Origin of the sequence: Thermaerobacillus caldiproteolyticus, from assembly GCF_013761245.1 — a bacterium.
Lineage (GTDB): Bacteria > Bacillota > Bacilli > Bacillales > Anoxybacillaceae > Thermaerobacillus > Thermaerobacillus caldiproteolyticus.
In genome coordinates this window covers 57,093-114,608 of sequence record NZ_JACDUT010000005.1, presented here as the reverse complement: position 1 = coordinate 114,608, position 57,516 = coordinate 57,093, and the positions used below count along the sequence as shown (strand labels likewise).

The 57,516-nt window shown below is 40.8% G+C and carries 54 protein-coding genes, 15 tRNA genes, 2 pseudogenes and 1 other annotated feature (2 of these 72 running past the window's edge); of the genes and pseudogenes, 19 read left to right on the top strand and 52 right to left on the bottom strand.

The window, feature by feature from the left end; all coding sequences use genetic code 11:
* On the top strand, nucleotides 1-585 hold the final stretch of the coding sequence (locus tag HNR31_RS09255) for an aminopeptidase (protein ID WP_181555963.1). It extends 657 nt beyond the left edge of the window; the window shows 585 of its 1,242 coding nt (coding positions 658-1,242); its start codon lies off the left edge, out of view; the stop codon is at nucleotides 583-585.
* A gap of 173 nt (nucleotides 586-758) precedes the next feature.
* Here HNR31_RS09255 and HNR31_RS09250 read toward each other — a convergent pair whose 3' ends face one another.
* Both HNR31_RS09250 and HNR31_RS18690 read right to left on the bottom strand, forming a co-directional pair.
* Nucleotides 759-1,976 (bottom strand): cytochrome P450, encoded by a 1,218-nt coding sequence (locus tag HNR31_RS09250; RefSeq protein WP_181555962.1) that lies wholly within the window; start codon nucleotides 1,974-1,976, stop codon nucleotides 759-761.
* A 1,367-nt stretch (nucleotides 1,977-3,343) separates the two neighbouring features.
* Nucleotides 3,344-3,597 (bottom strand): annotated as a pseudogene (locus tag HNR31_RS18690) (IS6 family transposase); the annotation flags it as partial.
* Nucleotides 3,598-3,967: 370 nt separating this feature from the next.
* On the opposite strand from HNR31_RS18690, the gene HNR31_RS19105 reads away from it, so the two are divergent.
* From HNR31_RS19105 to HNR31_RS09235, 4 genes are all read left to right on the top strand, one after another.
* The gene (locus HNR31_RS19105) at nucleotides 3,968-4,258 is read left to right on the top strand and encodes a hypothetical protein (protein ID WP_309505672.1); all 291 of its coding nucleotides are present in this window, start codon (nucleotides 3,968-3,970) and stop codon (nucleotides 4,256-4,258) included.
* Nucleotides 4,210-4,605, top strand: a complete 396-nt coding sequence (locus HNR31_RS19100; RefSeq protein ID WP_308806521.1) for a phosphatase PAP2 family protein — start codon at nucleotides 4,210-4,212, stop codon at nucleotides 4,603-4,605. The genes HNR31_RS19105 and HNR31_RS19100 overlap by 49 nt, the downstream gene beginning before the upstream one ends.
* A gap of 334 nt (nucleotides 4,606-4,939) precedes the next feature.
* Nucleotides 4,940-6,208, top strand: a complete 1,269-nt coding sequence (locus tag HNR31_RS09240) for a DUF445 domain-containing protein (protein WP_181555961.1) — start codon at nucleotides 4,940-4,942, stop codon at nucleotides 6,206-6,208.
* A 235-nt stretch (nucleotides 6,209-6,443) separates the two neighbouring features.
* Complete coding sequence (locus HNR31_RS09235; protein ID WP_181555960.1) at nucleotides 6,444-6,617, top strand: hypothetical protein; 174 nt, start codon at nucleotides 6,444-6,446, stop codon at nucleotides 6,615-6,617.
* 481 nt (nucleotides 6,618-7,098) lie between these two features.
* Here the strand turns inward: HNR31_RS09235 and HNR31_RS09230 are convergent.
* A pseudogene (locus HNR31_RS09230) lies at nucleotides 7,099-8,050 on the bottom strand (IS1595 family transposase).
* A 251-nt stretch (nucleotides 8,051-8,301) separates the two neighbouring features.
* Here HNR31_RS09230 and HNR31_RS09225 point away from each other — a divergent pair.
* Both HNR31_RS09225 and HNR31_RS09220 read left to right on the top strand, forming a co-directional pair.
* On the top strand, nucleotides 8,302-9,192 hold the full coding sequence (locus HNR31_RS09225) for a transposase (RefSeq protein WP_374058300.1): 891 nt from the start codon (nucleotides 8,302-8,304) through the stop codon (nucleotides 9,190-9,192).
* A 127-nt stretch (nucleotides 9,193-9,319) separates the two neighbouring features.
* Entirely contained in the window at nucleotides 9,320-10,684 is a 1,365-nt protein-coding gene (locus tag HNR31_RS09220; protein WP_181555959.1) for an MFS transporter, read from the top strand.
* A gap of 82 nt (nucleotides 10,685-10,766) precedes the next feature.
* Here the strand turns inward: HNR31_RS09220 and HNR31_RS09215 are convergent, their stop codons facing one another.
* From HNR31_RS09215 to HNR31_RS09140, 16 genes are all read right to left on the bottom strand, one after another.
* On the bottom strand, nucleotides 10,767-11,231 hold the full coding sequence (locus HNR31_RS09215; RefSeq protein WP_181555958.1) for an SgcJ/EcaC family oxidoreductase: 465 nt from the start codon (nucleotides 11,229-11,231) through the stop codon (nucleotides 10,767-10,769).
* Between the two features lie 563 nt (nucleotides 11,232-11,794).
* Nucleotides 11,795-11,868: transfer RNA gene (locus HNR31_RS09210), tRNA-Arg, on the bottom strand.
* Nucleotides 11,869-12,025: 157 nt separating this feature from the next.
* Nucleotides 12,026-12,102 (bottom strand) — tRNA-Ile (locus tag HNR31_RS09205).
* Between the two features lie 7 nt (nucleotides 12,103-12,109).
* Nucleotides 12,110-12,180 (bottom strand) — tRNA-Gly (locus HNR31_RS09200).
* 4 nt (nucleotides 12,181-12,184) lie between these two features.
* Nucleotides 12,185-12,258: transfer RNA gene (locus tag HNR31_RS09195), tRNA-Cys, on the bottom strand.
* Nucleotides 12,259-12,263: 5 nt separating this feature from the next.
* Nucleotides 12,264-12,335: transfer RNA gene (locus HNR31_RS09190), tRNA-Gly, on the bottom strand.
* Nucleotides 12,336-12,339: 4 nt separating this feature from the next.
* Nucleotides 12,340-12,414 (bottom strand) — tRNA-Gln (locus HNR31_RS09185).
* A gap of 253 nt (nucleotides 12,415-12,667) precedes the next feature.
* Nucleotides 12,668-12,740 (bottom strand) — tRNA-His (locus HNR31_RS09180).
* 6 nt (nucleotides 12,741-12,746) lie between these two features.
* A tRNA-Trp gene (locus HNR31_RS09175) sits at nucleotides 12,747-12,817 on the bottom strand.
* Nucleotides 12,818-12,822: 5 nt separating this feature from the next.
* Nucleotides 12,823-12,907, bottom strand: a tRNA-Tyr gene (locus HNR31_RS09170).
* An 11-nt stretch (nucleotides 12,908-12,918) separates the two neighbouring features.
* Nucleotides 12,919-12,991: transfer RNA gene (locus HNR31_RS09165), tRNA-Phe, on the bottom strand.
* 234 nt (nucleotides 12,992-13,225) lie between these two features.
* Nucleotides 13,226-13,318 (bottom strand) — tRNA-Ser (locus HNR31_RS09160).
* Between the two features lie 8 nt (nucleotides 13,319-13,326).
* A tRNA-Ala gene (locus HNR31_RS09155) sits at nucleotides 13,327-13,399 on the bottom strand.
* 8 nt (nucleotides 13,400-13,407) lie between these two features.
* A tRNA-Pro gene (locus HNR31_RS09150) sits at nucleotides 13,408-13,484 on the bottom strand.
* A gap of 14 nt (nucleotides 13,485-13,498) precedes the next feature.
* A tRNA-Arg gene (locus HNR31_RS09145) sits at nucleotides 13,499-13,575 on the bottom strand.
* 10 nt (nucleotides 13,576-13,585) lie between these two features.
* Nucleotides 13,586-13,660 (bottom strand) — tRNA-Gly (locus tag HNR31_RS09140).
* A 482-nt stretch (nucleotides 13,661-14,142) separates the two neighbouring features.
* Here HNR31_RS09140 and HNR31_RS09135 point away from each other — a divergent pair.
* Nucleotides 14,143-14,424 (top strand): hypothetical protein, encoded by a 282-nt coding sequence (locus HNR31_RS09135; RefSeq protein ID WP_181555957.1) that lies wholly within the window; start codon nucleotides 14,143-14,145, stop codon nucleotides 14,422-14,424.
* Between the two features lie 476 nt (nucleotides 14,425-14,900).
* Nucleotides 14,901-15,344, top strand: a complete 444-nt coding sequence (locus tag HNR31_RS09130; protein ID WP_181555956.1) for an Hsp20/alpha crystallin family protein — start codon at nucleotides 14,901-14,903, stop codon at nucleotides 15,342-15,344.
* 214 nt (nucleotides 15,345-15,558) lie between these two features.
* On the opposite strand, the gene HNR31_RS09125 is transcribed toward HNR31_RS09130, so the two are convergent.
* The 4 genes from HNR31_RS09125 to HNR31_RS09110 form a co-directional block, all read right to left on the bottom strand.
* The gene (locus HNR31_RS09125) at nucleotides 15,559-16,566 is read right to left on the bottom strand and encodes a LacI family DNA-binding transcriptional regulator (protein ID WP_181555955.1); all 1,008 of its coding nucleotides are present in this window, start codon (nucleotides 16,564-16,566) and stop codon (nucleotides 15,559-15,561) included.
* Nucleotides 16,567-16,905: 339 nt separating this feature from the next.
* Nucleotides 16,906-18,441: a UDP-glucose--hexose-1-phosphate uridylyltransferase gene (gene galT, locus HNR31_RS09120; RefSeq protein WP_181556111.1), complete on the bottom strand. Its 1,536-nt coding sequence runs from the start codon at nucleotides 18,439-18,441 to the stop codon at nucleotides 16,906-16,908.
* Between the two features lie 2 nt (nucleotides 18,442-18,443).
* Nucleotides 18,444-19,430, bottom strand: coding sequence for a UDP-glucose 4-epimerase GalE (gene galE, locus HNR31_RS09115; RefSeq protein ID WP_181555954.1), 987 nt, complete (start codon nucleotides 19,428-19,430; stop codon nucleotides 18,444-18,446).
* Nucleotides 19,427-20,611 carry a galactokinase gene (locus HNR31_RS09110; protein WP_181555953.1) on the bottom strand — a complete coding sequence of 395 codons (1,185 nt, stop codon included), beginning with the start codon at nucleotides 20,609-20,611 and terminating at the stop codon, nucleotides 19,427-19,429. Before HNR31_RS09110 ends, galE begins: the two co-directional genes overlap by 4 nt.
* 143 nt (nucleotides 20,612-20,754) lie before the next feature.
* Here HNR31_RS09110 and HNR31_RS09105 point away from each other — a divergent pair, with 143 nt between their 5' ends.
* Nucleotides 20,755-21,549, top strand: coding sequence for an EcsC family protein (locus HNR31_RS09105; RefSeq protein WP_181555952.1), 795 nt, complete (start codon nucleotides 20,755-20,757; stop codon nucleotides 21,547-21,549).
* A 28-nt stretch (nucleotides 21,550-21,577) separates the two neighbouring features.
* On the opposite strand, the gene HNR31_RS09100 is transcribed toward HNR31_RS09105, so the two are convergent.
* From HNR31_RS09100 to HNR31_RS18680, 6 genes are all read right to left on the bottom strand, one after another.
* Complete coding sequence (locus HNR31_RS09100) at nucleotides 21,578-23,767, bottom strand: alpha-galactosidase (RefSeq protein ID WP_181555951.1); 2,190 nt, start codon at nucleotides 23,765-23,767, stop codon at nucleotides 21,578-21,580.
* A gap of 356 nt (nucleotides 23,768-24,123) precedes the next feature.
* Nucleotides 24,124-25,788: a glycerol-3-phosphate dehydrogenase/oxidase gene (locus HNR31_RS09095; RefSeq protein ID WP_181555950.1), complete on the bottom strand. Its 1,665-nt coding sequence runs from the start codon at nucleotides 25,786-25,788 to the stop codon at nucleotides 24,124-24,126.
* A gap of 156 nt (nucleotides 25,789-25,944) precedes the next feature.
* On the bottom strand, nucleotides 25,945-26,505 hold the full coding sequence (locus HNR31_RS09090; RefSeq protein WP_181555949.1) for a glycerol-3-phosphate responsive antiterminator: 561 nt from the start codon (nucleotides 26,503-26,505) through the stop codon (nucleotides 25,945-25,947).
* Between the two features lie 193 nt (nucleotides 26,506-26,698).
* The gene (locus HNR31_RS09085) at nucleotides 26,699-28,105 is read right to left on the bottom strand and encodes a sensor histidine kinase (RefSeq protein ID WP_181555948.1); all 1,407 of its coding nucleotides are present in this window, start codon (nucleotides 28,103-28,105) and stop codon (nucleotides 26,699-26,701) included.
* Nucleotides 28,102-28,779, bottom strand: coding sequence for a response regulator transcription factor (locus HNR31_RS09080; protein WP_181555947.1), 678 nt, complete (start codon nucleotides 28,777-28,779; stop codon nucleotides 28,102-28,104). The genes HNR31_RS09085 and HNR31_RS09080 overlap by 4 nt, the downstream gene beginning before the upstream one ends.
* 76 nt (nucleotides 28,780-28,855) lie before the next feature.
* On the bottom strand, nucleotides 28,856-28,978 hold the full coding sequence (locus HNR31_RS18680; RefSeq protein ID WP_258561041.1) for a hypothetical protein: 123 nt from the start codon (nucleotides 28,976-28,978) through the stop codon (nucleotides 28,856-28,858).
* Between the two features lie 273 nt (nucleotides 28,979-29,251).
* Here HNR31_RS18680 and HNR31_RS09075 point away from each other — a divergent pair, with 273 nt between their 5' ends.
* The gene (locus tag HNR31_RS09075; protein WP_181555946.1) at nucleotides 29,252-29,719 is read left to right on the top strand and encodes an Hsp20/alpha crystallin family protein; all 468 of its coding nucleotides are present in this window, start codon (nucleotides 29,252-29,254) and stop codon (nucleotides 29,717-29,719) included.
* A 259-nt stretch (nucleotides 29,720-29,978) separates the two neighbouring features.
* Here the strand turns inward: HNR31_RS09075 and HNR31_RS18675 are convergent, their stop codons facing one another.
* Nucleotides 29,979-30,113, bottom strand: a complete 135-nt coding sequence (locus HNR31_RS18675) for a hypothetical protein (RefSeq protein ID WP_258561040.1) — start codon at nucleotides 30,111-30,113, stop codon at nucleotides 29,979-29,981.
* 138 nt (nucleotides 30,114-30,251) lie between these two features.
* Here HNR31_RS18675 and HNR31_RS09070 point away from each other — a divergent pair, with 138 nt between their 5' ends.
* On the top strand, nucleotides 30,252-30,440 hold the full coding sequence (locus HNR31_RS09070; protein ID WP_181555945.1) for a hypothetical protein: 189 nt from the start codon (nucleotides 30,252-30,254) through the stop codon (nucleotides 30,438-30,440).
* A complete protein-coding gene (locus HNR31_RS09065) occupies nucleotides 30,440-30,694 on the top strand; it encodes a sigma-G-dependent sporulation-specific acid-soluble spore protein CsgA (protein ID WP_181555944.1) in 255 nt (84 codons plus the stop codon). The genes HNR31_RS09070 and HNR31_RS09065 overlap by 1 nt, the downstream gene beginning before the upstream one ends.
* A 40-nt stretch (nucleotides 30,695-30,734) precedes the next feature.
* On the opposite strand, the gene HNR31_RS09060 is transcribed toward HNR31_RS09065, so the two are convergent.
* On the bottom strand, nucleotides 30,735-31,070 hold the full coding sequence (locus tag HNR31_RS09060; RefSeq protein WP_181555943.1) for a YppG family protein: 336 nt from the start codon (nucleotides 31,068-31,070) through the stop codon (nucleotides 30,735-30,737).
* Between the two features lie 167 nt (nucleotides 31,071-31,237).
* On the opposite strand from HNR31_RS09060, the gene HNR31_RS09055 reads away from it, so the two are divergent.
* From HNR31_RS09055 to thrS, 3 genes are all read left to right on the top strand, one after another.
* The gene (locus tag HNR31_RS09055) at nucleotides 31,238-31,438 is read left to right on the top strand and encodes a YppF family protein (RefSeq protein WP_181555942.1); all 201 of its coding nucleotides are present in this window, start codon (nucleotides 31,238-31,240) and stop codon (nucleotides 31,436-31,438) included.
* A gap of 82 nt (nucleotides 31,439-31,520) precedes the next feature.
* Nucleotides 31,521-31,691 (top strand): hypothetical protein, encoded by a 171-nt coding sequence (locus HNR31_RS09050; protein ID WP_181555941.1) that lies wholly within the window; start codon nucleotides 31,521-31,523, stop codon nucleotides 31,689-31,691.
* 505 nt (nucleotides 31,692-32,196) lie between these two features.
* Nucleotides 32,197-32,426: a binding site (T-box leader), on the top strand.
* 54 nt (nucleotides 32,427-32,480) lie between these two features.
* A complete protein-coding gene (gene thrS, locus HNR31_RS09045; RefSeq protein WP_258561039.1) occupies nucleotides 32,481-33,689 on the top strand; it encodes a threonine--tRNA ligase in 1,209 nt (402 codons plus the stop codon).
* Between the two features lie 400 nt (nucleotides 33,690-34,089).
* On the opposite strand, the gene HNR31_RS09040 is transcribed toward thrS, so the two are convergent.
* Nucleotides 34,090-34,452 carry a YppE family protein gene (locus tag HNR31_RS09040; protein ID WP_181555940.1) on the bottom strand — a complete coding sequence of 121 codons (363 nt, stop codon included), beginning with the start codon at nucleotides 34,450-34,452 and terminating at the stop codon, nucleotides 34,090-34,092.
* 81 nt (nucleotides 34,453-34,533) lie between these two features.
* Nucleotides 34,534-34,803, bottom strand: coding sequence for a hypothetical protein (locus HNR31_RS09035; RefSeq protein WP_181555939.1), 270 nt, complete (start codon nucleotides 34,801-34,803; stop codon nucleotides 34,534-34,536).
* Between the two features lie 273 nt (nucleotides 34,804-35,076).
* Here HNR31_RS09035 and recU point away from each other — a divergent pair, with 273 nt between their 5' ends.
* Nucleotides 35,077-35,676 (top strand): Holliday junction resolvase RecU, encoded by a 600-nt coding sequence (recU, locus tag HNR31_RS09030; RefSeq protein WP_181555938.1) that lies wholly within the window; start codon nucleotides 35,077-35,079, stop codon nucleotides 35,674-35,676.
* Between the two features lie 86 nt (nucleotides 35,677-35,762).
* Nucleotides 35,763-38,483: a PBP1A family penicillin-binding protein gene (locus HNR31_RS09025; RefSeq protein WP_181555937.1), complete on the top strand. Its 2,721-nt coding sequence runs from the start codon at nucleotides 35,763-35,765 to the stop codon at nucleotides 38,481-38,483.
* A gap of 18 nt (nucleotides 38,484-38,501) precedes the next feature.
* Here the strand turns inward: HNR31_RS09025 and HNR31_RS09020 are convergent, their stop codons facing one another.
* From HNR31_RS09020 to HNR31_RS08930, 19 genes are all read right to left on the bottom strand, one after another.
* Nucleotides 38,502-39,026: a YpoC family protein gene (locus HNR31_RS09020; RefSeq protein WP_258561038.1), complete on the bottom strand. Its 525-nt coding sequence runs from the start codon at nucleotides 39,024-39,026 to the stop codon at nucleotides 38,502-38,504.
* Entirely contained in the window at nucleotides 39,001-39,672 is a 672-nt protein-coding gene (nth, locus tag HNR31_RS09015; RefSeq protein ID WP_181555935.1) for an endonuclease III, read from the bottom strand. The genes HNR31_RS09020 and nth overlap by 26 nt, the downstream gene beginning before the upstream one ends.
* A 52-nt stretch (nucleotides 39,673-39,724) precedes the next feature.
* Entirely contained in the window at nucleotides 39,725-40,432 is a 708-nt protein-coding gene (locus HNR31_RS09010; protein ID WP_181555934.1) for a DnaD domain-containing protein, read from the bottom strand.
* A gap of 65 nt (nucleotides 40,433-40,497) precedes the next feature.
* Nucleotides 40,498-41,790 carry an asparagine--tRNA ligase gene (asnS, locus tag HNR31_RS09005; RefSeq protein ID WP_181555933.1) on the bottom strand — a complete coding sequence of 431 codons (1,293 nt, stop codon included), beginning with the start codon at nucleotides 41,788-41,790 and terminating at the stop codon, nucleotides 40,498-40,500.
* Nucleotides 41,791-42,618: 828 nt separating this feature from the next.
* Nucleotides 42,619-43,806, bottom strand: a complete 1,188-nt coding sequence (locus tag HNR31_RS09000) for a pyridoxal phosphate-dependent aminotransferase (protein WP_181555932.1) — start codon at nucleotides 43,804-43,806, stop codon at nucleotides 42,619-42,621.
* A 22-nt stretch (nucleotides 43,807-43,828) separates the two neighbouring features.
* Entirely contained in the window at nucleotides 43,829-44,305 is a 477-nt protein-coding gene (locus HNR31_RS08995) for a cell wall elongation regulator TseB-like domain-containing protein (protein WP_181555931.1), read from the bottom strand.
* A gap of 15 nt (nucleotides 44,306-44,320) precedes the next feature.
* Nucleotides 44,321-44,491: a YpmA family protein gene (locus HNR31_RS08990; protein WP_181555930.1), complete on the bottom strand. Its 171-nt coding sequence runs from the start codon at nucleotides 44,489-44,491 to the stop codon at nucleotides 44,321-44,323.
* Between the two features lie 265 nt (nucleotides 44,492-44,756).
* Complete coding sequence (locus HNR31_RS08985) at nucleotides 44,757-45,542, bottom strand: ComEC/Rec2 family competence protein (RefSeq protein WP_181555929.1); 786 nt, start codon at nucleotides 45,540-45,542, stop codon at nucleotides 44,757-44,759.
* A gap of 60 nt (nucleotides 45,543-45,602) precedes the next feature.
* Nucleotides 45,603-48,359 carry an ATP-dependent DNA helicase DinG gene (gene dinG, locus HNR31_RS08980; RefSeq protein ID WP_181555928.1) on the bottom strand — a complete coding sequence of 919 codons (2,757 nt, stop codon included), beginning with the start codon at nucleotides 48,357-48,359 and terminating at the stop codon, nucleotides 45,603-45,605.
* 286 nt (nucleotides 48,360-48,645) lie between these two features.
* Nucleotides 48,646-49,029: an aspartate 1-decarboxylase gene (gene panD / locus HNR31_RS08975; RefSeq protein WP_181555927.1), complete on the bottom strand. Its 384-nt coding sequence runs from the start codon at nucleotides 49,027-49,029 to the stop codon at nucleotides 48,646-48,648.
* A gap of 44 nt (nucleotides 49,030-49,073) precedes the next feature.
* Nucleotides 49,074-49,922, bottom strand: coding sequence for a pantoate--beta-alanine ligase (gene panC / locus HNR31_RS08970; protein ID WP_181555926.1), 849 nt, complete (start codon nucleotides 49,920-49,922; stop codon nucleotides 49,074-49,076).
* The gene (panB, locus tag HNR31_RS08965) at nucleotides 49,919-50,758 is read right to left on the bottom strand and encodes a 3-methyl-2-oxobutanoate hydroxymethyltransferase (RefSeq protein ID WP_181555925.1); all 840 of its coding nucleotides are present in this window, start codon (nucleotides 50,756-50,758) and stop codon (nucleotides 49,919-49,921) included. The genes panC and panB overlap by 4 nt, the downstream gene beginning before the upstream one ends.
* A gap of 282 nt (nucleotides 50,759-51,040) precedes the next feature.
* A complete protein-coding gene (locus HNR31_RS08960) occupies nucleotides 51,041-52,030 on the bottom strand; it encodes a biotin--[acetyl-CoA-carboxylase] ligase (protein WP_181555924.1) in 990 nt (329 codons plus the stop codon).
* Nucleotides 51,988-53,202 carry a CCA tRNA nucleotidyltransferase gene (locus tag HNR31_RS08955; protein WP_181555923.1) on the bottom strand — a complete coding sequence of 405 codons (1,215 nt, stop codon included), beginning with the start codon at nucleotides 53,200-53,202 and terminating at the stop codon, nucleotides 51,988-51,990. The genes HNR31_RS08960 and HNR31_RS08955 overlap by 43 nt, the downstream gene beginning before the upstream one ends.
* A complete protein-coding gene (gene bshA, locus HNR31_RS08950; RefSeq protein ID WP_181555922.1) occupies nucleotides 53,199-54,335 on the bottom strand; it encodes an N-acetyl-alpha-D-glucosaminyl L-malate synthase BshA in 1,137 nt (378 codons plus the stop codon). The genes HNR31_RS08955 and bshA overlap by 4 nt, the downstream gene beginning before the upstream one ends.
* Nucleotides 54,332-55,042 (bottom strand): bacillithiol biosynthesis deacetylase BshB1, encoded by a 711-nt coding sequence (gene bshB1, locus HNR31_RS08945; RefSeq protein WP_181555921.1) that lies wholly within the window; start codon nucleotides 55,040-55,042, stop codon nucleotides 54,332-54,334. The genes bshA and bshB1 overlap by 4 nt, the downstream gene beginning before the upstream one ends.
* Nucleotides 55,035-55,457 carry a methylglyoxal synthase gene (gene mgsA, locus HNR31_RS08940; RefSeq protein WP_181555920.1) on the bottom strand — a complete coding sequence of 141 codons (423 nt, stop codon included), beginning with the start codon at nucleotides 55,455-55,457 and terminating at the stop codon, nucleotides 55,035-55,037. The genes bshB1 and mgsA overlap by 8 nt, the downstream gene beginning before the upstream one ends.
* Nucleotides 55,458-55,474: 17 nt before the next feature.
* Entirely contained in the window at nucleotides 55,475-56,275 is an 801-nt protein-coding gene (gene dapB / locus HNR31_RS08935) for a 4-hydroxy-tetrahydrodipicolinate reductase (protein ID WP_181555919.1), read from the bottom strand.
* 13 nt (nucleotides 56,276-56,288) lie between these two features.
* Nucleotides 56,289-56,618, bottom strand: a complete 330-nt coding sequence (locus HNR31_RS08930) for a nucleotide pyrophosphohydrolase (RefSeq protein WP_181555918.1) — start codon at nucleotides 56,616-56,618, stop codon at nucleotides 56,289-56,291.
* A gap of 135 nt (nucleotides 56,619-56,753) precedes the next feature.
* On the opposite strand from HNR31_RS08930, the gene HNR31_RS08925 reads away from it, so the two are divergent.
* Nucleotides 56,754-57,516, top strand: partial view of a YitT family protein gene (locus tag HNR31_RS08925; RefSeq protein ID WP_181555917.1) — the 5' portion only. 110 nt of this gene lie beyond the right edge of the window; 763 of the gene's 873 nt are visible here — the first part of the coding sequence; the start codon lies at nucleotides 56,754-56,756; its stop codon lies beyond the right edge, outside the window.

The following is a 57,516-nucleotide window of genomic DNA, read 5'->3' as shown; positions in this document are numbered from 1 at the left end:
ACTGTAGACCTTGTCGACAATCACGTCTGGCACGGTGGCGCGGCGGTGAGCGAAAACGGTGTTCGCTTTAACCCAAATATCCCAACCGAAGAAGTGTTTACGATGCCACATAAAGACGGCGTAAACGGAATCGTCCGCAACACAAAACCGTTAAACTATGGTGGCAACCTCATCGACGGGTTCACCCTTACGTTTAAAGACGGAAAGGTAGTCGATTTTACGGCGGAAAAAGGTTATGAAACATTAAAGCATTTGTTAGATACTGATGAAGGAGCGCGCCATTTAGGCGAAGTCGCCCTCGTTCCGCACCAATCGCCGATTTCAGCATCGAACCTTATTTTTTACAATACATTATTTGATGAAAATGCTGCTTGTCACTTAGCACTAGGCAAAGCATACCCAACAAACATCAAAGACGGAGCCGCGATGTCGAAAGAAGAATTGGCCCAGCATGGCGTCAACGATAGCCTCATTCACGAAGACTTTATGATTGGCTCTGCTGAACTCAACATCGACGGCGTAACAAAAGATGGCAAGCGTGAACCGATCTTCCGCAACGGAAACTGGGCGTTTGAGCTAGAATAATGAAGTGATAAGCCGGGACACCGTTTTATACTCTTTATTGATCACTAGTTGGTCACAAAACTGAATATGTACGCTTCATAGGTTATCGAACTGGCTAGCCACGTCTTTCTGCATGCTTGGGAGGACGTGGCTATATTTTGTGTATGGAAGAGTATCCTAATCGTTCAACAAAATTAGAGACTTAATCGTATAGGTAAGCTTTTCACACCAAAAACAAACGGACTTTGAATGGGTTCAAGTTCAACATGTTCTACTCGTTCTAGCTTAGAAAAGGACGTTAATAACATAGAAAGGGCAACTTTTGCTTCTAGTCGGGCTAGAGGAGCACCTAAACAGAAATGAATGCCAAACCCAAAGGATAAATGCGGATTTGGATGGCGTTCCAGCATAAAACGATCAGGTTGTGCAAACTTTTGCTCATCCCGATTTGCTGCCGCTACCCAGCTAATCACTTGAGCTCCCTTACGAATCGTATAACCACCGATTTCTACATCTTCCGTCGCCATACGACCAATTGCTTGGACTGGGGGATAGAAACGAAGAGTTTCTTCTACTAAATTGGGAACTAAAGAAAGATTTGTTCGGACTTGTTCTTGTATATCTGTATCTTCTACCATGTAACGAACAGCGTTAGCAATTAGATTCGTTGTCGTTTCGTTTCCTGCGACTAATAGTAAAATACAGAAGCCCAGCAGCTCTTCTTCTGTTAATTTTTCTCCATCAATTTCTGCTGCCAATAATAAAGAGATGAAATCATCTTTAGGGCTACGTTGTCGCTCCTGAATAATGTCTTTAAAATATCCATTTAGAAACATCGTTCCTTCCTGTCGCTTTTTCATCATCACTTTGAAGGCTTCATCCGAACCATCCTCAGCTCCTGCAACAAGAATATCAGAGTAGGTTTTAAAAAGTTCTCTATCTTTGGTAGGGACTCCTAATAATTCGGCGATAATAATGACAGGAAGCGGACCAGCAAAATCATGAATCATATCCATTGTTCCTTTTGCCTTTACTTGATCTAAAAGGAAGGTGGTTACATCCTGAATTCGTTGGGTGAGCTCGTTAACGGCTTTGGGAGTAAAAGCTTTGTTAATAAGATTTCTCATTTTTGTATGTTTGGGCGGATCCATTTTTAATATATTTCCTTGTTTGTTGCCAACCCCACGATTAGACGAAAACAACTTTGGATTCTTTAAGATGTAATGAACATCCTCGTACCTAAATACATCCCAACATGCTCGAGTTTGATCATATCTTACTGGCGTTGTTTTACGAAGAGTGTCATAGATTGAAAAAGGAAACAATCGATCTTGAATGGATTGAATCTCTTTCATAGGAATAAGGTTTGCATAACGCTCTGTTTCGGATGTTGTATTCTTTCCGGTTGTCATGATTTCACCTCTCCTTTTTGCCTCATAAATATAGAAATCATTTCCATAAATCAGTTCACATATTAAACGTAGCACTCCCATAAATTCTTATCAACGGACATAATATGAAATTTTTGTCAAGTAAAATGTTTTTTATGATTCTGAAATATTTTGAAGCTACATAATATCCGTTTCCCCTTTTTCACTTGGGCTTTTCGCTTGAAATTCTCGATTTCAGGAGACAAAATCCTCCGTTGTACATCCGAACCACTCGAACCGAAAGTCCCACCAATCTTGTCACAGGTGTTATGCATGTGGCATTTGAGCCCCCTCTTATCACCTATCGATCTGTATAACAGCAAAATTGCGCTTGGAGAGGCTCAATCTCGTTCGGTGATGGGCACGTCAGAAGATCGAACTGTGCACGGAGCCAGCCCACATTCCGATCAAGGGTTTCAGCATATATCCAACCCATATATAATCGGATTGAGGGGAAATCTTAGCCCTTCATCCATGGAAAGGGAAACTTGCACCGAGTCCTTCTTTTCCCATCTTAAAATAGAGGAAAAGCTTCTATAAAGCACCGCACATCATATCTGGTTTTTGCAATCATGAATGCTTTCAGAAAAAACTAACCAGTGTGCACCGAAGAATACTGGAACATACTGGATTCTTAGTCTTTTTATAATCGTCTGCTTGACAGGGGGAAGACCAAGAAGACATATGTCCCCTTTTTCCAACTGTCTACACAAGAAGGATAAGACCATAAAGAGCAAAATCAAACTATTTTCTGTTTTCGCGTCGTGACTTTTCTTTTGGCATTCTATTCTAGCTGCATTAATTCTTTCTTTATTATGGTTTTCTCCAATAAATACGAGGTTTTTAGGGAATTTTATTGATCGTCACTGATAGACATACTGAAATAAATGAGTGTGCTCTTCATCGCCTCGAAACTGCAGAAAGCCTTTGATACGGTTAGTAGACTCAAACCATTCATCAAATTCCTCTTTTATTACTGAACCTTGAAATTGATAAGCCCTGGTTTGCATGTGCAAGTGATGATGCACATGCAATTCTTCATGGCTATCGACAGAAGAACGATTTGGCTGGCTGAGTGCTTCTATCGAATGCTGGAGTAATTGGTTAAATATACCTTCGCTCTTGGATGATTTCTATTATTTCTTTTTGAACTCACCCCCGTTCTTCCTCGGTAATGAAATCTACTTTATTGATTAATACATGGCGCCATGTCTTACTTATTCTTCGATCAGCTTCTTTACTTGTATCGTCACAATTTGAAATATTATTTTCTTCAGATTTATAATGATTGCAGTTCTGATACAAATATTAAGGTTTGAAAAAGGCATATAGGTTCATTCCTAACGACACTAAGATTTTGCTACAATTTTAAATAATTGATCAATGGACTCTACTTGATTTTGGACAGACTTCTCTCGTAAAAAAGTTATCCTTTTTCGACCATATCCATCGCTTTAATTCCCCATATGATATATGTTAAGAATAATTTCAATCCTAACATAGAACAAATCCGTCTCTTTATGAAACAGCGATCTTGTTCTACAATATTGTTCAGATATCGAATTTGTCTAAGTTGCATGCCGACCGGCATACTTTTTTCTTTTCAGCTATTTTCGGTTTAAGGTAAGCTATTAAATAGTAAACGGGCAACTACCCATTGGATCTCTTACGATCGCTTAGAGAATAAATTTCCTAAAGTAGATGTTGTAGACGAAGGACGAAGCATAACATCTGGCGGAATTTCAGCTGATATCAATATGTTATTCCATATTCCATATTGCAAAACGCCTTCTCGAGATTGAAATAACAAAAACGACAGCAAAGAGAATGGAGTACGGTATATAGCCATTAGATTCAATAAAGTGAAGTAATACAAATATTAAATATTTAGGTGAAGTTACGAACTTCTGAATATAAAAAATCCTTTGTATGTGGGAATAAACCAATATAAGCATATAAGGAGCAAGTTCAATATGAATTTAAAACTACAGCTTACACGGGCATTCTTCTTAAGTTTAGCTTCGGTTATAGGGTTTGGTTTAGTAGCTATCCTAGTTGGTGAACAAAAGATTGCACAATTTGACAGTGCGGTTACATCGTTCATTCAAGGGCTTGAGTCACCTACAATGACAATAATTATGAAGTTTTTTACTACGATTGGATCTATACCTGTCGTTATTATTCTCTCTATTCTTGTACTCCTTTTTTGTACAAAGTGTTACATCATCGTACAGAGCTTATATTATTTTTGGCAGTTATTATAGGCGCGGCAATTCTTAATCAAGCATTAAAATTTACATTTGAACGTGCTCGTCCAACTGCGCACCGGCTTATCCAGGAAAGTGGATACAGTTTTCCTAGTGGGCATTCTATGGAGGCATTCGCTTTATATGGCATACTTGCATTTTTACTATGGCGCCATACCTCTACTCGAATTGGCCGCAGTTTTTTAATTCTTATCAGCATAATAATGATTGTTATAATTGGCACAAGCCGTATTTACCTCGGCGTACATTATCCGAGCGATGTGCTAGGCGGCTATTTAGCAGGTGGGTTCTGGTTAGCTGCAGCTATTTGGATCTACCAACACTATATGGAAAGTCGTAAATGACAAAATAAAATGTTATAATCTTAAGATAGTTTTAGAATCCGTATTAGTTTTCATGAGTGATTGAACCTGTAAACAGGAAGAAGCTTTTAAGGAAAGGGAAGAAACTTTATTCAAGAATCTTGCATTGGAAAAAAACTAGCTTTGTCCATTTCCTCGTAGATACTATTACATATCAACCTATTGAAACAGCAAAACATAATCCTTATCTTGTACATAAGAAGCTTGATGAAATTTTTAGTACTCTTTCGGGGACAGCTGGCCATCGGACTCCCTTATGTATCATTTCACAATCATTTGGTTATAGTAAATTTATATCATAAAGGATGAGGAAAGCATGATATCTAAAAGGCCAAAACAATCAAAGAAATCAAAGCGCTTAGCTAGTTTTTCGCTTGCCGTTATGGGGACAGGCTTTGTCGCAACCCTTCATTTTCAAGGATCGTTTCTAGGAGACCTATTACAAGGAGGCTTTGAGGCAGGGCTTGTGGGTGGATTAGCTGACTGGTTCGCCGTTACTGCCTTATTCCGACATCCAATGGGGTTGCCTATCCCCCATACGGCTCTTTTGCCTAAAAATCGGAAAAGAATGACAAAAGCACTTGTCTCTACACTTGAAAATGACTGGCTTTCAAAAGAAAGTATTAGAAATAAAATCAAACAAATCAATTTTACAGAGAAAATATTTCCTGTCCTTGAGAGAGAGCTTCATTCTGATCCAATTAAAAAGGGCGCTGTGTCACTCGCTACACAAATGATCAGCCAGATTAATCTTGAAAAAGTTACCCCTTTTGTTGAAAAAGAAATAAAGTCTGCTTTTCACTCAATGGAAATGAGCGCGGTCCTTCAGTCTGCCATCAATCAGGCGCTCATTCGGGAATATGACGAGAAGGCGTTAGATTATCTTCTTGGCAAGGCAGAGGAATGGATAAAGAAAAGTAATACGAAGAATCAACTCGGCAACATAGCAATACGCGCACTTGACAATATAGAGGTAGACGGTTTTCTGCAATTTGCGCTGAAGTCTTTTCAGACTCTGTTAAATGAAGAAAAACTCGGCAGCATACTACAAAATCTTCTCCTTAGAGTTGTAAGCAATTTGCGCCAGATTGATAATACGAACAGGAAGGCTTTGCTTTTACATGTTCGTACGGAGTTGCAAAGCATAAAAGACAATAAGAACCTGTTAAAAGAAATCGAAAATTGGAAAGACCATCTTATTGCTGAGTGGGAACCTGCTGAAAAAATAACTGAAATCTTGCAGAAAACTCAGCAGAAAGTGTTGGCCTTTGTTCAAGACAGCAAGTTTACGGATATGTATCTTCTCCCCTTTTTAACACGATTAATGAACCATTTAAAAGAAGATCAAGCAAAAATCAATACCATTGAAAACTGGATACAAAAGCAAATCACAAATCTTGTTGAAGAGAATCATTCAAAAATAGGCAAGCTTGTACAAGAGAATCTGGATAAGTTAGATGATGAAACGCTTATTCATATGATGGAAGATAAAATCGGAAAAGACCTGCAGTGGATTCGGGTGAATGGAGCTATTTGCGGTTTTATTATCGGGATTTTTTTAACGGAAATCAAAGCGCTGATTTAATGGTTCTGGTGCAAAAATAATCAGATAGCAAGACCAAAATGAATATGAACCAATCAACAGGAGTACACTCTGTTCGTAATTAAAAACTTTATGACGATTTAATGACACAAAACAGCCACAATGTTTGGTATTTCGCTATATTTTTTCCCCAGAACCGCAACATTAATCAAAGATACTTTCGTTTAGAAGATAAAAAAATTACAGAGAGAGAACTTATAGAATAGAAGGTCAAAAATTGGCGATGCAAGGTTCTTATCAAAGAAAAGCATCGGCTAAAGAAACAATCCCTTATCTTTTAGGTGTAAAGACATATGTAGAAGAATATCTGTTAAGTTATGACGCTGCTATATCCTCCCTACAGAATGATATAAAACTGGGAGGAAAAGATCGAAAAGTTTTAAAAGATTAGCTATGTTAAAAAAGTATAGTAGGCAGTGGCACGGACTGAATATGTCCTCAGAACAGTTTATATATTTATAGAAATCTATGGTTGTGACCATACACTCAGTCTTATAAAAGTGTGGTTAGATGAGAATATAACCTAAGAGTAAAAATCAAGTTGAATAATAAGTCTGGGAGTGATGGTTATGTTAAGGTCAATATGGGTAATCATAACGATACCCTTAGTAGTCATTCATTTCGCCATTCTATACTTTTGGGTTTTCGATTGGCGAAAATTGGTTACACAAGTAGGCTTAATAAGTTGGATTGGCTCAATTATATTGGGAACTCTCGTCTATTTTGCTTATCGAAAGTTCATTAGAAACCAGAAGTTTACTGTTATCAGTAGAAAAGTATTATTCAGTTCGACTTTAATGACCATCGTTTTAGGTGTTCTTGCGTTAATCATTGAAGCAATTGCAAGGTCAATGCCGTAGAAGGGGATTGATTTACGCACTCCTTTTAATTATTTTAACGGTTGTGAATTTTACTCGTTGACAAGAGGCAAGGTTCTTTCACTTGTTCTTTTTTGGGTATCTTCTTATGATGCCAGAATAAGTAGTTATCAAGGCATTTCGTTACCACACCTTGAAACCTATCCATCCACTTTTTCAAACGAGTATGATACCCGTTGACGTGTTGAATAGGGTAAATTCCCTTCTTCGTATAGGTACCTACATTAATAGCTTCGTATTGTAATCCCTTCATTGTAGCGAATTTTTTATTTTATAGTTGGTCGCTGTATCTGTGCATAGAAAAACATAGATGTCACTATGTTTTCTTAACCCCATCAATTTCCATAGCCGTAATACGACCTTTTTCTGCCGTTTTGGAAAGGATTTGACCATTTCTATCATGAAGTTGTTCTTTGGAAATACCATGTTTTTTGGCGGCACTGCCACGTTTATGATCCTTTCTGTAAATGATAAATTTTTTTGCCTTTTTCATTCTCTAAAAAGTATGTCTCATCACTTTCCATAATCTCTTTTAGGGTCTGATGGCCCAGAGCACAGACAGTATATAAAATTTTGTGTCATCCATAAATGCAGTTGAAATGTGAATATGGAGTACTTCTTCTATTTTTGGCAATGTATAATCTTCAACCGTCATTCAAAGTACTTTATTCTCGTACCTGACAATGAGCTACCTGTTATATCGTTAGTTCTAATAGAGATAGCGTTGGCAAAAACGATATTTTTCATTACGTTTCACAGACATATTTCCACAGTGAACACACGTTAATCTTTTAAAAAAGCGAGTTTCCCGAAATTCCCCGACCATTTTTGAATGTCGGCTTTTGCCTCTGGAAACAAGTCTTTTTAATTTAATAGCTACACATCATTCCAACCGCTCTTTCTTTGGAAGTATATAGAAATCTTTGTAAACATCGTGCCACGCCATGCCATACGGAACACCCTTTCTACATTCTGTAATTCTATTACACAATTATGTCCTATATAGCTATAGCAACAATTTATACAAAAATAGCCTATATTAAATACTATTTTATCTCTTGATACATTAACTATATTTTTAATATATTGAACGTGTTGCAAAACGCATAACGGGTGCATAAAAGGACGCAAAAAATCCACCGTCTTGGAAATCATATACAGTGACCAAAAACACATTTCCAAGGGGTGGACACTATCATGATTTCCAATTTTGTTATCGAACATGCACTGAATAGCGAAATGGATCCTCTTTTACAGGCTTTATTTCAATACATCGATCAACTTTCTTTACCAGAAACACCTTATATAACCGGGCGACCACCGATTTCGAAAAAATCATTGTTAAAATGTTTCTTTTTAAAAACCTATTTTTCCATTGATTCTTTACGTCAGTTAGTGGAAACACTCGATCGCTTTGGCTACTTCCGGCGTATTTGTGGACTCAAAGAGGTTCCACATCTTTCTACGTTTTCACGTGCAGGTAAGTGGTTTCGAGAACAAGGATTTTCCACATTTAATGCTCGACTTCTAAAAGATTTAGGTGTTCGGTATCCCAAAATTGTCATCATCGACAGTACGGCACTCCGAAGCAGTTTTTATGATTCTCAAGCGAGATGGGGGATTTCGACTCGGTATAACTGGTTCAAAGGATATAAGTTGCACCTTTGTACAACCACAGAAGGAATCGTCCTATCCCATGTCTTCACGACTGCGAATCGAAATGATGCAGCCGTTGCGCTCGAATTATTTCCATCTTTAAAGGAATGGAAGATTGAATTTGCCCTTGGAGATGCCGCCTATGACAGTGAAAAAGTCCGTCAAATGGCGGAACAAACAGGGATCTTTTTCGTTTCACCGATTAATCCTCGAAATGGTGATGAACGAAAAGATGCCTACGGCCGGGTGATTCCTTCGTTTTTGAAAACAGAATTCGGAAAGTGGTTGTTTGGTTTTCGCAACTCGATTGAGCAGACATTTAATCAGTTAAAGAATGACGGATTAGAACAGCCGCGTTGGTATGGGTTTCATCGCTATTTACTGCATGTACAATTATGCATTCTTATGCACAATTTTGAGTTTTTACTCTAGTTTTGCAACACCTTCTATATTGAATATTTTGTTTTACAATTGTATAATTTTTCTATATTATCCTTTTTAATAGTTTATAACCCTAAATTTTGAAACCGCTTTCAAAAAAGAAGGAGCTGATGTATTTATGCAGGTCAATACTAGCATTAAACAAGTACATACTCACAATCGAGAGTTTTCCAATGTAGCAAATCGGTTAGATCGCCTTCCTATTTCACGTGTACATTACCAAGTACTATTTGCTCTCTGTATTGTCTATTTCTTTGATCTTGCTGATTTGTTTACGTTAAGTAATGTTGCACCTGCTCTTATCGATCAGTGGGGCATCAGTTTAAAAACCATTGCAAACATAACAGCTTTCTCTTTCTTGGGGATGTTTTTAGGAGCTTCTTTAGGTGGATGGGTATCAGATCGGATCGGACGAAAGAAGGCATTATCTTGGTTTGTACTATTATTTTCTATATCATCTATGTTAAATGCTCTTGCATGGAATGTGCCGTCATTGATCGTGTTTCGATTCCTTACAGGAGTTGGAGTAGCAGCTGCCATGATTGTTACAAATAGCTATTTAGCAGAGTTTTTTCCTACCCACGTACGTGGAAAATACATTTCTTTTTGTGCGATGGTTGGTTTAATTGGTGTACCTATCACAAATGTCGTGTCCGCATTAGTCATTCCGTTAGGACCTTGGGGATGGAGACTTGTGTTTGTGTGGGGGGCAGTTGGAATGATTTATTCTCTTTTCTCTCGTCATTTGGAAGAGTCGCCACGCTGGCACGAAAATCGTGGAGAATTTGATAAAGCCAATGCAATTATGAGACGGATTGAGCAACGCGTTGAACAGGAAAAAGGCGCACTCCCTATCCCCAAAGAACCAATGCCTGTCAAAACGATTCAAAAGGCGGGCTATTTAGGATTATTTAAAGGAAGAAATCTTAAGATCACATTAGTATTGGCTGGGGTATGGATATTTGAAACGTTTGGATTTTACGGATTTGCATCATGGGTTCCCAGCCTGTTAAAAAGTAACGGTGTTACCATTGAAAAAACGCTGTGGTATAACGTTTTACAGTCTATTGGTGCCCCGTTAGGAGCCCTTATCGGATCGATGATCTCAGAAAAATTTCAACGCAAGTGGATTTTAGCTGTTAGTGCATTCCTGACAGCTATGGCAGGATTGTTGTACGGCATGACATTTATTCCACTAATCATTATCGTCTTCGGCTTCATTGTGAATGTCACGGAACGTGTTTTCACATCAAATTTATATGCTTATACCTCTGAACCATATTCAACAGAATATCGTTCTTCCGGGAGCGGCTTAGCTTACGGGCTTGGTCGTTTTTCCAATATATTTGGTTCTTTAATTGTAGGTTTTATTGCTATACATTTAGGCTATGTGAGTGTCTTTTTATTTATCGGAGGTTGTTGGTTAGCTTGTGCTGTACTATTAGCTCTTTTTGGACCAAATACCAATGCAAAACAAATTTAACAGTATACTGAACGAAGGCTTCCATCACGAATAAGTGATGGAAGTTCATATTTTAAACATGATCTCGTTGCCATGACCTACATTATAGCAACTGCTGTAGCTCTTCTGTCATCTTTTGAACCAACTCCGGTCTTCCGTGAAACTGAGCTGGGGTATTCTGAAAGAGCTCAATGTACCACTTACCCTCCCGCTTCACAGTAACGAGTGTATGATGCGTGTTAAGTTGGGGATCAATGTCTGACTGTCCGCGCGGCACCATGCCTGCAATCGCGCGTAGGACGGCAACTTCAGGACCCAAAAAGCGCACATTTCGAACTTTGCCTACGTAGACGGGAGTAGGGTGGTCGGCAAAGATTGGTTGAAGATGTGCAACGATCTCTGTCTTCCCTATTACATGGCTCCCATCAAATCCGATGAGTTCACCATCCTCCGCAAACGGCTCTGCCATAGCATCTGCACTACGCTTGTTCCATCCATCCAATAACTGTTGATAGAGTGCACGGATTTCAGTCTCTTGTCCTTCTGGGCTGATTCTTGATACTTCCATCCCTAAGCCCCCTTTCTGATATTCTTTACTTATTATAGCACTTTTGAGAAAAAAGAATAGAACTTATGTTTTGTTATTATAGTCTTAAATTGGGACTGACTCGTGCAATAGACAGGAAACAGAAAAGGCTGTGCTGTCGATTTTTTCAAAATTAAAAATGGCCCAAAAGTATCTGAAGGCTGGAGCCAGAGTATGATTTTCGATCACGACCATGTATATAATTCAATATTGCGAAAGATGGGGCAACCAATTCCTTCAAGAAGAGGCAGAAGGACTACAACCTCCAAAGGGAAACGAAAAAGAAGAGCTCGAAAGAATTCGTTAAGTGACAAAAACTTATTCGTTTAGAAACATCCGAATGCTTTGAGCAATATGACTTCCCAGGCCTGCTGGAAAGTCAAAAAAGCCGTTCATAAACACGTCCAATTTTATAACAAAGAACAGCCCAAAAGAAATGAAACAACCTTTCCCCAATGGAATATCGGAGAAAGGTTGCATAAACTTTCCGTTATTCTGCTTACTTGATAGGGGCAAGACCATTTTGAGCCTGCCCCATTTTTTAACGTCCCAGGAGAGATTCGAACTCCCGACCGACGGCTTAGAAGGCCGCTGCTCTATCCAGCTGAGCTACTGGGACACAATATTTAAGATATTTTTTCTCCGCCCTGCACTCAACACATTGGTCCAAAATTCCATTCGTACGGTACGCTGAAGCTGCTTTCCCAATGCTTACTCAAGCACGACATATCCTTCCGAACCAAAGAAAGCACAATTCGGAGAAACAATACAGAGTATGGTGGGCCTAAGTGGACTTGAACCACCGACCTCACGCTTATCAGGCGTGCGCTCTAACCAGCTGAGCTATAGGCCCATAAAAAAGCGGGTGATGGGAATCGAACCCACGACGTCAGCTTGGGAAGCTGAAGTTTTGCCACTAAACTACACCCGCACATTGGAGGCGGCACCCGGATTCGAACCGGGGGTAAAGGTTTTGCAGACCTCTGCCTTACCACTTGGCTATGCCGCCATCTAAGCGGAAGACGGGACTCGAACCCGCGACCCCCACCTTGGCAAGGTGGTGTTCTACCACTGAACTACTTCCGCAATTTGGCTGGGCTAGCTGGATTCGAACCAGCGCATCACGGAGTCAAAGTCCGTTGCCTTACCGCTTGGCTATAGCCCAATGATTAACCATCATGAATAAACATCTCAGAACTAACTTCGTGAATTGGCACCGCAGAAATTATTTTGGGGATTTCTGAAGGAAATCCACGAAATAATTTCGACAATGAATCGGTTCTAGCTGTTACAATTCATACCGCAGGATTATTTTGAGAATTTCTGTAAGGAAATTCGTGAAATAATCCAACATTGACGTATCAATAACAAAATGTTTTGTGCTAGTTATGTAAGTATTTATAATGATATGCAAAAAGGGCGACTAGTGGGAATCGAACCCACGCATGCCAGAGCCACAATCTGGTGCGTTAACCACTTCGCCATAGCCGCCATTTACAGGGGCAGTAGGAATCGAACCCACACCGGAGGTTTTGGAGACCTCTGTTCTACCATTAAACTATGCCCCTAAACATGGTGGAGGGGGACGGATTCGAACCGCCGAACCCACTGGGAGCGGATTTACAGTCCGCCGCGTTTGGCCACTTCGCTACCCCTCCCTATAAAAAGATGGCTCGAGACGGAATCGAACCGCCGACACAAGGATTTTCAGTCCTTTGCTCTACCGACTGAGCTATCGAGCCACATTAAAATATGCAAATCTTATCCATTTTCACTCTGAATTCCTTCGCCCTACTCACAGATAGCCTCTCAATTATCAATTCGAGTAGTGTGCTGCAAGGAAATTTACTTATTCCCCTTTTCTCTTCTAAACAATCAGAGAAGGAAAGATTATCAGGACAACTTACAAATTTACTAAGTATCGCTTTATCAATCGAATATATATGTATACTATTTATTGATAAGTAAAGTATGTATGGCGGAGGAGGAGGGATTCGAACCCCCGCGGGCTTTGACACCCCTATCGGTTTTCGAAACCGACCCCTTCAGCCAGACTTGGGTACTCCTCCAATATGAGTGGAGCCTATCGGGATCGAACCGATGACCTCCTGCGTGCAAAGCAGGCGCTCTCCCAGCTGAGCTAAGGCCCCTCGTTGGCTGGTCGGGAAGACAGGATTTGAACCTGCGACCTCATGGACCCGAACCATGTGCTCTACCAAGCTGAGCTACTTCCCGCTCCAATGAATAAATGGCGCGCTCGAGAGGATTCGAACCCCTAACCTTCTGATCCGTAGTCAGATGCTCTATCCAATTGAGCTACGAGCGCATGATTTCCATGGAGCGGAAGACGGGACTCGAACCCGCGACCCCCACCTTGGCAAGGTGGTGTTCTACCACTGAACTACTTCCGCAAATAAAATCCAATCATCATGACTATATGATGTTCATGAAGAACCATAACGGAATTCAAGATATATCAAAGTCCATGAGCCCTTTCCGTAAGTACTATTATAAACAAACGAATTGCATTGTCAATATAATTTCTTTAACTGTATGACGTTTAATGATTCAAAGACATCTGCGATCATTTTATTAACGACGCATTTAATTTTATAGTTTTATTATTTTTTTGTCAATACATTTTTCAGGAGTTTTTGTTCATGATTAAAAAATGTGCACTTCCATTAGTTTTTGCTATTATTATTAAATAATTAAGTAAATTTCTCACTCTTGTATCTTAGCTTGTTAAACGTCGAAAAAGGGCTTTCAATTCTTTCTTTTATTTCGTCGATTCCCTCATCAACTAATAATAATGTGTTCTCGTTTAGCGAACTTTAGTAAATCTTTTAACTAAAAAACAATACTAAGTATAGATAAGAAAGGAATGAATGGTATGGGGCTTTCGTTTATTCAACTATTCGAAGCATATCGAACATTGTGGTCGAACCGTTCTTTAACAAAAGCAGAACTAACGGAGGAAAGCTGTAAATCTCTTCTTTATGAGGCGATTGAAAAAGAATTGCGCGATGAAATGACTCATCCTCGCGTCCGCCAATCTCCCGAAGTGAAATTTTATTATGCTGTTAAAAGGGTTATCATGTCCTCTCTAACTGAAACGGAAAAACTGGCACTAATTCAGCTTCATACAGATATTATGGAACGAATAGCCCTGTAGAAGGTAAGCCAATTCGGAGCTTACCTTCTTTTGTCTTCATTTTGTTACAACGTTTATGATCCGTATTGGCAACCGGATCATCCCCTATCACCATATGCAGATGAGGATGTAACCATCGATTGGATAGATCTATCGTCAAACACCAACCATCATTTCCATCTTGATCATATCCGATAAGCTCCTTCTCTTTCCTTGTTTGTGTTCCTGTCGGTATAAGCCAAAATAACATCGCTTCTGTATTTTCTGCTTCCGACGCATACAGTTATCTTATGACCTAATTGCCAGATTTCAGGACACTTATATCTACCTCTTATAATTCCAGACTGATGTAAATTCGTTTTTTGTTCATTTAAACCATCAGCAATAACAACTCCAGAAGGGATTTTCCCTTTTCATTTTCCTGTTTGATTTGTTTCGCATAAAACAATGACATTTGAACAGACTATGTAGCGAAATGATGTCAAGGAGGGATTTTTATGTCTTTGATTCCTTACGATCCGTTTCGCTATTTAGAAACAATGAGACGAGATTTTAATCGTTTTTTCTCAAATGAATTCCCATCTTTGTTCGCACATATGGACGAACATATGGGAATGCCGCGCATTGATATGCATGAAACAGAGAGTGAATATATCGTTTCCTGTGATATTCCAGGACTTGAGCGAAAAGAGGATGTTCATATCGATGTTCACAATCATGTATTGACCATTAGCGGCACGATTCAGCGGAATCAACATATTAAAGAAGAACAAATGCATCGCCGCGAGCGCTTTTTCGGTCGCTTCCAGCGCTCGATTACATTACCATCGGATGCCACGGCTGATAACATTAAAGCCACTTATAAAAACGGCGTACTTGATATTCATATTCCAAAAATGATGTCCGATCAGAAAAAGCACGTCGATATTGAGTTCCATTAATTCGTTTCTTCAAACGAAGTTGCCGATTTTCGATACTGCAAATGCTTTTGAGTTTAACAACTACATACAAAGCGCTTGAAACTCCCTCTTCAAACGACATTAAGTAACGGGTTGTCCTTACGGCTGTTTCCATGAAAAGTGCCTCTATCAAGCGAATAGAAATGCAAAAGGTGGAACATTGGCTCCACCTTTTTTTCTATTTCGTCATAGATTTTCAGCGAACATGGCTGCTTTCGCGAATGATGAGCTTTGTTGGAACGACGACTTTTTTTGAAATATGCCGCTTTGTCGTTAGCCGTTCGACTAACAATTCCACCGCTGTCTCTCCCATAAATTCCGTATATACTTTCACGGTCGTTAATGGAGGTTGCATAAATTTAGACGTTGGGATATCATTAAAGCCAACAATTGACACATCATCCGGAACTTTAATTTTTGCTTCATGGAGCGCCCGTAAGGCCCCAATCGCCATGGAATCACTCGCGATAAAAAAGGCGGTTGGCAACGCGCCATGAGAAATGGCTTGTTTCATCAAGCGGTATCCATCCTCAGCAGTAAAATGGCCGATAAATACATGTTGCGGGTCATACATTCCTTTTAAATACAAATATTCGTAAAAGGTCGCTTCGCGTTCATCTTTGATGAGACTTTCTCCATCTACATATTCACGCCCGCCAATATAACCAATCTTCTCGTGACCAAGCTCGATGAGATAGTCTAATACTTCCAGCACAGATTGGCGAAAGTCAACAACAACAGAATCAAATTGCTCTTCATCGGGTGAAAAATCAACAAATACAATATGCTTCGTACTAGACGTAAACACTTCGATGTCTTTTGGACCAAACTTTCCAATCGCGATAATGCCATCAAGAGCAGTTAGCCATTCAGAATGATAGGAATCATTTTGTTTAAACAGCTTGACAAGCTCAATTTGACGGTGAAAACATTCTTTCTCAACCCCGAGACGAATAGCCATGTAATAAGGATCTCCTAATTCTTGTAGCTCAGAATACCAATGAACAAGACCAAATCGTAATCGGTCCTTTGCTGTCTGTTGATTGCGCTCCCGCAATGTTTTATAGTTCAATTCTTGGGCTACCTCAAAAATTCGTTTTCTTGTTTCGTCTGATACCGACAAAGTCGTATCATAATTCAAGACACGTGATACGGTCGCCACGGATACACCTGCTTTTTCTGCGATTTCTTTTAATGTTGCCATCGATGAAAAACATTTCACTTCCTTTACGCTTTTTAGTTCCTAGATGTCATTTGAACCATTACATTTCTTCTTGAAATGTCAGTCCTATGCTCTTCAACGCTTTTATGATTTTGGTTGCCAATTATTGATCGTCACAAACCTTTTCAAATATTTTAGATGCAAATGGCGTAATTTCTCTTCATTCTCCTCTTATCCCGATGTGGAACCGCCCGTTTTGCTTCGACAAAAGCAGCTTTCCGAATCGCATCAGCGACGTATAAATGATCATATAGATTACGGTACATGGTTCGAGCGCAAGATTGTGATCACTCCGATAGCCACCTTGTGTTTTCCCAACCCCTAAGTATGTCGTTCATCAAGACAGTTCTCCCTCACTTTCTGACAAAAAGCGCGAAACGCTTTTTTTCCTTTCTCTGTCTGCTTAAAAACACCAGCGTGCTCTAATACGGTTATAAAGCGTTCTCCTACTTCATGCTGAAGAATGCCTGACACATTTTCTGCAGTAATCGAAGGGTACGTATCGGATATTTCTTCATACCAGTCCCAATGTTTGAGAAGCGAGGGGGCCCAGTCTTCTTTTCTCGTTTTTTGCACGAGATACTCGGCTAATGTTTCTAGTTCCGTTGCAAGTCTTCCCGGCAGCACCGCAAGCCCCATAACTTCAATTAAACCGATATTTTCTTTTTTAACATGATGCAATTCTGCATGAGGATGGAAAATGCCGTATGGATGCTCCTCCGATGCCCGGTTATTGCGTAAAACGACGTCCATTTCAAATAGCTCCCCGCGTCGTCTAGCGATAGGTGTTACCGTATTATGCGGGGTATCGCCGCTTTGGGCGTATATATCAACAGACGGGTCGCTATATGCTTTCCATGTACGGTAAATTAAATCCGTTACTTCGAGCACTTCCTCTTTTCTGCCACGAACGCGAATCACCGACATTGGCCAACGAACGATTCCAGCGGTCAATGAGGGATAGGAAGGCAAATCAAATTCTTCCTCCATTTCAGCTCGTTCAATCGCAAACGTATATTTTCCGCCTTGAAAGTGATCGTGCACCAAAATCGAGCCGCCAACAATCGGTAAATCAGCGTTGGAGCCAATAAAATAGTGCGGAAATTTTTCGATAAACGCAAGCAATCGCGCAAATGTGTTTCGCTCCATTTTCATCGGGACGTGGTCGCGGCTAAATACAATACAATGTTCGTCATAGTATACATACGGAGAGTACTGAAAACACCATGGTTCATCTAATAACGTGATCGGGATGACGCGATGGTTGGAGCGAGCCGGATGGCGCCACGTCCCTTCATATCCTTCATTTTCCGCGCAAAGCACGCACATTGGATATGTCGATGCCTGCAAATCTTTTAATTTTGCAATCTCTTTTGGATCTTTTTCCGGTTTTGATAGATTAATCGTAATATCGATTTCTCCATAGTTCGTCATTGCTTTCCATTTTTTATTTTTCGCAATTCGATCCACATGAATATAGTTTGAAGCTTTGCTGAGCGAATAAAACCAGTCTGTCGCCATTTCCGGCCGTTTAACATACCGTCCGTAAAATTCGCGAATAACTTCCGATGGACGCGGCATTAAACAATTCATCAGCTTCGCGTCCCATATATCCCGTTCGGTTGTCGTATTTGTCTGTAGTCGACCGTTTTCGTATGCCCAATCTACTATATTTGCTAAAACTGGAGAAGGAGAGGAGAGATTCTCTTGAATCTCAACCTCTACCGGTTTCCAATCCTCAATCTTTAACGTAGCTAGCAAACGGTTCCGAGTATAAATGGCATCTTCCGGATAAAGCAATCCGTTGGCGATTCCGTATTGAACTAGCTTTTCAATCTCTTCGTAAATGTTGACCAACATCAAGCACCTCGATATCCGTTTGGTTTTGCCTGATGCCATTCCCATGCGGAGGCGACAATGTCTGTAATGTTTGGATATTTTGGTTCCCAGCCGAGCTCACGTTTTGCCTTTTCCGAAGAAGCGACAAGCTTTGCTGGGTCACCCGGACGCCGTGCCATCACCCGGGCAGGAATTGGATGCCCTGTGACAACTCGTGCCGCTTCAATCACTTCTTTAACAGTAAATCCATTACCGTTTCCTAAATTGTAGATGTTACTTTCTGACCCGCTCCGTAATTTTTCTACAGCCAGAATGTGAGCATCGACTAAATCGAGGACATGAATATAATCACGAATGCACGTTCCATCATGCGTGTCGTAATCGTCCCCAAAAATATGAATCTCTTCTCGCTGTCCAAGCGGCACTTTTAAAATCAATGGAATTAAATGCGTTTCCGGGTCATGGTCTTCGCCAATCACTGTGCCATAAGCCCCGGCGACGTTAAAATAACGCAACGAAATATAGCGGATTCCGTAAGCACGATTGACCCATTTCATCATTTTTTCCATCGCTAATTTCGTTTCTCCATACGTGTTTGTTGGAGTAGTTGGATCTGTTTCGACAATTGGAATTTGTTTCGGCTCCCCATAGACGGCTGCTGTCGACGAAAAAACAATTTGTTTAACGCCAAATTCGTTCATTACTTCTAATAAAATCTGTGTACCATATACGTTGTTATCATAATATTTAAGCGGCTCTTGCATGCTTTCGCCAACAAGAGAGTTCGCCGCAAAGTGAATAACTGCATCGATGTCGTGTTTTTGAAACACTTCTCTTAAAAAAGTGCGGTCGCGAATATCACCTTGGTAAAACATTGCTTCCGGATGAACAGCTTCTCGGTGCCCTGTTTGCAAATTATCAACAACAACCACCTTTTCCCCTTTTTCGATTAAACGATAAACGGCATGACTGCCAATATAGCCAGCGCCGCCGCAAACAAGAATCATAATCTCATCTCCTTTTCTTCTGTGATCTCTCTGGCTCCATCGCCAATTTTTACGACGTAAAAACTAGCTTCATATCCGCTTTTTTGCGTATACTCGCGTCCGACCTGCTCAATGAAAGAAGGGATATATTCATCCTTCACAATGTTCACTGTACAGCCACCAAATCCTGCCCCCGTCATTCGGGCCCCAATGGTCCCTTCATGTTTCCATGCCGCTTCGACAAGGGTGTCAAGTTCTGTTCCTGTCACTTCATAATCGTCGCGCAACGAAATATGGGATTGCTTCATTAATTCGCCGAAACGGAATAAATCGCCTTGCTCTAAAGCGTTAGCCGCTTGCTTTGTTCGTTCATTTTCGGTCACTGCATGTCGAACACGTTTTTTCTCCACCGGAGAAAGAAGATGTTCGTATTGCTCGAGTTGTTTGCTTGTCAAATCGCCGAGTGACTCAATGTTCACATGTTGCCGTAATTTCAAAAAGGCAGCTTCACATGTCGCTCTCCTTTCATTGTAAGCGGAGTCCGCTAATCCCCTCTTTTTATTCGTATTTGCAATGACAATCGTGCAATCGGTCATTTCCAAAGGTAAATAGCGATACTCTAATGTTTGGCAGTTTAATAGTATCGCATGGTCCAACTTGCCCATTCCTACCGTGAATTGATCCATGATGCCGCAATTAACGCCGATATATTCATTTTCTACCTTTTGACTTAATTTCACAAGATCTATCATGTCAATGTTTTGCTCAAATACTTCATTCAACATAACAGCGGTTACAAGCTCGATGGAAGCCGAAGATGACAATCCTGCCCCATTCGGAATATTCCCGTAATACAAAATATCTAATCCCGTATGGATAGGACAAAATGATTGAAATGCAGTGATGATCCCTTTTGGATAATTCGCCCATCCATGTTTTACATGATACGATAAGTCCTCATACGAAACAGTAATCACACCTTCTTCGGGAAAATTTTTAGAGTAAAACCGAATGAATGGATTCCCCGTTTTTCGCACAAGCGCATACGTGCCTATTTGCAGCGCACACGGCAACACATACCCTCCATTATAATCGATATGTTCACCGATTAAATTCACACGCCCCGGGGCGAAAAAAATACGAACTTTCTCTTTTACACCACCAAACAACGCAATAAAATCTTCTTTTAATTGCTCCATCATCTTTATGCCCCCTAACCCACCAATTATAGTAAATATTTTAGTAAAAATTTTATGAAGAATCAATGAAGTTTGAAACAATTCTTTTTTTAAAACGTATAATAGACAGCTAATCAATCCATTTTATATATAAGGGAGGTTGCTGAATGGAAACAAAACTATTTCTGAAGGATGAACTCAAAAAGATTAACCAATGGGAACAAGACCAAAAAGATCTATGGTTTTGGGAAAAGATTGGGCGGTTGCCATTTAAGATTTTGGATAAATTAACACCAAACTTCGTACATAAAAAGCTCGGACAGTTGTTGGATGAACTTGGTGGATATATTCAAACGGGTGGGCAATATCTTGTAAAAGAGCAAAATATTTTAGAAAAATTTAAGGAAGACGGCACCATTCCGACACTCGAACAGGTTGCACATGCTCCTCTTGAGACGATGGATCGCGTTTGTGATGAGATTATTACGTCACGAGTGACGTTTGCCCAATATCAAGGTGCGACTACCGGTATCGGCGGCGTTTTTACGCTCGCCATCGATATTCCGACACTCCTTGGTCTCGCACTAAAGACATTGCAGGAAATTGCGATTGCCTACGGATACAATCCGAAAGAAAAAAAAGAGCGGCTTTTTATCGTGAAATGTTTGCAGTTTACTGCTGCTGACATCGTAGGAAAAAAAGCGATTCTTGAGCAGCTCACTTCGTTCTCCAACGACCATCAACAAGTATTTTCCCAACTTCAAGGATGGCGCGAAGTCATCATGACATTTCGCGATCAATATGGGTGGAAAAAGCTCTTTCAATTTGTTCCGATTGTCGGAATTATCTTTGGAGCAATGTTCAATAAAAGTTTTATTGAGGATATTGCTAAAACAGGAAAAATGTTGTATAGAAAACGCCGCATTTTAGAAAAGCTTGCTCAACTAGAAACCGGTGTCTAGCTACATTTTAGACACCGGTCTTTTTCCATTAGCGATATTCTTTTAATCGCCAGATGACACTAATAAAATCGCCGTGGCGCTTCGGCACATTCAGTCCCACGTACATGAGTTCATCCCCTCCATATACTTCTCCGCTACCTATTAACTCGTAATTTTTGTCAGGGTCAAGTCCTTTGAGCCGCAAGAAAGATAAAGGGGCATTTGCTTCTGCTAGCACTCGAAAATAAGCAGCGAACGCTTCTGATTTGTCTTCAGATACAAACATCCATGCTGCTTCATTTCCTTCAAACGGACTTACTATTCGATAAAAAGTTCCGAATTGCACAAGACGGCGAATATCTTTATAAAAAGCGACTTGTTGCTTAACAATTTCCTTTTCTTTCTTGCTTAGCTTCGTCAAATCAAGCTCGTAGCCAAAATTCCCCGACATCGCAACATGCCCACGAATATCAAGTGAGGTCATGCGATGAACTTGATGGTTGGGAACAGCCGACACATGAGCTCCCATGGCAATAATTGGGTAAACAAGGCTCGTACCATACTGAATTTTCAAACGCGAAACCGCGTCTGTATTATCACTCGTCCATGTTTGCGGCATATAATAGAGAATGCCTGGATCAAACCGTCCCCCGCCGCCAGAACAGCCTTCAAACAAGACGTGTGGAAAACGGGATGTAATTTCCTCCATCACGCGATACAGGCCTAACATATAACGATGAGCCGTTTCGCGCTGTCTCTCAGGCGGTAAAGCGGCAGAACCGATTTCTGTCATATGGCGGTTCATATCCCACTTTACATATGAAATCGGTGCACTGGCCAAAATATCCGAAACAGCACAAATGATATAATCACACACGTCCTTGCGTGACAAATCTAAGATAAGCTGATTTCTTCCCTCCGAACGCGGCCGGTTCGGCACATGAAGGCACCAGTCCGGATGTTTGCGGTACAGCTCGCTGTCGACTGAAATCATTTCTGGTTCAAACCATAAGCCAAACTGCATTCCCATGTCACGAACTTTTTTCACAAGACTCGCTAGCCCATTCGGGAGTTTATCTTTGTTCACAATCCAATCTCCTAACGAGCTTTTGTCGTTATTTCGCTTACCAAACCACCCGTCATCCAATACAAACAGTTCGATGCCTAATTCTTTCGCTTCTTCAGCAATTTGCAAAATTTTTTCTTCATTAAAATGAAAATACGTTGCTTCCCAGTTGTTAATTAAAATCGGGCGTTCCTTATCACGAAACGATCCACGTGCCAAACGCGTTCGATACAGTTGATGGAACGTTTGTGACATTCCATTCAGCCCGCAATCGGAATAGACCATCACCACTTCGGGCGTTTGGAACGATCCACCCGGTTCTAATAACCAAGTAAAATCAAACGGATTAATCCCTAGCGACACACGCGCTGTATGAAATTGATCCACTTCTACTTGCGCAAGAAAATTGCCGCCGTACACGAGATTAAAACCGTATACTTCACCTTCGTCTTCATTCGCATTCTTTCTTAATAACGCAATAAATGGGTTATGTTGATGACTGCTTGCTCCTCTTCGGCTTTCGATCGATTGCGTTCCGACAAAAAGCGGTTTTCTTTCTATATACCGCTCTCGGCAATGAGCACCGAAAAGATGCAGAAAATCAAAGTTATCATCGTAAAAATCGATATTCATGCTTAATGCCCGCAATAATTTAATACGTTCAGAGCCTTTATTTTCAAAACGAACAGAACGTGTAATGACATTCAACTGCTCATATACCGTATAAAGCAAAATCGCACTTAAACGTGTCAGACGATCTTCCAAAAAAATTTCTAGCGTTTCCGCCTCGTTTTCATTTTCCGCATAGGTTGCTGGCAATCCTTCTAATTTCGGCTTTCCTTTATAAATTCGATGCGTTTTGTATCGTAAATCCGATACGGTCGATCCATTTTCCAATTGCACTTGATAAGCTGGCGTGCGAAAGTCTGTATTGCCGTAAGCCGGATACTCTTGCGGCAACGTATCTAAAGAAAACGTTCGGTCTGATGGATCAGGATTGGGAGAAAAGGCGCGCTTTATAAACCGTAACTTTCTTGATAGATGAGCCGTTCTTATCTTTTTTCCCCAGTATAGATGTGCTAAATATCCTGAATGCACTGTTTGCATAATATAACTTGTATCCTTCGCCTGCAAATGGAACATTTTTGTGTCGATGTTGTATGTAATAGCCACGATAATCCCCCTTTAGTCCCGGATGTGACTCCTAAAAAGGTGATTTTTACAATAAAGCCATTATTATTCAGGTATAAAAAAGAGAGCATGTAATTATGCCCTCTTTCCTTAGGTTGAATCGTTTCATATTCGCCACCCGATCAACCTAAACCAGAAGAAACTTGTAATTTGTATTTCTTAGTTTGAGATGGAAGCTCAAATACAATTTTCCCTGTTTACTCGAAAAAAGAAGCTGATATCCTCGTTTTCATAAGCGCCTAACTCTGCATTACTAGAATATTCAGTACCGTCATCGGTTAGAATTTACCATCCACATATTCTTAACAGTTAAAATAAAAAACGGTGTCTAAGAAATTCTAGACACCGTTTTGGTCGCATGGCACGACCGCATCATGCAGTGCTTGTTCCAGCTCCTTCGTATAAACAGTTGTTTGCTCGGCGGACCATTGTAAGTAATCAGCCATGAAAGCGATGACGCGTTCTTTCCAACGACGGACCGAAGCGATATCAAAGAATAGGGCACCAGTGCGGCGAATGAAATAGTCGACCGGTTTGACGACCATTTCGTCTTCAATGGAGTAAACGAGCCGAACGAATTCCTCGCGGGAAAGCCCGCTGTTTGCATCGTACTGTTTGCTCAGAGCAAATAAGCGGTCGACGTTTGCGCCGTATTGTTTGGCGAGTCGTTCCCCTTCCTCTTTCGTAAAGCCATACTGCACCGCTTCTTCCGCTTTTTTTGCCGTAAAGGCCGGCAAATTGTGAGAACCACCGACATCTCCCCCGGAAATCGGCAAATGTTTCGTTTGGCAAGGACGGAACGTTTTCCCTTCCTCTTTTTCCAATTGCTTGGCAACAAGATCAACGACCGTTTCTGCCATTTTGCGATAGCCGGTTAATTTTCCTCCTGCAATCGTAATGAGCCCTGATGGTGACTGCCAAATTTCATCTTTACGAGAAATTTCTGATGGACTTTTTCCCTCTTCATAAATGAGCGGCCGCACGCCAGCCCAGCTTGATTCAATGTCTTTCTCTGCTATATGCACACTTGGGAACATGTAGTTAATGGCGTTAATTAAATAGTCACGATCATCGGACGTCATTTTTGGATGAGCGATATCATCATTGTAAAACGTATCGGTCGTGCCGACATACGTTTTGCCATCGCGCGGAATGGCAAACACCATGCGGCCGTCCGGCGTATCAAAATAGATGGCCTGTTTTAACGGAAACCGTTTTTGGTCAATGACAATATGAACCCCTTTTGTGAGTCGCAGCATTTTTCCGTTTTTGGAGCGATCTTTTTCTCGTAATATATCAACCCATGGACCGGCGGCATTGACAATTTTTTTCGCATATATTTCGTAAGAGCGGCCGATGATTTGATCGCGGCAACGTACGCCAATGATGTTGCCGTTTTCGTAAAGAAGTTCCTCTACTTTTGCATAGTTTACCGCGTGCGCTCCTTGTTCGACGGCTTTTTTGATGACTTCGATTGTCAAGCGGGCATCATCAGTACGATACTCGACATAATAGCCACCTCCAAGGAGACCTTCCTTTTTAATGAGCGGTTCTTTTTTTAATGTTTCCTCAGCGCTTAACATCGTGCGGCGCTCACTTTTTTTCACGCCCGCTAAATAATCGTACACCCATAAGCCAATGGATGTACTCCATTTGCCGAACGTTCCACCTTTATGAATTGGCAGTAACATCCATTCCGGAGTGGTGACATGCGGACCGTTTTCATATACGATCGCCCGTTCTTTTCCAACTTCGGCGACCATTTTTACTTCCAGTTGTTTTAAATACCGAAGCCCACCATGTACAAGTTTCGTAGAACGGCTTGATGTTCCCGCTGCAAAATCTTGCATCTCGACTAACGCTGTGTTCATGCCTCTTGTGACTGCGTCTAAGGCAATCCCACAACCGGTAATTCCCCCGCCAATAATAAGAATGTCGTAACGTTCTCGGCTCATCTCCTCTAAACGCTGATAACGTTGGACGCTAGAAAATGATGATCCCATGAAAAATCTCCTCCCTTTTAAAGATAAAAAGAGACCATGACAAACACGACAAGCCTTCGCTTATCATGTATGCATGGTCTCTCCTTATCTCCTGACAACTTATTAACTTACTTTTATTATAAACGAAAACAGCACGTTTGCCTAGTAAAAAGTTCGCTAGTTTGTTTCGTAATATTTCCACAATTCTTTATTCGATGTCGTAACAGCCACCGCTCCTGCCTCAAGAGCGCGCTCGACATCATCTACAGTGCGGATGAACCCTCCAGCAAAAATCGGTTTTCCCGTCCGTTCCTTTACTTCCCGAATGATATGCGGCATCGCTCCCGGTATGACTTCGATACAGTCTGGCTGCGTCTTTTCAATCAGTTGGTAACTTTTCTCAAGTGCATGCGAATCAAGTAAAAAAATGCGTTGAATCGCCAGTACCTTTTTTTGTTTTGCTTTTACAATCACATTGCCTCTTGTTGAAATTAACCCGCACGGCTGAAATTCTTGGCATAAATATTCCGCTGCATATTCATCATGGCTTAATCCTTGGATTAAATCGGTATGAATGATTAAATTTTTTCCACATTGGCGCGCGTATTGAAAAACGCTTTTTAGCTGTGAAATATGTAATTCTAGTAACACTCCATGTGCATATGAGCTGCTCAAAAACTTTTCAAAGTCTTTCAATGTTTTGATGGAAGGAATAATTTTTTGTTGATGAATGTTCAAATTTTCCTTTTCCCTCCTTCATTCATTGCTTTTTGTCACAGGTGTTGTCAAGCAAGATAAAGACAACATTATTCTCGGTTTGCATGCACTGACTTTAATACCCCTCTTGCGAAATTTTTCAACGACATGTTGAATGTCTTTTTTTTGTACAATGGTTTCTTCATGAAAATGATCCATATTTTCTCACCTTCCGTTATGTTAGAGAGGACATTTTTGGAATTAACAGCTCGACTGTCGTTCCTTTTCCGACTTCGCTTTGAAGCGTAATTTGTCCACCGTATTTATCAACGATCTCTTTAGCAATAGCTAGACCAAGCCCTACTCCTCCTTTTTCACGACTTCGCGCTTTATCGACGCGATAAAAGCGCAAAAACACTTTCTCTAATTCATCACGAGGAATGCCGATTCCTTGATCGATTACAGAAATGCATACATATTTTCCTTCTTCTTTCAAGCGAATGGTAATTCGCTTATGCTGTTGTGAATACTTCACCCCATTATCAAGTAAAATTAACAGGAGCTGTTCAAAATGATGTTTCGTCATTCGAATTGATATCGTCTCTTCTAACAAATTGTCCACCACAAACTGAAACGCTGGATACAAAACGCGAAAATTTCTTACCGTTTGCTCCACTGCGTCTTTCGGAGAGAGCGGTGGAATATCCGCAGGAACTGTAATGACTTCCGCACGCGACAAGTCTAAAAGTTCTAACGCTAGTGTTTTTAACCGGGCAACCTCTTGGGAAGCAGCCTCTAACGATTCTTCTAGGATGTCGCGGTTATTTTTTCCCCAGCGTTTTAACAGTGAAAGATGTCCTTCTAAAATGGCAATCGGCGTTCGCAACTCATGCGAGGCATCCTGAATAAATTGCTTTTGCTGATGAAACGAATGTTCAATTTCATCCATCATTTCGTTGAACATCACCATTAATTTAGACATTTCATCGTTTGAAGGTGGAATATCAATTCGTTGTTGAAACCCTTTATTTTTAATATTCATCATCGTTTTTGTTAATGCCTTTAGCCGGCCTACAAAATGCTGGGCAATAAACATTCCAATGAAGGCGCTCGTAATCATTGCCGCTATCCCGATTAACGTCATAATAAGAAACAACATTCTTGTCATTTGTTTAAATTTCGCAAGATGACGAACAATCTCAATCGTCCCATTGACGGACGAAAGATGTAAAGGCTTTCGTAAAATAATTGATCGTTCATCATTGACAGAATGATAATCAATCTCCAGACTTTTCGGAGCAGCAGTCGGCGACAGCGAAACGGATGCATGGTTGGAAACAGAAACAATGATGTTTCCTTTGGCATCAAGAACGCGGATGGTCTGGTATTTTTCGTTTAACTTTTCAAGTAATTGCCCGCTTTCGCGAACGTCCTTCCACGATAGATTACGTTTTTCCGCGTAATAAGTTTCAATTTCTTCGATGGTTTTCTTCATTGTTTTTTCTTCTTCATTCAGCAACCATTGTTTTACAATCTCATATTGCAAGCTCGTAAAAATAAAATAAATAATAAAAATGGCCGCCGCAGAAAGAAACGTTAGCTTCCATTTTAAAGAGACGTTTTTAATGCGAAAAAGTTTCATGGCCGCATCACATATCCTGCACCGCGTACTGTTTGGATATAACTTTCCTTATCGTTTTCGTCTAATTTATGGCGCAAATAACGGACATATACATCGACGACGTTCGTTTCAACTTCTGTATCAAATCCCCATACTTTGTTCAACAATGTATCTCGTGTCAAAACAATATTGATATTTTGTAAAAACGTCACAAGCAAATCGTATTCTCGTTTTGTCAATTCAATGATTTCGTCTCCTTTTTTAACCGTGCGTGCATTCAAGTCAACGGTAAGGTCTTTGAACGTTAATATTTGTTCACCTTCAGAAGGAAGTTGGACGCGACGGAATAAAGCGCGAATTCGCGCCAATAATTCTTCAATCGCAAATGGCTTGACAATATAGTCATCCGCACCGCTATCTAATCCCATAACACGGTCGAATACGCTATCTCTTGCTGTAATCATAATAATCGGAGTTTGTTTCACTGACCGCACCCGGCGGCACACTTCCATTCCATTTAAATTCGGAAGCATTAAATCTAATAGGATGAGTCCCCAATCCTCCGACAACGCCATCTCCAATCCTTCCCTGCCATCATGACTCACGCATACTTCATACCCTTCATGGGTTAAATCAAGCTCAATAAACCGAGCCAAATTTGCTTCATCTTCAATAATTAAAATGCGTTTGTTCATTTTCTTTCCCTCCTATTCCGTATCATATCAAAAAGAAATGCCAACCGCTTAACGCGATCAGCAATTCACATTTTGCTTACGAATGTCGTTCCAATATGAAATCAATAAACGCATGAACGATTTCCACAAACTGATATGCTAACAACGATACAGCAGTTCCTGAGAAAAAAAGTGTAATGATTAGACGAATGGTATGCATCCTGTTCTCCTCCCTCTTTGTTGCCGGTCTATCGAGTTGTCGAACATGGATAGAGCGTCGGATGCATTATTATTGAAGAATGAACATGTGCTTCTAAAAATATTACTCTGACAAATATTGCAATGCCGGCTTTCTGATTACCAACTGCAACTACATCATAAACAAAAAACCTTAAAAATACATTAAATTTCACTAAAAAAATTAGAGTGACGTTTTTTTCATGTAGTACATACATTTAAACTAAGAAACAAGTAATGAAAGGAGATAGGCTTGATGAATGATCATTTTCAACCTCCGATGAAGAAAAAGCAAGATGATGAACCTTTCCAACGTTTATGGGGAATGATTGATCAATTTTTTGACGAACGACCGTTGAAAAAAATGTTTGAAACACTCGATGAATATTTCCATAAAACGTTCTCACACGCGTATATCCCAGTCGAAGTTCATGAAACGAAACATGACTACACGATTACCGCTCATCTTCCTCATGTGAAACGAGATCAAATTCAACTAGAGTTTACAGATGACTATTTACACTTGACTGTCAAAAATCACGAAATCATCGAATCCACCGATGAAGGAAATCATGTATATCAAAAACGGCAAATGTCTCAAAACATTACGCGCACTATTCCTTTACCCTACCCGGTAACAGAAAAAGAAATTAAAGCTTCATTTGAAGACGGTCGATTAATCATCCGCCTTCCGCAAAAACGAAAATACATCGATATTGATTAAGAAAAGCAGAAACGAGCGCCTACCGCTGACCGAAAAGTGTTCTTCCGCTAAGAAATGCCTGCATTCCAACGGCGAAAGGTTATTTCCCACAAAGCGTTGCGAACTGAAGCTGGACAATAAGAAAAACAAAGGTATCCAATTTCGTCTAAAAGCTGCCCACATCCTGTAGGCAACGGTGAAATGTCGCCACCTATCTTCCTCAAAGGCAAATGTTCTACAATCTTCAAAGAAGATGAGGTCGCTTCTCATCTTCTTTGTGTTATGAATTTTTGTGGGACTTGCTTCCGTATTTTGCGTTTTCCTCTGGTGTGGGATCTTTTTGAATATCCCACTCTTTTTCTTGATCATTTGGATATTTGTGTTTTGGTCTGCGATTGTCATTTCGATTTGTCATCGTGTTTCACCTCCTAGTGTAAAAATGGATCTTCTTTAATTAGCATATGTCATTTTTATATCCATTAATCGTTTTCAATTAGCCATACATACTTTCTTAATAGTTGACCCACTCTACTTGTAGGAGGTGCCAAAAAACATGAAGAAAACGCTACCGGATTTTAAGCAGCTGAATGATCGCATCATTGCAGAACCGTCCCATGAGCCAAAATTAGTCATTGAAACAAACCTTGATCCGCAACAAGCCACCGAAGAAAATCCGTATGCCGAAGGGGCACAACGTGTCAGCAAGACATTCGAAGCATTTTTCCAAGGGGACGAATCGTAATGGAAAAAACATTAGGCTATTTGCGCGAAATTTTATCCAATTATACTGATTATCATACGAATATCCCTCGTCACATTTATAAAAAATTACTCGCAAAGCCATATACAAGTGAAGAAGAGTTTGTCCGCGACTTGTCGAGAGAAGAAATCGCTTTTCTCGATCGCATTTTGCCACATGAAATCAAATATGCAATGGACGAGCGAGATTTTGAGCGCGTTTATCAATTAAATGAGGTGTATGAGTTACTATTTTAAAAAATTAATCCTCCACATATGTTGGTGGAGGATTCCATCATTATCCTTTAAACGTATTGACTAATCCTTTCAGCATTCCGCCTACTTGATTAACCGTATTAATCATTTGTCCCATCGTGTTCATCATTTTATTAATATCATATGTCCCTTCGGAAGTTTTAAATTGCGACATAATGGACTGAAGAGCCGGTGCCGGAGGCTTTAAAACCGGGCTTGGTGTCGGATAGGGAGTCGGATAAGGCGACATTTGTGACACTTGTTGCCCAGCCGGCCAATGATGAGCCACTTGGGAATATGGATATGGCTGATATAATGCAGCATGATATGGTGAATAGGAAGAATTTGGTGTTGGAAACGAATGAGGATACCGGTACATAACATCTTCCCCCACTTTCTAAGCTACCATTAGTATATGTGTCATGAATCAAAAAAGTGAAAACGGACATGTCATGAATTGTCGGAAGTTTTAATTTTTTGAATTTACATGAATCATAACCGTTTATGGTACTATGTAGTAAAGAAATCGCAAAGGGGGAGAGTGCGATGAACATAGCCGAGTTTAAACATAAATTTATCGCATCCAAAAATTACGAACCAACCGATATGAATGAATTGCTTGATTTTGCACGCCAAGTTTATTTACGCGGGGAAATCACTATTGCTGAGTATCGCGATATTGCTCGTGAACTGGAAAAGGCAGGTGCCTGTAAGCCAGATTTTAACAACGAATATATCGAACTATAACCGAGAGGAACGCTTTCCTCTCGGTTTTTTGCATATTTCTCGTTCTTTCATCACAAATTAATGAACAAGGGAGGTGTTCAAAATGAGTAGAGGCGTTCATTTTCAGCATAAATTAAAAGGTCATGACCACCAAAAACCAAAGCGTGGCGAAAATGTCCCTCCAAAACATACAGAGCGAGTCGAGTATGAAATCGGGAACGTAGCCACCGAACAAAATGGGCCCGTGTCCGCGAAAGTAGAAAAAGACCTTTGAATCACTCCCACTTTCTCTTCGCTTGAAAGCGGGAGATTTCTAGGTCATCCACTGAAGGAAAACTGAGCAAGGTCTTGGGACTGTCCCAGCCCTGAATACGAAAAACTTGCACGTTGGACTCGACACGCTGACGCACGGCGCAGGACAGCGCGGGCACATGGTGGGTGAAGTTGCTACATGACCCCCCCCTTTTTCCTATCCCCTTATCTCCTTCCGCTCTCAAAGTGCCATCTTTGCTGTTCACTTACAATAAAGTTGGTTCATTTTAATACTCTAAACACCCATAACACCGTTCGATTCCGAACGATATTCAAAAAATAATTATTTCATTTTAGATGAATACTTAAATTGGTTTTAAGCAGCAGTAACAAATCTTCTGTTATTCAACTATCACGCCCGTTAGTTAAATATAAACCAAGATGTTCATTTAGATACTTGACTTTTAAGAATTCCTACCTTATAATTCATAAAAAATATTTACTAAATATACCAAATATTATATTTTATAAAAGCTAAGAAAAGGACACGAATCAATCTTTATTTTCTTACCAGAGAACAGGGTCATCGGCTGAAAGCCCTGAAGAAAAGAGATTGATTTACCACCTTGGAGCTATTATGGGGAAAGGATAAACCTGAGTATCCATAATCGGGAAAACCGTTATCTTTTTGAGCGTAATGTACACTTTCGGTATGTTACGGAATTAGGGTGGAACCACGACCGCACTCGTCCCTTATTTTTGGGATGGGTGCGGTTTTTATTTATATTTTAAAAATTAGGAGGAATAAAAAATGTCAATTAAAATGGAAGCAGAAAGACGAAATCACCGAAAATTAGGTCAACAACTAGAGCTGTTTATGTCAATGGAAGAAGCACCTGGAATGCCTTTTTTCTTACCAAAAGGGATGGTCATTCGAAATGAACTTGAAAATATGTGGAAAAAAAAGCATCAAAAAGCTGGTTATCAAGAAATAAAAACACCCATTATGATGAAACAAGAGCTGTGGGAACAATCCGGTCATTGGCAACATTATCACGAAAATATGTATTTTTCAAATGTCGACGAACAAAATTACGCCATTAAACCAATGAATTGTCCAGGTGCTGTATTAATTTTTAATAGTAAGCGACGAAGTTATCGAGAACTTCCTATTCGTTTTGCAGAACTTGGCCTAGTTCATCGTCACGAACTTTCAGGATCTTTAAATGGGCTTTTACGGGTTCGCTCTTTTACTCAAGACGATGCACATTTGTTTGTTAGAGAAGAGCAAATTGAATCTGAAATTGATAAAGTATTGGATTTAATTGATGAGTTCTACTCTGAATTTGGCTTTAGTTATAAGATTGAACTTTCTACTCGCCCAGAAAATTTTATGGGTTCAGTTGAAATATGGGAAAAGGCAGAATTAGCTCTGGAATCAGTATTAAAGAAAAAAGGATTACATTATCAAATCAATCAAGGTGATGGTGCTTTCTATGGTCCAAAAATTGATTTCCACATTCTAGATTCACTCGGACGAAGTTGGCAGTGTGGGACAGTTCAGCTTGATTTTCAAATGCCTGAAAAGTTTAACTGTAATTATATAGGCGAAGATAATAAACCTCATCCCCCGATTATTATTCATAGAGCGATTTATGGTTCTATCGAACGGTTTATGGCAATTTTAATTGAACATTTTGCAGGTGATTTCCCCTTTTGGCTGGCTCCATTGCAAGCAAAGATCTTGCCTATTTCTGATTCTCATTTGTCTTACGCCAACCAAATTAAATTACAATTAGAATCTGCTGGATTTCGAGTTGAAATCGATGACAGAGTTGAGAAAATTGGATTAAAGATTAGAGAGGCTGAAATACAAAAGGTTCCTTATATGATTATAATTGGTGATAAAGAGGTGGAGAAAGAGTCCTTATCCATAAGAAAGCGTAAGGAAGGAAACCTTGGTGAAATGAATATTATAGAAGTGATAAAAAAATTCAAAGAGGACAAAAACGAGCATTAATAATTCGGAAATCCAAAAAGGTAAATAACCTTTTTGGATTTCTAGTATTATCTGTGTTAAAAATCTCTTGTTATATTATTACCACTGTCCTGCCCTCGTTTGTTTACATGAAAACCTTCCCCATTTTCATGCTATATTCCGGTTACATCAAAAAATGTTCCTTAACAATCTGGCCCTTTTTTAATGAAACAATATAGCCGAAGTTTTCAAACAACATGATTGTAAATTTAAACAGCTTTTTTGTCACTCAACATTTGCAAGATATTTCGATTGCATCACATATGTTCGAACACGGCCACAAACAAACGAGCCATCTCCCACTTTCATCGGACCATACCTGTACATGTCAAAGCGGAAGTGGTCTCGCTTATCTACAATAAAAATGATGTCCTATCAATTGCTATTCGTTTTCCTTTAAGCGTTCACATACAAGCAAAAGCGTATATTCGATCGATTGATGAAATTGCTTAATTCGACTGATTTTCGCGTTTGGGTAAAACGCTTCAATAGCAATTTTCTCAATATTTTCTCCCGTTGTTTCGATTTGCTGAGGATAAACATATTTTGGCCGTGCTGACTGAATCCAAGCAAGCGCTGTACGTTTCCATTCGTCAACGACTTGTTTTACCTCGTCAACAAACGGCTTGACTGTTCCCAAAAAATCAGGGAATTCATGATGATGACGGGTTTGTTCAGCAATCTGTAAAATCTCGTCATTATAGTTTTGTAATTGCTTTGTTAATTCCTCTAACTGCTTGTGCATAAACACGACTTCCTCTCAACATTGTTTCGTCTTCTTTAGTATACAAAACGAATCAATCATGTGCGAGAAAGCCGCTACGGATTACACAAAATTCAGCTTCGAGGAAACACTTGTAGGAAGCGGTAACTGTTGTTGAAATTCCTCCGCTTTTTCGCTCTCATCGCTTACTCGGTTTTCTATGTTTTCAAGGTGCAGCTCCAACTTCTCTATTTTAGTTTGACTTTGCTCATATTGCTCATGAATCATTCCTTCAATGACGTTTCCAATTTTTTCATCGACTTGTTGCATAAGTTGAACAATTTCATACAATTGTTTTTCCACATCTTCTTTTTTAACCCACCGTTTTTCCATTGGATCTCCTCCCATCCACCTTTTGCTTATAAAAGATTCGCTAATGATTTCCTGCTCCCTTCACACATGACAAAACTAGAACGATTTCGGCAAAGAAAGTGGTTCTCCTCACTTCTTCGTGTGATTTCGACATGGTTCATTTGTCCCAGGAACGGTCAAGAAACGAGTTGGCCGACGTAAATATGTAAAAGGGGAATCGTCAAAACATTCATTATACACCCGCTTCTCCATTTCCTGTGGTATAATAAAAGGCATTCAAAGGAGATGAGGCCAATGACGTTTAAATATCCGGGCGGCAAAACGTATAAAACCAAACAGGAAAGCGAGTTAGTCCACCATTTTCAACCGAACTACGGGAATCGTGGAATGACGCTAGAAGAAGATTTAAACGCAACAAATGAGTACTATCGGGAACATGGCATCGCCATTATTCATAAAAAACCAACCCCGATTCAAATTGTTCGCGTTGACTATCCGAAACGAAGCGCAGCCGTCATTAAAGAAGCGTATTTTAAACAAGCGTCAACGACCGACTATAACGGCGTATATCGCGGCAAATATATCGATTTTGAAGCAAAAGAAACAAGGAATAAAACATCATTTCCTTTGCAAAATTTTCACGAGCACCAAATTTACCATATGAAACAAGTTCTCGACCACGGTGCAATTTGTTTTGTTATTTTACGATTTACTACCCTTAATGAGATATATCTTCTTGATGCCAATCATTTACTAACTTTTTGGGAACGACAAAAAAATGGGGGAAGAAAATCAATGACAAAACAAGAGATCGAACAATATGGTCATTACATTTCACTTGGCTATCAACCACGAATTGATTATATTAAAGTAGTAGAAAAAATCTACTTCTAAAAAATGTTTCTTGTCTCTACAAAAAAGCAAGAAACAAGAGAAACAGATACACTTTCTTACAACTATTAGAAAGGTAGGATTTGCTTATGTCTGGTGACTATCGTTCTCGTGTAGAACGGAAAAAAGCAACAAAACAAGTGCAACAAAAAAAGGCAAAGAAACGAAAAACGACATCGTTTTTTAAGAAATTGATGATTACGTTGTTATTGTTTATGATGATTGGAATGGTGAGCGGGATTGCCACATTTGCTTACTTTGTGAAAGACGCTCCACCGCTTGACGAAGCAAAAATTAAAGACCCGTTATCATCAACCATTTATGATATGAACGGTCATAAGATTGCAGAGTTAGGTGCACAAGGTCAAAAACGAACGTATGTTTCTTATAAAGATATCCCGAAAGTACTGGAAGATGCTGTATTAGCGACAGAAGATGTCCGCTTTTATCAGCACCATGGGTTCGATTTGATTCGTCTAGGCGGCGCGGTTGTCGCTAACTTGAAAGATGGATTCGGAGCTGAGGGAGGAAGTACGATCACTCAACAAGTAGTAAAGCTAACCTTCCTATCATCCGAAAAAACACTAAAGCGCAAAGCACAAGAATTATGGCTAGCTCTTCGCCTTGAACAAAAGTATTCAAAACATGAAATCTTAGAAATGTATTTAAATAAAGTTTATTACTCTAATAACGTATACGGTGTTGCCAAAGCGGCAGAATTTTACTTTGGAAAAACAGATTTAAAAGACTTAACGCTTCCAGAAGCAGCGCTACTTGCTGGAATGCCGCAAAGTCCAAATAACTATAACCCATATGAATACCCAGAAGCAGCGAAAAAACGACGCGATGTGGTCCTATCGTTAATGGCAAAACACGGCTTTATTACAAAAGAAGAAGCAGAAAAAGCAAAAAAAGTGCCGATTCAATCGATGCTAGTGGACAAGAAAAAACATAAGAATTCTAACTCTAGCTCTGTTCCGTACGATTCATTTATCGAGGAAGTAATTAAGGAAGTAACCGACCAAGCAAATGTCAACGTGTATGAAGATGGGCTAAAAATTTACACAACCCTAGATCCAGATGCACAAAATTACGTTGACGATTTATTAAATTCAAACGATTTGTTTACAAATAAAGAAAACTTGCAATCAGCAATTGCGCTTATTGATACAAAAACAGGCGAAATTCGCGCGCTTGGTGGCGGACGAAACAAAAATAATGTAGCATTCGGCTTTAACTATGCCATCCAGCGAGTAGGGCAGCCAGGTTCCACGATTAAGCCGATTCTTGACTATGGTCCAGCCGTTGAGTATTTAAAATGGTCGACTGCTCATCAGCTTGTTGACGAACCGTATGCGTATTCCGACGGAACGCCGATTAAAAACTGGAATGGAACTTACGAAGGTCCGATGACAATGAGAATGGCGTTAGCCAAATCGCGTAACATTCCAGCCTTAAAAGCGCTTCAAGCGGTCGGAAAAGAGCGGGCGAAGCAATTTGCCAATAAGCTCGGCATGGGATTTGATGAAATTTATGAATCGTATGCGATCGGTGGCCTTGGAAAAGGTGTATCTCCATTGCAAATGGCCGGTGCATACAGCGCCTTTGGCAATAACGGGGTGTATATTAAGCCACATGCGGTAACAAAAATCGTCTTTCCGGATGATACGGAAATGGATTTAACACCAAAACCAAAAGTAGCAATGAAAGATTATACGGCGTACATGATTACCGATATGCTAAAATCGGTTGTTCAATATGGTACGGGTACCCTTGCCAATGTTCCAGGCTTGCATATCGCTGGAAAGACAGGAACGACAAACTACGATGATGACACGATTCGCAAATACGGTCTGCCAGACGGAGCCGTACCAGATAGCTGGTTTGTCGGCTATACACCAAATTACACGGCGGCGGTATGGACCGGATTCAGCAAACGAAGCAGTGAAGCGTACTTGTCAACATATGAGCAAAAAATTCCACGCCTTCTATTCAAAAAAGTGATCGCCCATGTTGATGACGGTAGCGGCGACTTTAAAATGCCAAAGAGTGTCGTTAAACTGCCGATTAAAAAAGGGTCCAACCCACCGAAACTTGCTGGTAAATACACGCCAGAAAGCGAAATTGTGTATGAATGCTTTGTGAGAGGAACTCAACCGACGGAAGTGGCTGAAGACCGTCCGGAACCGTTATCCCCAGTGACAAATTTACAAGGGGTATACGATCCAGTGACAAACACTATTACTGTTTCATGGAAATATGGTGGTCAATTAGAAAATGGATCCTTTGAAGTACACATAAAAAATGACAAAGGCGAGTCGAATGTTGTGACAACGAATGAGTCATCATTGACGGTCAATAATCCGACTCCAGGTGCTGTGTATACATTTGAAGTATATGTCATCAATAAAGAGGAAGAAAACCGAAGTGAACCAGCATCAACAACCGTCCAAGTACCAGGCGGGGAACAAAACGAACAAAATGGCGATAACCAAGGACAAACATCACCTTCCGACGAAAATGGAAATAACGGCCAACAGCCAAATGGAAACGAAAATAACAATAACAGTGGAAATAACGGTACAAATAATGGGAACAGCGGAGAAAATAACAATAATGGAGATTCCGGCAATAACACGACACCAACACCGCCGGCAACCAATCCAACAACTCCTCCACCGCAAAATGGCGGCAATGGTGGCGGTACCGGCAATAACTCAACAAACAACAATAATACTGGAACAAACACAAACCAAACTAATCCGCTACAGCGGCCCGACGATGTACCGGCAGCCAATCCCAATCGTTAGATAAAAAGGGATGTCTCATTAATGAGACATCCCTTTTTTCATCATCGCTATTTGTTTGTAAAATAATTTCATTACTTCGGCAAACAGTTCACTAAGTTGAACAAAGGAATGGTATACATCATAACGTTCGAAAACGAACTGTAGGCGCTCAACACAGTTGATCGGCTTAAGCGGTAATTTACTCACTTCTTGTTCCCAATGATTCACATTTTTCGTTCTCGTCCCATTTAGCCAAAAAAGGCAAACCATCAAATACGATAAAGCCCGGCGCATCGGTTCGCGTGCTGCTTTGCGATCGCGCTTGGCAAAACATTGTTGTAAAACGGTTTCTTCTTCTTTCCACAACTCCAATACAGCAGGAATCGACTGTTCACTATGTTCCCATGGTTTCCATACGCTGTCGTTTGTCGCGATAAGATCGTAGTAAAAATAAGTCTGCTTCATCATCATCGGAAACGGAACGTCCGGTTCTTCTTCGATTATTTCGTTTCCTTCAAAAAATAACGGATGAACAAACTCATTTGGCACGCGCACGACTCTCACCTCGCTGCCGCATTCGTTTTTTTCCTTCTCGACATAAGTCAAACAGCGGACAGCGGTCACATTGGGGAGCTTGCGCTTTACAATGGTAACGGCCGAAAAAAATCATACGATGATGCGTGATCGACCATTCTTCTTTTGGAATTTTGCGCATTAACGTCTCCTCAACTTCAAGCACGGAGTCTTTCCAGCGACAAAAGCCAAGCCGCTTACTGACCCGTTCGACATGCGTATCAACGGCAATCGCCGGAACTCCAAAAGCCACGGATACTACAACGTTCGCTGTCTTTCGTCCGACCCCCGGTAACTTCATCAGTTCATCGCGATCGTTTGGAACTTCCCCGTTATAGTTTTCTAACAAGATCGCACATAATTTTTGAATATTTTTTGCCTTGTTTCGATATAGGCCGATTGAGCGAATATCTTGTTGCAATTCCTCAAGCGGAACAGCCAAATAATCCTCAGGTGTTTTGTATTTCTCAAATAAATGTTTCGTTACTTTATTGACCAACGCATCCGTACATTGCGCTGATAATACAACAGCAATTAACAATTCGAACGGGTTCTTATGCACTAATTCGCAATGGGCATCAGGAAACATCTCTCCCATTTTATCCAAACAATAACGAATTTGTTGCTTGGTAAGCAAACCTCTTCCTCCTTCCTTTTCGCATAGAAAAACGAGAGACATCGCCTCTCGCTTACGATTCTAGCCAATTGTAAAATGGAATCGTTTGTTTATACTCGCTCTGTGGCGGTTGCGTTGTTTTCGTCGTTTGTTGATGTTTGCGAAATTTTTTTCCGTAATTTTGCGCTTGCTCAATCGTGCGAATGCCGTTCTTTTTCCATTCAAATAAAATACGGTCAATATAACGGAAATTTAACTTTCCTGATAACACCGCTTCTCGCAGCGCCGCCTTAATAATGACAGGATCGTGCCCATCTTCGTCCATCCACATCGCTAATGTTTCACATTCAAACGGAGAAAGCGGTCGGCCAAACTCTTGTTCAAATATGGTATATAAACTTTGTTCTTCTTCTTGCCGCTCTTTTTTCTCCTCTGTAAGCGACTGCGCAAGCAAATAATGAACAAGTTTTTCCCATAGTGGCTTGAGCGAATACGTTTCACTGCGGACCGCTTGCTCATCTACTTGCTCTTCGATTGAGATAAATCCTTTTTGCAATAACTTTCGTAATGTTTCCATACATTGTGCCGGTGTTAAGGTCATTCGTTCTGCCAATTCGGCAGGGGTTGGAAACCATATCCCCTCTTGCATAAATGAATGCATATGTAATAGCGCCATAAATTCCACTTCAGACAAACCGAGCTGTTTATAATGCTGTAACAGTAACTTGGGAATTGCAACACTTCCTTGCGCAAGCCATTCCGCTATTTTTCCTTTATCCATAGGAATACACCTCAAATATAGTATAACATAAACCGATAAAAAAACCCCCTACATGGGGGATTTTCTTATGGGTAAAGGCGATTTAACAAACGAGGGAACGGGATCGTTTCACGGACGTGTTCCACTCCGCAAATCCAAGCAATTGTCCGCTCTAATCCCAGACCGAATCCAGAATGTGGAACTGAACCGTATTGACGTAATTCCAAATACCATTTATATGCTTCGAGCGGCAGGTTATGTTCTTCTAATCGCTGTTTTAACAAATCGTAGTCATGAATGCGTTCAGAACCGCCAATAATTTCTCCATAGCCTTCCGGAGCAATTAAGTCCGCACATAAGACAACTTCAGGGCGATTTGGATCCGGCTGCATATAAAACGGCTTTAATGTCGTCGGATAGTGAGTAATGAATACCGGTTTGTCGAAACTTTCAGCAATGGCCGTTTCATGCGGAGCACCGAAATCATCTCCCCACTGAATGTCGTCGAAACCTTTTTCATGAAGGAGCTTGATCGCTTCATCGTATGTGATGCGCGGGAATGGCGGTTTTACAAGCTCGAGCTTAGATGTATCACGTCCAAGCGTTTTCAATTCAAGCTGGCAATTTTGCAAAACAGATTGAACAATATGTGATACATACTCTTCCTGTACTTTCAAGTTGTCTTCAAACTCATAAAACGCCATTTCCGGCTCGATCATCCAAAACTCGATTAAGTGACGGCGCGTTTTTGATTTTTCCGCACGGAACGTTGGACCGAACGAAAATACTTTACCAAGCGCCATTGCCGCTGCTTCCATATAAAGCTGGCCGCTTTGGGAAAGGTACGCATCTTCATCGAAGTATTTTGTGTGGAATAATTCTGTTGTCCCTTCCGGCGCACTACCTGTTAAAATTGGCGGGTCAACTTTTACAAACCCGTTGTTGTTAAAAAATTCATATGTAGCACGAATTACTTCATTGCGAATTTTCATAATAGCATGTTGCCGCTTCGAGCGAAGCCATAGATGACGATTATCCATTAAAAATTCAACGCCGTGCTCTTTTGGTGTAATTGGATAATCAACCGCTTCATGAATAATTTCCAAGTTTGTTACTGATAATTCATAACCGAATGGAGAACGTTCGTCTACGCGAACTGTTCCCGTCACATACAAAGATGTTTCTTGTGTAACCGATTTTGCAATTTTAAAAACTTCTTCGGTCACTTGCGATTTTTCGACAACTCCCTGAATAAAGCCCGTACCATCACGGAGTTGCAAAAACGCGATTTTTCCGCTTGAACGCTTATTCGCAAGCCAAGCACCGATTGTTACTTCTTGTCCTACATATTTGCTTACTTCTGCAATTGTTGTCTTCACGTACAAGTCCCTCCAAAAATCATCGCAAAACTATGCTATGTACATAATTCATATTATACCTTTCGACAAAAAATGAAGCAAGAACGAAAAGCGGCGGTACTCCCTGCTTAGCAAAGAAATAAAAAATTGACAACTATGAATTTCTTGAAAAGATCAAATCAGGAATTAGAAAACAAAAGGAAAGCATATAATGAAAAATGACGAAACAAACGTATCATTTCCAACAGACAGTACCACTGCTCAATAATGTTCGAGAATGTACAAGAAACATTGGAAATATAAACCATTTATTCTTCTAATAAAAAAATTCAAGCCAATCCGATGAGTACAACTAACCTTTCATGACGAATCGGCAAAAACCTCTTCCGAAGCATAAAATAGGGTTCGAAGAAATGAAACAACCTTTCAGAGGAATCTGTTGAGACGGTTTTTCTCTCTCTAAAAAGCAAAGATGTTCAAATAAACAAGAGGACAGGGATTAGCCCCCGTCCTCTTACATCGCATTCTTCGCTCGGTATTAGGGAGTTTCAACTAATCCCGACCTTTTTTCTGAGTTTTCTATCGGTTCAATCATCTACCGCTTAGTAGGAGCATGAACACACGCGATCCAGCGACCTATCAGACTACCTAGGTAAAATTTCTTCTATCCACTTCATTTTCTCAATACCGCTTTCAGCAATAAAAATTAGCTTATCGTGCAAATTCATCCAATGACATCTAATCCTTTGACATTCATGTTCTCAACTCAAAAGCAACCGTACCCGCTTTCTGGGCTTTTTGCTATTCTTTACCTTCAGCTTTTACGTTAGATGCTTCCTCCCTTTATCCTTAGCGATTTATTTTCTGTTCCATAAATTGCTTCATTCTCTCTACCGCTTCTTCCAGCAACTCAAGCGAAGTTGCATAAGATAAGCGGACGTTATCCGGAGCACCGAAGCCGGAACCCGGTACAAGTGCTACTTTTGCTTCTTCTAACAGCGCTTCGACAAATTCATCGACTGTATGGTAGCCAGCCATGTTTGCCGCTTCACGGGCATTTGGGAACAAATAAAACGCTCCTTGCGGTTTTACACATGTAAATCCTGGAATTCGAATTAATTTTTCATAAATGATATTGAGACGTCCCTCAAATGCTTGGCGCATCTCTTCAACTGGTTCTTGCGGTCCGCTGTAAGCAGCAATCGCCGCATATTGCGCGATCGATGTCGGGTTTGACGTACTATGACTTGCTAAGTCTGTCATCGCCCGAATGATCTCTTTATTCCCTGCCGCATAACCGATGCGCCATCCTGTCATCGAATGTGACTTGGACACACCGTTAATAATAATTGTCTGTGCTTTTAATTCTGAGGAAAGCTGAGCGATTGATACATGTCGATGATTTCCGTAAATCAATTTTTCATATATTTCGTCGGAAATAATCAGAATATCATGTTGTAAGCAAATGTCTCCAAGTGCCTTTAGCTCTTCTTCCGTATAAATCATACCGGTCGGGTTGCTTGGCGAGTTAACGATCAGCGCCTTTGTCCGTTCCGTAATCGCGGCTTTTAACTGCTCTGGAGTAATTTTAAATTCGTTCTCTTCCCGCCCTTCGACATAGACAGGTACACCGCCAGCGAGTTTGACTTGTTCTGGATAACTAACCCAATATGGCGTCGGAATAATGACTTCATCGCCTTCATCTAAAATAACTTGGAATAATGTATATAACGCATGTTTTGCACCGATACAAACAATGATTTCCGATGGTTCATAGGTAAGTTGTTGATCCTCTTGAAATTTTTTGATGATTTCCGCTTTTAATGACGGCAATCCGCCTGATGGCGTATATTTCGTATGCCCTTCATTCATCGCTTTCACAGCAGCATCGATAATATGTTGCGGCGTATTAAAATCAGGTTCCCCCGCTCCTAAACCGATTACGTCGTAGCCCGCTGCTTTTAGTTCTTTTGCTTTTGCTGTAATCGCCAACGTTGTCGAAGGTGTGAGTGATGAGACACGTTTCGCTAAGTTCATAATTCCTTTCCCCCTACAATAATTATTGTTGAAAACTGTATCTCTTTAGGAATGTACCGTCTTCAAAGCTTAAATAGTAAAATGAATAACGGTTATATTCGTCAATATATGTTAACTCCCAAAGAGGTACTCCCTTTTCCATACCGGGTTTGACAGAGATAAGACGCTTCGGATTGCGTTCTTCTTTCAGTTTAGAAACGGCTTCCTTTTCTGTTATTCCACGATCTGCTCGTTTCACGACTACATGCCCTTTCTTTTCAGGAACCCAAACAATATATTTTTTGCCATTCCGACCGGTGCCAACAAAAACAACATAGGCTTGTTCTCCATAATATGTATAGACTCGGTCAATATCGGTAAATGCGACCTCACGCTTAGCACGTTCTAGTGCTTTGGATTGCAATGACTGTTTCGTCTCCAATGCTGCATGATAGACGCTTATCGCTTGCCAAATAACGCCGCACAACAAAATGAGAAACAATATACCCCACTTTTTCATCGCCATCACATCTTCTTATGTACGATAAATCGTAAAAATTGCTTGATTTTGATCTTTTTCGTCCAACGCTAAGCCGAACATTAAATCATCTTTTTTTAATGTCCGATTTAAACAATCCACGATTTTATATAGGTCTGGTGAGTTCTGGATTTTTACGGTAGCTAATACTTCTATTTTGCTTTCCATTACACAGTTTCCCCCTATATGCCACAAATTTTGTTACTTATATGAGCATGGTCCAAAGGCAACAATACAAATACAACAACCTTATGTTGTATCTTCCCACTATTATAACAGGTTCGCCGTTTCATTTCATAAAAAAATTATCCCGCCTACACCGGAAAAAGAAAAACGAAAGCCAAAACACCTAAGCCAGCCGTTCCAAAAAATGAAAGCGAGCCGATCCGCCGACAACCTGCAGCATCTCCTTAATGCTGCAGGTTGTTTTCGTTCAAAAAGTGATGATTTTATAATGAGTGAGATTGCATTTAATCATCATAATCCCTACTTTGTCAATTTGATAAATATCGATCCATAATTGATAAAGTTTTTCTAGAAGATGTTCATTTGGATGAATTCCTTGTTTAGGAAAAATAATCGCCGCTTGCGGATCAACGCGTTTTAAAAACGCCGTGCTTAAATGATCATGTTTCGCGAAATTAGCGACTTTTAAAATGTTAACATTTTTAAGCGGTATATGGATAAGGCTCTTTACAACAGCAGGCTGATCACTCGCCATATACAACATGCAAAGACGTCCATATTGAAATCGTAATGTCAATGCACCATCATGAACATTCAGCACGTCTGCTGTTACATTGGGCAAAAGCAGATGGCGTTCTCCTTCCTTCCAAACCGTTGTAACCCCTTTTTGATTCTTCCCGGCTATGACTTCACGAGCGCCGTATTTTTCTTTGTAAAATGCAAAAGAAGAAGAAATATCTTTATCATTATTCGTCAATAAAATTTTGTTAATTTTTCGAACGTGAAGCCTCTCTAACCATGTTTTTATCTGCTTTATGCTTCCTCTTCCTCCTGTATTGATCAACACCGTTTGCCCGGAAGCATTTTTCACAAGCATTGCCTCCCCGCTGGCCACCGGAAGGCAAACAAAGGCAAGCGCCTCTTCCTCAAGCTGTAAGTCGATTTTCTTTACCGTCTCATCGAATGACTCCTCAGCAAATATTCCTAATGACCATGAAGCAAGCAATGACCAAGTGAGTAGAAAAAGTTTCAACGGCGCCATCTCCTAGTTAGCCAATTCTAGCTATAGATTGTGTCGTTTGGCGCCAATTTATCACAACCACTCTTTAAGTTTTTGCAAAAGCGATTCAAGCGGCTCTTCGTAAACGGAAACGGGCGGCAATGAAGCTAAAAAGTACTTTCCGTACGAAGCAGAAGTGAGCCGTCGGTCAAACACAAAGACAACACCTTTATCTTTACTTGTACGAATGAGTCGACCAAACCCTTGCTTAAACCGAATAACCGCTTGTGGCAGTGATAAATCATAAAACGGATTACCGCCACTGGCACGAATTTGTTCGCTTTTTGCTTCGATGACAGGATCATCCGGTGGAGCAAAGGGTAAACGCACAATAATGACAATCGATAATTGCTCCTTAGGCAAATCAACGCCTTCCCAAAAATTGCTTGTTCCAAATAATACCGCTTTGTCGAACTGTTGAAACGTTTTCGTGAGCTTCGCGGCACTTCCACCTTGCATTCCTTGGGCAAGAAGTACAAATGTTTCATCCTTATTTTTGTCTTTCAGAGCCGAGGCCGTTAATTTTAACAGTTCATATGATGTAAATAAAACAAGCATTTTTCCGTTCGTGCTATCAGCAATTTGTAAAATATGATCAGCCACGGCATTGGCATAATCCTCTATGGAAACAGCAGAAATCGCTGGTACATCGCTAGGAACCATTAGTTTTGCCTGATGTTCATAAGAGAACGGAGACGGAATGGCGCGACAAATAGGATAAAAATCTTCTAATCCGAGACGCGACATGATGTAAGTAAAGTTGTTATTCATCGTCAATGTCGCTGAAGTTAACACAACGCTTTTCTTCTTTGCAAATAATTGGTCAGCAAAAAATTCTCCCAATTGAATCGGCTGGGAGTAAATCGTTGTTGCATTCGCAGCCCCTTTTGCCTCTGCTTCAATCCAGCGTACAACCATCGGATCATCAGCTTCAAGAAGATGGTGTAACGATCGGATTAGTTTTTCAAATAAAGAAACATCCGTAAAATAATGATGATCTGACTGCGAATTGAATGGTTGAAAAAGGGTATACAATTGATTTGTGTACTCCACAAGCTGTGACGTATGGCCAAGCACACGCCATAGCAATTCTTGAATGGCTTCCCACTGACGACCATGTTCTTTTTCCGGCTGAAAACGATAGCGACACCGTCCTGTTATTTCATTCGTTTTTCGTACTAAGGCATAGCGACGAATCATGCGAAATAATTCATCACATTCAAATTCAAGATCCGTAATGATTTGATCACAGCGTGCAAAGTACGTGTCGGCATCTATCCCCTGCTGTTTAAACCACTGATTGAGTTTATAAAGTGAGCCATCCTCATGTGATTTTCCCATTCGCGTTAATAATAAACGAACGGTCACATAATCGACTTGCTGCCCAAAATAATGAGACGCGACTTCCTCTAAATGATGGGCTTCATCAATCACGATGTGTTCATACTCGGGAATGAGCGGTGTTGAAGCCGTTACATCTTGTAATAAAAAAGCATGGTTCGTAATAATGAGATGCGCTTCTTTCGCTTTTTGTTTGGCACGAATGAAAAAGTTGTATTTTTCTTCCCTGCTCTCTTCATCCATTTCCAAAGATGTCCAAAATAGTCGGCCGCCCGATGACAAATTAAGTTCATCCATATCTCCCGTCTCCGTTTGCGTTAACCATACAAGAAGCTGACACTTCATTAAAACGACATCATAATTTTTATTTTCGTCGTGAAGAAAGGAAATAAACTTGTTAAGGGAAAGGTAATTTCGCTTTCCTTTCAATACAGCGACTTGAAACGGAAACGGAACGATTTTTCTTACTAAAGGAATATCACGCTCGACTAGTTGTTGTTGCAGCTGCAATGTATGGGTGCTAATGACGACACGCTTTTGCTTTTCATAGGTAAAAAAAACGCTTGGAATTAAATACGCGAGGGATTTGCCAATGCCCGTTCCTGCTTCGATAACTGCATGTTGCGATGTTTCAAGCGCTTCATGAACAATTTTCATCATTTCCCATTGTCCATCTCGCTGTTCATAATCCGCGAGTGGAAGCGTATGGGACCCTTCCAAAAATCCGGAAAATGACATCGTATCATTAGCCCATGTTTGCTGTTTTGACACTGAAGTCGTTGGTTTTTTCAGCGCGATTCCACGATAAAACATATATGAGCGCTCATCATGTAACGATTTCATTTTTTCCATAACCATCGCTTCAAGTAAAGAAGACAAATCGCTATGTAAGTCTCGCGATAATCGCTGCAATTGCTGCAAGGTTACAAGCGGCAATGCGCGCAATTGTTCAAACAATGCCAATAATAATTTTGCGGTCACTTCCGCGTCGCTATCGGCTTGATGCGGTTGTGTATGAGCGATTTGCAACTTTTGAGCTAACTCATTCAATTTATAACTAGATGAAGTGGGAAAAAGAATGCGTGCCAACTCCACAGTGTCAATCGTCGGTCCAGAAAATAAAGGAAGCCCTGCCATTTTTAATTCTTCTTGTAGAAACATTAAATCAAACGAGACATTATGGGCAACAAAATAAGCTTCTTGCAACGTTTCAACGAGCTTAGGCGCCACTTCCGCAAATACGGGAGCATGTTTGACCATTTGTTCATCAATATTTGTAAATTGTTGAATAAATGGCGGGATATCGCGTTCTGGGTTAACAAAGCTCGAGAATCGTTCGATAATTTGTCCATTTTCAATGACAATCATTCCAATTTGAATAATGCGATCTCCCTTTTTTGGTGTATTCCCTGTTGTCTCTAAATCTATGACAACAAATCGTTCGTTCATTGTTTCACCTCAATACACAGAAAAACGTATAGAAGGGGCTTTCTCTTTTGAGAAACAGCCCCCTTTTGTCATTCTCCGTTACGATTGTTTCGTTACTCTTATATCTCAAACCAGCAAGGCAGGCAAAGAATCTTTTTCATTAAACGTTAGACACGTTCGCCCTCGCTTTTCTGCGTCGTTCAGTTTAGAAGCTAGTTACACCAAACCAACCCCTTCAAGGTGACAAGCACCTCTCTAGGTGAAAAACGCATGGCTTCAAGAGCTCATCGCGCTACCTCTTCTTTTCTTATAAAATCGTGTTGGCTGGTTCTTCGACAATTAATTGTTGAATGCGATTTTGCTCGTCCATAATCGCAATTTTAGGACGGTGTTGGGCAATTTTTTCCTCTGGAATAAGCGCGTACGAAATGACGATAATAATATCATCTTTTTGAACGAGACGTGCTGCCGCACCGTTTAGGCAAAATACGCCGCTGCCACGTTCACCGGGAATAATATATGTTTCAAAACGCGCCCCGTTATTATTGTTAACAATTTGCACTTTTTCATTAGCAACCATGCCGACTGCATCTAAAATATCTTCGTCAATCGTAATGCTTCCAACATAATTTAAATTCGCTTCGGTTACGCGGGCACGATGAATTTTTGCATTCATTAATGTTCGAAACATACAAGGGACCCCCTAAAATAATATGAATGAAATGTATAAATCCATTAATTCACGTCAAGTGTTATATTATCAATGAGACGTGCATTTGTAAACCGTACTGCAAGCGCAATGATAATCCTACCCGACAACCGTTGCAGCGGTGTCAAGTCAGGGTATGAATACACTTCTACATAATCAATGACCGCATGCGTGTTTGTTTTGATATGATCCTCAATGAGTGAACAAATCGCAGCAGGATTGCGTTCTCCGTTTTCAATCGCTATCTTTGCCTTTTGTAATGCTTCGTATAAAGCAGGAGCTTCCTTCCGTTCTTCATCAGATAAATAGACATTGCGTGAGCTTTTGGCAAGCCCGTCTTCTTCACGAACAGTCGGAACAGAAATTAATTCAATCGGAAAATGAAAATCACGAATTAACCCATCAACAACAGCTACTTGTTGAGCGTCCTTCATTCCAAAATACGCACGAGTTGGCATAACAATATTAAATAATTTCGTTAAAACTGTTGCTACTCCATCAAAATGTCCTGGTCTCGATTTTCCACAAAGCACATCGACACGTTCTCTAACGACAACTTGCACGCTTAATGGGCGCGGATACATTTCAGTAACGTCAGGATAAAAAAGCACATCAACTCCGGCCTCTTGAGCGATTTGTTCATCGCGTTTGATATCGCGCGGATACCGTTCAAAATCTTCATTTGGACCAAATTGAAGCGGATTTACAAATACGCTCAATACAACAATATCATTTTGTCGACGTGCCTCTCGTAACAGCGTTGCATGCCCTTCATGCAAATATCCCATCGTTGGGACAAAGCCGATCGTTTTTCGTTCGAGACGATATTCGTTCATTATTTTCTGCATATCGCTTATTTTAGTTATGACTATCATTGTTGTCTTCCTCCATACAAAGCAATCCACTCTTCTTCTTTCATCGTAAACATATGAGAAGCTTCAGGAAATTGTCGCAGTTTCACGTCAGCCACATAATTAGCTAACGCCTCGGTGATAATGTCTTGCACGTTGACGTACATTTTTGCAAATTTCGGTATTCGCTCAACCCCATATCCAAGCACATCGTGATAGACGAGCACCTGACCATCGACTTCGTCTCCCGCCCCGATGCCAATTATCGGAATGGACAACTGTTTCGTTATTTCCGCGGCAATTTGTTTTGGGACACATTCTAATACAAGCGCAATGGCTCCAGCTTGCTCACATAATTTGGCATCATTCATTAATTTACGGGCGCTGTCAGCATCTTTTCCTTGTACTTTATAACCGCCAAGCACCCCAACCGACTGCGGAGTAAGTCCGAGATGGGCAACAACAGGGACTCCTGCTTGTGTCAACGCACGGATGACATCAACGACTTGATCGGCCCCCTCTACTTTTACCGCATTCGCACCGGATTGCTGCATGATTCGTTGCGCATTACGGAGTGCATCTTCCATTGATAAATGATAAGACATAAACGGCATATCCGTAACGATAAACGTATTTGGCGCGCCGCGACGCACTGCTTTCGTATGATGAATCATATCTTCGACCGTGACAGGAATGGTGGAGTCATATCCTAGCACGACCATCCCAAGCGAATCTCCGACAAGAATCATATCGACCTGCGCTGCTTCAGCTAATTTCGCTGACGGAAAGTCATACGCTGTCAGCATAACAATCGGCTCATTGTTTTGTTTCATTTTCAAAAAATCCGTTTTTGTTTTCATCTTATGTCCCTCCTCTTTTGTTGCAGAGGAGATGAATCACCGAACAAAAAAACCTTCTTTCTCTACCTTGAGAAAGAAGGACACAAGACACCTATCGGTTGAGTTCATCCCTCTGTCCCAGTCCTTCAACGGATCAAGGCAGATTGTTTCACCATCTGTTTTCGCTTCAAGTCGGTGCAGTTCTTATCAAAGATACTGCCCTTTTTCGGAATGCGCGAAGCTATCCTTACCGCTTCCGTTCGTATTTTAACAAAATTTTAATAATTTTTCCAGACGAATGTTTTATAATTGAATATCAGCGGAGTGAATATAATGAATGTTGCCATCGGCATCTTCGAGCATTAATACTCCTTCGTCCGTAATACCAAGCGCCATTCCACGAAGCGTCCCGCTCAATGTTCGAGCGGTAATTTCTTTGCCAATGCTAATCGCATACCCTTCCCATAATAATTTAATTGGTCGAAAGCCATGTTGTAAATATTGACGATAAAGCATCTCTATTTTGAATAAAATTTCTTGAACTAATTCAGCACGTTTGATTTTTTCTCCTTTTTCAATGGCTAGCGATGTAGCGATGGCACGAATATCTTCCGGAAATTGTTCGACCGTTTGATTGACATTAATCCCCATTCCGATAATAACAGAATGGATACGGTCTGGTTCGGCTTGTAATTCGGTTAAAATGCCCACACATTTTTTCCCGTTAATTAAGATATCGTTCGGCCATTTAATATCGGGAACAAGACCTGTAACGTCCTGAATCGCTTGAGCGATCGCAACAGCTGTCAGCAATGTCAGATGAGGAGCTTTTTGCGGCGGAATCGGCGGGCGTAAAATTAAGCTCATCCATATCCCTGTTCCTTTTGGAGAAAACCAATTCCGCGCCATACGTCCACGGCCAGCTATCTGCTGTTCGGCCACAACAAGCGTCCCTTCCTTTGCCCCTTCATACGCTAATTTTTGCGCAATTGTTTGCGTCGATGTAACTTCTTCTTCAAAATGAATGTATCGCCCAAGCGTTTCCGTCTTTAAGCCGAGCTGAATTTCATTCGCCGTCACTTTATCCGGTGTGTTCACAATGCGATAGCCGAGGCGGCGCACCGCCTCTAATTCAAACCCTTCTTTGCGTAAATCCTCGATATGCTTCCATACGGCTGTGCGTGAACAGCCAAGAATTTCGCTAATTTTTTGTCCGGAAATAAAATCGCCTTTTGCCTCAGAAAATAACTCTAGCAGTTTTTTTCGTGTTTCTGATTGCACGGAATGAGCCACTCCTTTATTTGCTCCTTTTTATTATCGATGACCCCATTGATAACAGCCCGCTCTACCATCGCCAACATATCCGCAATCCATGGTCCGCTCGGACGCTTGTACCATTCGATTAAATCTTTTCCGTTAATCGCTAATTCTTTTCGCTCTTTAATTGGCAAAGAAGCGAATAACTGTTGCAATCGGTTCTGATTTTCTAAGATTGACTCCCCAGATATAAGGGAACGAATCGCTTCCGCTGCGCAGGAATGTTCAATCCCGAATTCGTACAAACGCTCTTTTGTCCAATCCGCATATGACTGGATTATGTTCATAATGTGTAAAATCGCTTCAACTTCCTTGATAAGACGGTTTGGTAATTTCCAAGCACGTAAAAATGAATGAGCATCCGATAGATGAAGCATGTAGCAAAGAAATCCCCACCGCTGTCCACGCGAAGAAAGAGCTGTCCAGTCATAATCGATGAGCGTTCGAAGTTCCGCTTCCTTGGCGCGAAGCCCCGGTAAATACAAAAATAATTGCGTTTCCACTAACAAGGAAAAAGCTTGTTGGGCAAACGGTCCTTCCATTAATTTTTCAAATTCGATCGTGATTCGCTCAACAGAAATATGGGCAAGAAGTGAAGTGTGTTCGATGATCGCCTGTTTTGTTTCCTCGCTAAGTTGAAACCCTAATTGGCTAACAAAGCGAAGCGCGCGCATCATTCGCAACGCATCTTCGGAAAAGCGTTCCTTCGCATTGCCAACAGTACGAATAATACGCTTTGAAATCGCTTCTTGTCCATGAAACGGATCAATCAATTGTCCATGTTCATCCATCGCAATGGCATTCATCGTAAAGTCGCGACGCTGTAAATCTTCATAAAGTGAACGAACAAACGTCACCGATTCAGGTCGACGGTAATCTTCGTATTTTCCTTCAGTGCGAAACGTCGTTACTTCATACGGCGTTCCCTCGTGTATTACAGCGACCGTTCCATGTTCAAGACCAACGGCAATCGTTTTCGGAAATAGGCGCATCACTTCTTCCGGCAATGCAGATGTCGCAATATCGACATCGCCAATCGGCCGGTTTAGTAATAGATCGCGCACCGCTCCTCCGACAAAATATGCTTCATGTCCATGTTGTTGCAATGTGCGAATGATGCCAAGCGCTGTTTGGAATGGTTCTTTCATCCCTTCACCTCTTTTACGAGCGAAATATAAATGTCTTCATATTGTTGTACGATTTGTTGGGAATGAAATTTTTCATAAACGGTCCGGAGTGCGCGCTCTGCCATGTATGTATGAAGGTGATCGTCCATTAAAATTCGCAACGTGTTTTCCGCCACTTCTTCGATATTTCCTAGTTCACAGAGAAATCCTGTCTCTCCGTCTTCAATCACTTCCGGAATACCGCCAATACTCGTACCAATACATGGAACGCCGCACGCCATCGCTTCCAGCAACACAAGCCCAAAACTTTCCTTCTCTGATAAAAGTAATTTTACGTCACTGATTGAATACAGTTCCTCTAATTTCTCTTGTTTTCCTAAAAAGCGTACATCATCTGTTAAGCCAAGCTGTCTCACTAAACGGCAAACAACGATCATTTCTGGTCCGTCACCGACAAGCAATAGCTTCGCTGGAATTTGCTTTCGGATGAGCGAAAAAGCGCGAACGACATCCGGTACTCGCTTTACCCGACGAAAATTGGATACGTGAATGAGCACTTTCTCATCCTCACGAATACCGTATTCTTCTTTTAAATGAGCAGCATTTTTTTTACGGTACACGCGCTCATCAACAAAGTTATAAACGGTACGAATCGGTTTTTGAACATCAAGCAGTTCGTACGTTTGGTTGACAAGAGCATTTGAAACAGCAGTAACAATGTCGGATTGTTCAATACCAAATTTAATCATATCGCTTAACGATGGATCGTATCCAAGAACCGTAATGTCCGTACCATGCAGAGTCGTGACAATTTTCAAATGCTCGCCGACCATTTGTCGTGCAAGCACAGCACAAACGGCATGCGGAATCGCATAGTGTACATGCAGCACATCAAGCTTTTCACGTTTAGCGACTTCCGCAATTTTGCTCGCTAGTGCTAAATCGTATGGCGGATATTGAAAAACAGAATATTGATTCACGCTAACTTCATGATAATAGATGTTTCCATACAATTTATTCAAGCGAAACGGCATGCTTGATGAGATGAAATGAATTTCATGCCCTTTCTCTGCTAATAATTTTCCTAATTCTGTGGCGACAACCCCTGAACCGCCGACAGTTGGATAACAAACAATTCCTATTTTTAATCTCATGTCTTCTCTCCTAACAAATCGTTTGAGATGATTATAGGTTTTTTCGTCATAAATCCTTCGGCAAAGGCGACACCAACCTCTTTTCCCCATAATCGTTCCCGGCTCTCAACCATTTCAATATACCCGTTCGTTAATGGAGTATCGACAGATTCAGCTGTTTTTGTAAATTGGCTTTCGTACGCACGCAAACTGTCCAGTTTCGCATCGATCGTTTCACTAATATCAATGACAAAATTCGGGCGCTCGCATGCATTAATCATATAGTAGTATAAATGATTGACGCGATGAGCTGGCAATTGTGCTGACTCATAACGACGAATTCCCGCTGAAAACACAGCTTCCTCGACAAGAGCCCCACAATGCCCATGATCAGGATGACGATCGACCCAATACGGAGCAAACACAACTTGCGGACGGTACGTTCGAATAACGGAAACGATGCGGCGAATCGCGTCTTCCGTCCGGTACAATCCACGGTCGGGAAGACCAAGGTTGATTCTGACGGACACCCCTAAAATTGCAGCCGCTTTCGCTGCTTCTTGTTGGCGTATCTCTACCGTTCCGTTTGAAGACAATTCAGCTAATGTTAAATCACAAATGCCAATTCGATAACCTTTTTTTGCATATTTGGCAATCGTTCCGCCCATGCCGATTTCGACATCATCCGGGTGTGCCCCAAACGCTAAGATGTGCAATCGTTCACTCATCATATGTTTCACCTTGTCTTTTATGAATAATATCGCGCCATGCAAAATCGCCGCGCTCCAGTCCTTTGATTAAAATTTCGGCCGTGCCCATATTGGTTGCCAAAGGAACAGAATATACATCGCATAGACGAATGAGCGCGCTGACATCCGGCTCGTGCGGCTGCGCCGTTAACGGATCACGGAAAAACAGCACCATATCCATTTCATTTCGTGCAATCATCGCCCCAATTTCTTGATCGCCGCCTAATGGGCCTGATTGAAAACGATGCACGTGCAGCCCTGTCGCTTCTTGAATACGCAAGCCGGTTGTTCCTGTCGCATACAGTTCATGCTGTTCTAATACAGCTTTGTAAGCCGTGACAAATTGAATCATATCGGCTTTCTTCTTATCATGTGCGATTAACGCGATTTTCAAAAGGACACCTCCATTGATTATTCAATAATATGTTCAAGACCGTACACGAGAGTATGTAAGTTCATCACCGTCTCAACGGAAAGCTTTACTCCGGACATAAATGAAGCACGGTGAAACGAGTCATGGCGAATTGTTAATGCTTGTCCATGACCGCCGAAAATGACTTCTTGATGCGCGATAAGACCCGGGAGACGAACGCTATGAATTGGAATCCCATCATACGTAGCTCCGCGTGCGCCTTCAAGCGTTTCTTTTTCATTTGGATGTCCTTGTTTTTTCGTTGGTCGCACCATGGAAATCAATTGGGCAGTTTTCACCGCTGTTCCAGACGGGGCATCAAGTTTTTGATCATGATGCAGCTCGATAATTTCAACATCAGTAAAGTATTTCGCTGCCATTTGGGCAAACTTCATCATTAAAATCGCACCAACTGCAAAATTCGGGGCGATAATCGCTCCAAGTCCTTTTTCCTCCGCTAATTTTGTTAACCGCTCCAAGTCCTCCTCCGTAAAGCCGGTCGTACCGACAACAGGACGAACTCCATATTGCAAAGCAATCTCCGTATGTTTTTTTCCGGCTTCCGGCGTTGTCAAATCAATAAGAACATCCGGCTTCACTTCTTGAAAGCAGCGTTCAATATCGGTGAAAATCGGAGCTTCAATCCCGGCAAAACCATCGATATTTGCCAAATTTCCACCATCATTGATACGATCGATTACAGCGACAAGTTCAAAATGATCAGTATGATGAACAAGAGAGACCGCTTCTCGTCCCATACGTCCACGCGGGCCTGCCACAACTACTTTAATCTTTTGCATGATTTTTCCACTCCTATTCCTCTTTTCTTGTCCAGCGATGTTGATCACGCGTACGGAATTTTTCCATAACTAGATCATGAGCTTGTTGAAGGTCGATGTGAAGTGAATTGGCAAAACAAATGAGTACAAATAATAAGTCCCCTAATTCTTCCTCAATCGTTTTTTCTTTCTCCGTCTTTTTCTTCGGTTTTTCACCATAATAATGATTCACTTCACGAGCTAATTCCCCAAGCTCTTCTGTCAGTCTTGCTAGCATGGCAAGCGGACTAAAATATCCTTCTTTAAATTGACTAATATACGCATCGACTTCTTGTTGAAGCTGTTTCATCGTTTTTTCTTGCATGAATGTCACCTCTCATTCTTTCATGTTAGCTAAAAGAGAGGGTTTTGACAAATATTTTTGCGCTACATTGCTTGTATGAAAAACTTCCTCTATAATTAAGGGCGCCAACTATTTCTGGATATATGGAGGGTGATTATGGTTTTCGGGCTGAAAATAAAAAATATCTTTTTTATTTTACTTGGTGCTGCGATTTTTGCATTTGGGCTTGTCCATTTTAATATGCAAAATAATTTGGCTGAGGGGGGATTTACTGGCATTACGCTGCTTCTTTATTTCCTGTTTGGGATTGATCCATCGATTACAAATTTGGTGCTCAACGTTCCTCTGTTTTTTATCGGATGGAAATTGCTTGGTCGCAATTCGTTTTTATATACGATTATCGGAACAGTGGGATTATCGCTTTTTCTCTGGATTTTTCAGCGCTATACGATTCATATGCCGCTCAAGCATGATTTAACGTTAGCCGCGTTATTTGCCGGCGTATTTATTGGAATTGGACTTGGAATTATTTTTCGTTACGGTGGAACGACAGGTGGTGTCGATATTATTGCTCGGCTTATTTATAAATATAAAGGCATCAGCATGGGAAAAACGATGTTTACGTTCGATGCCGTCGTGATTACTCTTTCGCTGCTTTTATACCTTTCCTATCGTGAAGCGATGTATACGCTTGTCGCTGTCTTTGTCGCTGCTCGCGTGATCGATTTTATGCAAGAAGGAGGATATGCGGCAAAAGGAGCGACGATTATTTCGGAAAAAAGTGAAGAAATCGCGAATAAAATTTTGACGGAAATGGAACGAGGGGTAACGATATTAAAAGGAAGGGGTTCATATACGAAGCGCGACCGCGATGTATTGTATTGCGTCGTCGCTAAAAATGAATTGCCGCGCTTAAAAA

What these genes read in the sequence shown, in the direction of transcription:
- HNR31_RS08955 (WP_181555923.1), bottom strand. Translation starts at nt 53,202, where the DNA reads ATGAAAGAACCATTCCAAACAGCGCTTGGCATCATTCGCACATTGCAA.
- panC (WP_181555926.1), bottom strand. Translation starts at nt 49,922, where the DNA reads ATGATAGTCATAACTAAAATAAGCGATATGCAGAAAATAATGAACGAA.
- panB (WP_181555925.1), bottom strand. Translation starts at nt 50,758, where the DNA reads ATGAAAACAAAAACGGATTTTTTGAAAATGAAACAAAACAATGAGCCG.
- HNR31_RS09035 (WP_181555939.1), bottom strand. Translation starts at nt 34,803, where the DNA reads ATGGAAAAACGGTGGGTTAAAAAAGAAGATGTGGAAAAACAATTGTAT.
- thrS (WP_258561039.1), top strand. Translation starts at nt 32,481, where the DNA reads ATGTCAATTAAAATGGAAGCAGAAAGACGAAATCACCGAAAATTAGGT.
- HNR31_RS09010 (WP_181555934.1), bottom strand. Translation starts at nt 40,432, where the DNA reads ATGGATAAAGGAAAAATAGCGGAATGGCTTGCGCAAGGAAGTGTTGCA.
- dapB (WP_181555919.1), bottom strand. Translation starts at nt 56,275, where the DNA reads ATGCAAAAGATTAAAGTAGTTGTGGCAGGCCCGCGTGGACGTATGGGA.
- HNR31_RS09050 (WP_181555941.1), top strand. Translation starts at nt 31,521, where the DNA reads ATGAGTAGAGGCGTTCATTTTCAGCATAAATTAAAAGGTCATGACCAC.
- HNR31_RS09250 (WP_181555962.1), bottom strand. Translation starts at nt 1,976, where the DNA reads ATGACAACCGGAAAGAATACAACATCCGAAACAGAGCGTTATGCAAAC.
- HNR31_RS09240 (WP_181555961.1), top strand. Translation starts at nt 4,940, where the DNA reads ATGATATCTAAAAGGCCAAAACAATCAAAGAAATCAAAGCGCTTAGCT.
- galE (WP_181555954.1), bottom strand. Translation starts at nt 19,430, where the DNA reads ATGATTCTTGTTTGCGGCGGCGCTGGCTATATTGGCAGTCATGCCGTT.
- HNR31_RS08930 (WP_181555918.1), bottom strand. Translation starts at nt 56,618, where the DNA reads ATGCAAGAAAAAACGATGAAACAGCTTCAACAAGAAGTCGATGCGTAT.
- HNR31_RS09220 (WP_181555959.1), top strand. Translation starts at nt 9,320, where the DNA reads ATGCAGGTCAATACTAGCATTAAACAAGTACATACTCACAATCGAGAG.
- HNR31_RS08990 (WP_181555930.1), bottom strand. Translation starts at nt 44,491, where the DNA reads ATGGAAAGCAAAATAGAAGTATTAGCTACCGTAAAAATCCAGAACTCA.
- HNR31_RS09135 (WP_181555957.1), top strand. Translation starts at nt 14,143, where the DNA reads ATGGGGCTTTCGTTTATTCAACTATTCGAAGCATATCGAACATTGTGG.
- HNR31_RS09075 (WP_181555946.1), top strand. Translation starts at nt 29,252, where the DNA reads ATGAATGATCATTTTCAACCTCCGATGAAGAAAAAGCAAGATGATGAA.
- HNR31_RS18675 (WP_258561040.1), bottom strand. Translation starts at nt 30,113, where the DNA reads ATGACAAATCGAAATGACAATCGCAGACCAAAACACAAATATCCAAAT.
- HNR31_RS09065 (WP_181555944.1), top strand. Translation starts at nt 30,440, where the DNA reads ATGGAAAAAACATTAGGCTATTTGCGCGAAATTTTATCCAATTATACT.
- HNR31_RS09125 (WP_181555955.1), bottom strand. Translation starts at nt 16,566, where the DNA reads ATGGCAACATTAAAAGAAATCGCAGAAAAAGCAGGTGTATCCGTGGCG.
- HNR31_RS09130 (WP_181555956.1), top strand. Translation starts at nt 14,901, where the DNA reads ATGTCTTTGATTCCTTACGATCCGTTTCGCTATTTAGAAACAATGAGA.
- HNR31_RS19105 (WP_309505672.1), top strand. Translation starts at nt 3,968, where the DNA reads ATGAATTTAAAACTACAGCTTACACGGGCATTCTTCTTAAGTTTAGCT.
- HNR31_RS09105 (WP_181555952.1), top strand. Translation starts at nt 20,755, where the DNA reads ATGGAAACAAAACTATTTCTGAAGGATGAACTCAAAAAGATTAACCAA.
- bshA (WP_181555922.1), bottom strand. Translation starts at nt 54,335, where the DNA reads ATGAGATTAAAAATAGGAATTGTTTGTTATCCAACTGTCGGCGGTTCA.
- panD (WP_181555927.1), bottom strand. Translation starts at nt 49,029, where the DNA reads ATGTTTCGAACATTAATGAATGCAAAAATTCATCGTGCCCGCGTAACC.
- HNR31_RS09215 (WP_181555958.1), bottom strand. Translation starts at nt 11,231, where the DNA reads ATGGAAGTATCAAGAATCAGCCCAGAAGGACAAGAGACTGAAATCCGT.
- dinG (WP_181555928.1), bottom strand. Translation starts at nt 48,359, where the DNA reads ATGAACGAACGATTTGTTGTCATAGATTTAGAGACAACAGGGAATACA.
- HNR31_RS09085 (WP_181555948.1), bottom strand. Translation starts at nt 28,105, where the DNA reads ATGAAACTTTTTCGCATTAAAAACGTCTCTTTAAAATGGAAGCTAACG.
- HNR31_RS09040 (WP_181555940.1), bottom strand. Translation starts at nt 34,452, where the DNA reads ATGCACAAGCAGTTAGAGGAATTAACAAAGCAATTACAAAACTATAAT.
- HNR31_RS09110 (WP_181555953.1), bottom strand. Translation starts at nt 20,611, where the DNA reads ATGATGGAGCAATTAAAAGAAGATTTTATTGCGTTGTTTGGTGGTGTA.
- HNR31_RS18680 (WP_258561041.1), bottom strand. Translation starts at nt 28,978, where the DNA reads ATGCATACCATTCGTCTAATCATTACACTTTTTTTCTCAGGAACTGCT.
- HNR31_RS09025 (WP_181555937.1), top strand. Translation starts at nt 35,763, where the DNA reads ATGTCTGGTGACTATCGTTCTCGTGTAGAACGGAAAAAAGCAACAAAA.
- HNR31_RS09225 (WP_374058300.1), top strand. Translation starts at nt 8,302, where the DNA reads ATGATTTCCAATTTTGTTATCGAACATGCACTGAATAGCGAAATGGAT.
- HNR31_RS09000 (WP_181555932.1), bottom strand. Translation starts at nt 43,806, where the DNA reads ATGAACTTAGCGAAACGTGTCTCATCACTCACACCTTCGACAACGTTG.
- HNR31_RS09095 (WP_181555950.1), bottom strand. Translation starts at nt 25,788, where the DNA reads ATGGGATCATCATTTTCTAGCGTCCAACGTTATCAGCGTTTAGAGGAG.
- HNR31_RS08995 (WP_181555931.1), bottom strand. Translation starts at nt 44,305, where the DNA reads ATGAAAAAGTGGGGTATATTGTTTCTCATTTTGTTGTGCGGCGTTATT.
- recU (WP_181555938.1), top strand. Translation starts at nt 35,077, where the DNA reads ATGACGTTTAAATATCCGGGCGGCAAAACGTATAAAACCAAACAGGAA.
- HNR31_RS09080 (WP_181555947.1), bottom strand. Translation starts at nt 28,779, where the DNA reads ATGAACAAACGCATTTTAATTATTGAAGATGAAGCAAATTTGGCTCGG.
- bshB1 (WP_181555921.1), bottom strand. Translation starts at nt 55,042, where the DNA reads ATGAGTGAACGATTGCACATCTTAGCGTTTGGGGCACACCCGGATGAT.
- HNR31_RS09060 (WP_181555943.1), bottom strand. Translation starts at nt 31,070, where the DNA reads ATGTACCGGTATCCTCATTCGTTTCCAACACCAAATTCTTCCTATTCA.
- HNR31_RS09070 (WP_181555945.1), top strand. Translation starts at nt 30,252, where the DNA reads ATGAAGAAAACGCTACCGGATTTTAAGCAGCTGAATGATCGCATCATT.
- HNR31_RS09055 (WP_181555942.1), top strand. Translation starts at nt 31,238, where the DNA reads ATGAACATAGCCGAGTTTAAACATAAATTTATCGCATCCAAAAATTAC.